Below are 43,815 nucleotides of genomic sequence, written 5' to 3' on the forward strand. Positions count from 1 at the left end.
ACTCTTATTTAAATTAAAAGCAGGGTCTGAATTGGCTGCGTTAATACCAGAATCTAAATCGGCACGGATTAGTTCGTAATGGTCATCGAGGCGATAAAATTTACCTATCCAGAACATTGAGACGACAATTAACGCCGCAGGAATATAGAGATAACAGGCTTTGATCGCGAATAAAGCATCAACACTTTGTGCGTGATTAGCCACATAACCGCTGGCGGAGAGCATAATTCCGGTAATAGCGCCCGCGCCGGCCATCGCCACTTTGCCCAGGAAACCATTAATGGAGGTTAAAATTCCAGCGGTATTAATTCCGGTTTTCCAGACGCCATAATCAACAGGGTCCGCCTGCATTGAGAAATAAATCGCGGTACGTTGCCCGGCGCCGAGTGACAAAATAACTGCCCCTGCGACCAGTGCCATCACGTTTACACCGGCGAAAATCATCACTGCCATACCCGCCAGATTGATCGCAGAGGCGATAAGATAGACGTGGCGTTTTTTCATGCGTTTTGCCAGTAACGGAACCGTCAGCGTGCCCAATAATGGTACGAAAGTTGAGATCCCAGCCACCAGCGCGGTTAATTCGCTATTGCCGACGTAGTAATTAAAGAAGTACACCAGTGCACCCGTCTGGAAGAAAAAGGCTCCCCACATCAGGAAGATATTCACTGCAAAAACAAACCACGGCGGGTTATTGCGCAGGCTGACCCAGGCACGTTTTAAGGTCATCTTTTCTGAGGTGATATTGATTTTCTCTTCGACATTGCGAAAGCTAATCAGCAAAAAGAAGGTCGCAATCACGCCAAATACCATCGCGGTATATAAGAAACCGTGCTCCTGATTGCCCTGGCCCAGGGCTTTTACCAGCGGCAATGTGGCGACGGCGACAATCGTCGAACCTAGCGAGCCCAGCAAGATGCGTACCGTTGAAAGTGTGGTGCGCTCTTTGGATTCACTGGTCAGGAATGGCAGCATCGCGCAGAACGGGATGTTGACGATGGTATAGAGAAACGACAGGCACAAGTAGGTGATGAAGGCGTAAATCAGCCGGCCTGTGGTGCCAAAATCGGGTACGTAAAACGCCAGCACACACAGCAAGCCGAAAGGTACCGCACCAATCAGCAGGTAAGGGCGGCAGCGGCCCCAACGGGTGCTGGTGTTATCGATCACCAGCCCCATCAGCACATCTGCGACGCCATCCACCAGACGTGCCACAAGGAACATCAGGCCAACATAATAGGCGGGTAGCCCCATCACATCGGTATAAAAGTACATCAGGTACAACGAGATCATTTGCCACACGAGGTTGCAGGACAAGTCCGCAATGCCGTAGCCGAAGCGTTGCCGCCATACAGTAGAGGTAGACATAAGTAGGTTCTCGACGTTGTTGTTTTACAGTAGGTACTTTCTAATGAACCACGAAGGAGTGCAGCTCCAGGCGTGGCAATAGCTGTTGATGAGCTTGCTTCCATAAGGGGAAAAATCAGGCTGTAGTGGATCAAAAAGCTCCCAGAATGTATCGGCTCCGTGCTCCACCATCGCCCCCCAGTAGCGTTTGATCTCGTGGGTGGCTTGCTCTCGCTCATTCACCTGCAACAACGCCGCGACATAATGATGCATCATGTAGGGCGTGTTCATCTGAATTTCCGGTGGATGAGTTAACAGATTGGCTAACAACTGGCGTTGGCTTTCCGCCGTACCGACATCTGCCAACACCAGCCAGACCTGCGAAGCGCAGGAAATTTGTCGCGATTCACCACTGACAAAAAAGCCGCTTTGTGGATCCCAAAGTTCGCGCAGTGCCGCACTTTTCAGCGTCGTAATCTGTGCTTCAAGCCAGGTGACTTTGCTGCTGTCATAAGTTCGCGCCAGCATTAAGGCTTTGTTGAGGCAGTAGATCAGCACCCCCTGAGACGCCGCTTGCTTGTTGAGGTCTTCGTGCCAGTCAATAAATGACCACCAGTCGCTGCTGTCACGTACGATACCGTTTTCGGCGACTCGCTCCATGGCCAGTTCGATTTGCCGCCAGGCGAGCGGCCAAAGCTGCGCCAGTGTTTCGCTGTCATCAGTCACCGCGACGTACTCTTGCAGCACATCGACAAAAAACAGTGCGTAATCGAACAGGAAAGTATCGTCAGCAATGACCTGCGGCTTAACAAAAATATTCGCCGACACCATGCCATCTTCCCGCGTCATGGCAGCGAAAAGATAAAGACAGCGTTTGACCAGGGAGTAATTTTGCACCGTGACATCATTCACCAGCGCTTGCAGGCGCAAATCACCGAGCCACAAGCGGCGGTCGCGTTTTGGTCCGTCTTCAAACACGTCGTGCATGCAGTTTTTCAGGGTGTTAACGGCCACCTCATCAATGCGTTTTAACTGAAGATCCGCGGTCTTGCAGGCGGGTAGGGTGGCAAGCGACGCGGAAGTGACGGTATCGAGCTTCAGAGAGGTAAAACGCAGCTGGAATTTGCGTGACAGCGCCAGAACGTTAATGCGCAGATAGCGGCAGCAGTAACGACGTGAAAGTCGCGTATGGCCTGGCAATTCATCCAGATAACAGTCCTGTTGCTGGAGCCAGCTGCTGCTCAACCAACCGTTATATTCAGAAAAAGGCTCAACCACTTCTGCGAGCGTTTCACCAAAGATAAATTGCAGATGCGCTGGAGCATCTGGCGGGCTGCCGACCGCTTCGCAGGTAAACTCCAGGTAACCGACGCAATGCTTGCCGAAATCAATAATGACGTGCTCGCCCTGCGCGAAATCGTATTGGAAGAAATCTTCTGTGCTGTTCACGACATCCGCTCGCCAACCGTGAATTTGCTGCGCATCCGGCTGCGCGCTAATCATCGCCTGGGGGAGAACATCATGGTGATAGAGTTCAGGAATGAGTTCCTGTGCTTTGGCCAACATAGGTGGATGACGAACCATCTTTAGATGACCATTTTTCTGCAATGCCTGTGACATACCGAGCCCTTAATGATGAAGCAATGAGCCGAGTTTAGAGGGCAACGCTGTTTTTCATCTATTCTCAGGCTGCCAGTAATTGTTAGTGAATGGCATTTTCAGTGGGGTGCAGTGGTTGGTTGTCACAATTTGAAAAATCGGGATCGTTATTTAGGCCGGAGTGTTTTATTTTTCCCACAGTCCAGAGTGGTGGGTTTTGCGAGAACGTAATGATTAATAAGTTAGAAGTCAGTAAGTATTTTCCCGATGAGCAGACCAAGCTTTCTCTTTATGCCAGCGACCCGGAAGACAACAACTGCGAGCATAGCCATAGCTTTCAGGAACTGGTGATTGTTGAGGAAGGGCACGGCCTGCATGTGATTAATGGCAAGCCGATTTTTATCCAGCAGGGCGATGTGTTTTTTATTTGCGAGAACGATGTTCATTTTTACGATGAATTGGGCACCTTAAAGCTCATCAATATTTTAATTAATCCGCAGCTGGAGTTTGTTTATTTAACCGGAATAGAACAATTATTGAACCGTATTGCGGGCAACACGGCGGCAAATTACGGCTGGCTTACGCCGGAGACTAAAGCACAGTGCAAACGGCTGATTAACGACATTTTCCACCAGCAGAGTTCGGGGGCTGACAATCAGGCTTTAAAAGAGTCGCTGTTTTTTTCCTTAGTGACGCAAATCATTTATGCGCAGTCGCAGGCTGAATACAGCAATACCCGCTACAAACTGCATAAGTTACTCAGTTATTTGCAAGAAAACTGCTTTAACGAGATTGACTGGCAGCAACTGGCAAATCAGTTTCACCTGACTCAACGTACCACGTCACGGCATATTAAAGAGGTGACGGGGCTGACGCCGGAAAACTATCTGAAACGCCTGCGCCTGGTCTCGGCGCGAGTCAAGCTCAAAGAAACCGACATGACGATCACCGAAGTAGCTTTTTTGTGTGGCTTTGCCAACAGCAACCATTTCACCACCTCGTATAAGAAAGTTTTTGGCGTAACGCCGAGTGCTGAGCGCAAGCGGGTGGAAGGGTGAAGCCCTGTCAAAATTTAATCACTATAGTGATACTTGCTTGTGATATTTTTATCCTGGTAATAGTAATGCAGATAAACTAGTTTCAAATTGTATCCCTTTTTAACCATCAATGTATTGCCACTGATACCTAAACTTTTGCCTTTTGGAATGCGTAACCTGAGCGCTTTCTTTTACTCTGTGGCTAATTATGACTTCCTCACGTTTCCCTCTCGCGGCGACTGGCGTTGCGCTAATGCTCGTTTTGTCTGGCTGCGCGCCAATGCACAATGACGATGCCCCCCTTGCTCAAAAAACACCTCCACAACAGTTGGATACCAAACTTCCTCCTGAGCTGGCGCACGGTTGGCCGGGCAGTGACTGGTGGCGTGATTATCATGACAGCCAGATTAATACGCTGGTTGAACGTTCGCTGAAAGACTCGCCGGATTTGGCCGTTGTGCAGCAGCGCATCAGGCTGGCGCAGGCCCAGACGCAAATGCAGGAAGCGAGTGACGGCCCGCAAATGGATTTCTCAGCCAATATCGAGCGTCAGAAAATGTCCCAGGAAGGGGTGATGGGGCCATTTGCTCTGACTGACCCGGCGGCCGGCACCACCGGGCCTTATTACACCAACGGTAACTTTGGGCTGACGGCTAGTTGGGATCTGGATTTGTGGGGCAAAAATCGCTCGGAAGTGGAAGCGAAAGTAGGCGTCATGAGAGCGAAACAGGCTGAACTTGCCCAGGCCAAACAGGTGATTTCTGCCAATGTTGTGCGCTTATATTGGGATATGCAAACCCTGCTGGCGTTAAAAGATGTCAAACAGCAAACCCTGGCGGCACAGAAGAATATCGTTAATGTCGAAACCAATCTGTACGCTCATGGGATTAACTCGTCAGTTGACGATGTCGAATCCAATATCGATTTCGTGAAAACCCAGCAGCAGATTGATGACATCGACGGGCGCATTAATATCGCCAAATCACAACTCGCCGCGATAACCGGTGATGCGCATGCTGCTGCAAATATTAAATCTGTCCCGTTGCCTAAAGTCAGTAGCCGTGTGCCGGACCATATGGGTTATGAGCTGCTGGCTCGCCGCCCTGACCTTCAGGAAGCGCACTGGTACATCGAATCTTCGCTCAGCAGTGTCGATGCTGCCAAAGCCGCGTTTTATCCTGACGTCAACCTCAGTGCCTTCCTGCAAAATGATGCGCTTCATTTGAGTGATTTGTTCCGTGGTTCAGCCCAGCAAATGGGCGTGATTGGCGGCTTTACTCTGCCTATTTTTGACAGTGGCCGCTTGAACGCCAACCTCGATATTGTGCGCGCAGAAAGTAACTTATCCATTGCCAGCTACAACAAAGCGGTGGTTGGTGCGGTAAATGATGTTGAAAAAGCCGCCAGCCAACTGAATGCGGTTGCGGCGGAAAACGCGCATCAGCGCACCATTTTGCAAGGCACGCAAAAACTCAAAGCTCTGGCGCAGGCTCGTTACAAAGCGGGGATCATTTCTGGTGCGCGGATGAGTGCAGCGACCTTGCCGGATTTGTCTGAACAGGCAAAAGCCATCCAGCTGCACGGCCAGTGGCTTAACGCCGATGTTCAGTTGATCTCTGCTTTAGGCGGGGGGTATCAGGCAGGGAAAGCATAGCCACTGGGTTATGTCGGGGGCGCTGCGCTTGCCCGACCGGTTTCGGTTTTGTAGGGCGGATAAGCGTCAGCGTTATCCACCGTCTCCTATACTTACATCCTGGTTAAAAGATAGTCTGGAGGTGGTGATGAGCGCGGCTAACAAAGTGGCTATTGTCACAGCAGCGGATTCCGGTATTGGCAAAAAATGTGCGCTTATGCTGGCACAGCAGGGCTATGATATCGGCATCACCTGGCATTCAGACGAGCAGGGCGCACAAGACACGGCGCGTCAGGTCAACGGTTTTGGGCGGCGAGCGGAAACTGTTCAGCTTGATTTAGCCCATCTTCCCGATGGCGCAGCCGGAATTGATGAGCTGATTGAGCGTTTCGGGCGTGTGGACGCGCTGGTGAATAATGCCGGGGCGATGAGTAAAAACCCTTTCCTGGATGTCACCCTGGAGGAATGGCGCGGGCTGTTCACTGTGGATGTAGACGGCGCATTTATCTGCTCGCAGAAAGTGGTGCGCGCCATGATAGCCCAGGGCAATGGCGGGCGGATTGTGAATATTACCTCAGTTCACGAGCACACACCGCTTCCTGAAGCCTGCGCTTACACGGCAGCAAAACATGCGCTGGGCGGGTTAACCAAATCCATGGCGATGGAACTGGTGCATTATAAAATTCTGGTCAACGCTGTTGCCCCCGGCGCTATTGCCACGCCGATGAACAACATGGCAGAAGGTGACGGAGTCAAAAGCAAAATTCCTGAGATCCCATTAGGGCGAGCTGGCGAAACCGAAGAAATTGCCAGTCTTGTTGCATGGTTGTGCTCTGACAGAGCCAGCTACACTACCGGACAATCGTTTATCGTCGACGGCGGTTTTATGTTCGCTAACCCTCATTTCAAACCGAAAAGTTAACCTGACTTATTGTTCTCGCGGCGTTTGAACCAGTAACGCACCAGCCACACCACCGCAACTACGCCGACCAACCAAATCCAGTGCTTTATATGTTGGTCCAGGTTTTGCAGCCACGGGCCAACAACTTCGCCGCCCATATACCCCAGAGTGGTAAAAAGCGTTGCCCAAATTAATGCGCCCACGATATTGAGCGGCAAAAAGATCCGCGGAGGTAGGTGACTGGCACCTATCAAAATCGGCCCGATCACCCGGAAGCCATACATAAAGCGCGATCCGATGACAAACCAATAAGGGTGACGGTTGATAAGATCCTGCGCTTTAATGATTTTCTTTTTGTGTTTTTGAAATCGTGCAGGAATGGAACCGCGAAAACGCCTGCCAACCAGATACAGCAGTTGGTCGCCAATCATGCCGCCGAGCGCCACGGACAGAACCACTAGCGGAAATTTCAGCAACCCCTGGTGTGCTGCAATCCCCCCCAGCAGAGTTACCGTTTCCCCTTCAGCCATGCTGCCCAAAATCAAAGCGGCGTAGCCGTAATGCGCAATCAGTTGAGTAATATCCACAGTGTTAAATGTCATTCCTTGTTTTTGTACAGCCTCAGTATAGCGGTTGTGACCGTTGGAGATGTTGTTCCGTTTCCCCAGTTATTTTTATCTGATTAAAAAACAATCAAGCCGCAGTGCATTATACTTTGACTGTGCTTAATCGATTTTTTTTTGGCATGTCAGGAGGCGTTATGAGTCATGTCTGGGGGCTTTTTTCCCATCCTAATCGTGAAATGCAGAATATAAAACGCGAGAACGAAACGGTATCACATCACTACACTCACCATGTGTTAATCATGGCGGCCATTCCGGTTATCTGTGCGTTTATCGGCACAACCCAAATTGGCTGGAATTTTGGTGACGGCACCTTCGTTCAATTGTCGATGTTTACCGGATTCTATTTAGGCGTACTGTTTTATGCACTGATGTTGGCTGGTGTCGCCGTGATGGGGCGTGTCATGTGGTGGATGGCTCGTAACTATCCACATCGCCCGTCACTGGCTCGTTGCATGGTGTTTGCTGGATATGTGGCGACCCCACTGTTTTTAAGTGGCCTTGTGGCGCTGTATCCGCTGGTGTGGTTGTGTGTTCTGGTGGGTGCTGCCGCGCTGGTTTACACCGGTTACCTGCTGTATGTCGGTGTGCCCGAGTTCCTTGGCATCAATAAAGAAGAGGGGATGAGCTTCTCTAGCTCAACGCTCGCCATTGGTGTACTGGTGCTTGAAGTCCTGTTAGCGCTGAGTGTTATCTTGTGGGGTTACGGATACCGTTTGTTCTAAACGGTGGGTAACTATTTTATTACGAATCAATTGTGGCAGTTTTCCGGGGCGTCAGAGTATTATGCTGACGCCTCATCTATTCATACGTTCTGTGAACAGATTCGATGGACACATCACATTCTTGAATAATTACAGAAGTGCCACCATGCCGACAAAAATTCGACTATCGTTGCTCAGCCTTGCGCTGATGATTGCCGTACCACTCGCTTCTCAGGCTGCGACTAAAGCCACCGTACAACAGGTGAGTTCCACACAGGAAATAGCCTCTGGCAGTGCTATGATCGTCGATCTGCAAACCAATAAAATTTTGTATTCCAGCCATCCCGATCTGGTGCGCCCGATTGCCTCGATCACCAAACTGATGACGGCGATGGTGGTTCTGGATGCGAAGCTGCCGATGGATGAGATGCTCAGCGTCGACATCAGCCAAACGCCTGAAATGAAAGGGATTTATTCTCGCGTACGTCTGAAAAGTGAAATTAACCGTAAAGACATGATGTTGTTGGCTTTAATGTCATCAGAAAACCGCGCGGCGGCGAGTCTGGCACATCATTATCCTGGCGGTTATAACGCGTTTATTCGTGCGATGAATGCGAAAGCCAAATCCCTGGGTATGACGCACACCCGTTACGTTGAACCGACTGGATTGTCGATTCAAAACGTTTCCACGGCGCGTGACTTGTCCAAACTGCTGATTGCATCAAAGCAATATCCACTGCTTGGCCAGTTGAGCACCACCAAAGAAGATATGGCGACGTTTGCCAATCCGGCTTATACGCTGCCGTTCCGTAATACCAACCATTTGGTTTACAACAACAAATGGAACATTCAGCTCACTAAAACTGGCTTTACCAACAATGCCGGACATTGCCTGGTGATGCGCACTATGATTAATAACCGCCCGGTGGCGCTGGTGGTGTTGGATGCCTTCGGCAAATATACCCACTTTGCCGATGCAAACCGTTTACGCAACTGGATGGAAACGGGCAAAGTGACGCCTGTGCCTTCATCAGCGCTGGCGTATAAAAAGCAGAAGTCTGCTCAAATGGCGAGCAATACGGTTGCGGGCAATGCTCAGGACGATTAAAGCAATACCCTAATTTAATGGCAGCGTCCGGTCCCCATCATTAAGCGGGCGCTGCATAATCAACGTATCACGCCAGCCGCCAAGCTTGAATCCCACATTGCGTAGTTGCCCAACCACTTCGAAACCGAGTTTTTTGTGCAAACGGCATGAACCTGAATTGTTTTCACCATCGCCAATAATCGCCACCATTTGCCGCCATGGCCCCTGCTCGCAACGGGTAATCAGCTGGCTTAACAGCTCACGACCCACACCTTTGCCCGTCATACTGGCGTCGATATAAACCGAGTCTTCAATGGTAAAACGATACCCCGGGCGTGGACGATAAGCTGTCGCGTAGCTATAACCCACCACAATTCCGCAATATACCGCGACCAACCACGGGAGTTGTAGGGCATGAACTGCGTTAAGACGTTCAGCCATTTGGCTACGTGTTGGCGGCTCTTCTTCGAAAGAGCCGCGCCCATGCAGAACATGCCATTCATAAATGGCGGTGATGGCCGGAATATCATCGGCGCTGGCGTCGCGAACATGTAATCCTACACTCGGTACTGTTTCGAGCACTGACATCTCCCGCTCCTGTACGCAAAAAAATTTAAGTGGCGTAAGGTCACACCACTTTTTGGAATTTTAATTTAGTACGAAAAACCAACGAAAAATAGCCCCTGGTCTGGTGGTTGACGGCAACAGTTAATGAGGGTTGTGGTGGTGCGTATGGCTACAGGATGCTTCCTCCCACCATTTGTGCTTCGTAGTTTTACCAATGCCTGGGTTCATGCTGTTAGTCGGGTCATTTGCCTGATAAAACTGCTTTAAGCTGTCAGGCGCTTCATAGAGATGCCCGACGTTATGCTCAGCCGGATACTGCGCGCCACGCGTGCGTAGCAGCTCAAGCATTTGCTCTTTCAGCGCATGGACATCAACCCCTTTTTTGACAATGTAATCCTGGTGGAAGACATGGCACATGAAGTGGCCGTAATACAGACTGTGGCTGATTTGGCTGCTGATCTCTGGTGGGAGTTGCTCAAACCACTGCTGGTCGTTACGGCGCAGAGCGATATCCAGCGCCAGAATATCTTCCACTTCACTGGCGTGAACCGCGTGATAACGCACCGCAGCACCGGCAGCGGCAAAACGATGTAAAAACGCTTTCGCCCCTTCGGATGGCGTACAGACGAAAAAGCCACCCTCAGCCTGCTGGAAATAACTCTCCAGCCAGTTGCGCGCCTCGGCAATCCCTTCGCCCGACATCTTCAACAACAAATGATGTTCGTATTTTCCACGCCACTCTTTCATGCGCGGCGGTAAATGGTTCGGGCTCCAGTTGCTCAGACGCTGTAACACACGGTCGGTGAAGTGCGGCTTAAGGAACGGGACTTTTTCAATCCACGCGTCGGTGCGGCCTTTCAGGGTAAAGAACAGCGGCATTTTGTCGGTGCCGAGCTTGTCGATCATCATGAACGTGTCTTTGCCATATACCTCGGCGATATCGTAAATATCGCGGTGCATGTATTCGCCCGCCACCGGCAGGTTTTCAAAATTAGCCAGAATATGGCGGCGGATTTCCGTCAGCACTTCTGGTTTGTTGGTGCCGATGTAGAACACTTCGTTTTGCTTTTCGGCAACAAAGGTATCGAGGCGTACCGCAAAAACGGCAAGTTTCCCGGCGCAGCCTGAAGCTTCAAAAAGACGGCTTGGGTCAGCGTTAAAGCGAGATGGCGTGTCGGCATCCACATCTCGCACGCGCTCGGCGTAATCTTTATCAGAGGCCTGGCGCTGGTCGTGAAGCACATTCTCTGGCTTCACACGCTCGTCATCGAGCTTGCCGAGGATTTGTTCGGGCGTCACGCCGAGGTCGATACCCAGATGGTTGACCAGCGTTAATTTGCCTTGCTCGTCGATACGCGCATACAGCGCCATTTCGGTATAGGCCGGCCCGCGTTTCACCAGCGAACCACCGGAGTTATTACAAATTCCGCCAATCACCGATGCGCCAATACACGACGAACCGATCACCGAATGCGGTTCACGCCCCAACGGTTTAAGCGCTTTTTCTAGTTGATATAGCGTGCTGCCAGGGAATGCCAGCACCTGTTTTCCGCCGTCCAACAACTGCAATTTATCCAGACGTAGCGTACTGATAATGACAATTTCACGATCGTAATCGTTGCCATTTGGGGTTGAGCCTTCTGTCAAACCGGTATTGGCGGCCTGCATCAGGATGATTTTGTCCGTGCTGACACAAGCACTCAGCACACGCCATAACTCCAGCAACGTGCCGGGGAAAACCACCGCCAGCGCCTCGCCCTGGCCGGAACGGAAACCTTTACGGTAACGTGCCGTTTTGGCTGCATCGGTTAATACATGTTGGTTGCCAACCAGGCGATTGAGTTCATTAATAAACGGGTTAGACATTTATCCACTCCTTGTGAAAATAGTGACGCCTTCAAGCATAGCTTGCAATTCACTAATGATTCTTCCGAAACGCTCGGAAAATCAGCACATAACATCGGAACCGCTCTTCTTACCACTGTGTCGTTGTGGCACACTGCACCTCTTAACACTTCGTGCTGCCCCGCGTGGCGGCTTGAGCAAGAGAGTAATGTCGATGAAATGGCTCTGTTCTGTAAGTTTGGCAGTTAGCCTTGCGCTGCAACCCGCGCTGGCTAATGAAATGTTTGGCCCGCACCCATTAACGCCTGAAGCCCGTGACGCTTTCGTCACCGATTTGCTGAAAAAAATGACCACTGACGAAAAAATCGGCCAGTTGCGGTTAATCAGCGTCGGGCCGGATAACCCGAAAGAAGCCATTCGTGAGATGATCAAAGACGGGCAGGTTGGGGCGATTTTCAACACCGTAACCCGTCACGATATCCGCACCATGCAGGACCAGGTGATGGATCTCAGCCGTCTGAAAATACCCTTATTCTTTGCCTATGATGTGGTGCATGGCCAACGTACCGTGTTCCCAATCAGCCTCGGTTTAGCCTCTTCCTTTAATCTGGAAGCGGTGAAAACAGTGGGCCGAGTTTCTGCCTATGAAGCGGCTGATGATGGCCTGAACATGACATGGGCACCGATGGTCGACGTGTCACGCGACCCACGTTGGGGCCGTGTTTCTGAAGGCTTTGGTGAAGATACTTACCTGACCTCGATCATGGGCCGCACCATGGTTGAAGCGATGCAGGGCAAAAGCCCGGCAGACCGTTATTCGGTAATGACCAGCGTCAAACACTTCGCCGCTTATGGCGCAGTAGAAGGTGGCAAGGAATACAACACGGTTGATATGAGCACCCAGCGCTTGTTCAACGACTATATGCCACCGTACAAAGCCGCGCTTGATGCGGGCAGCGGTGGTGTAATGGTTGCGCTGAATTCATTAAACGGTACGCCTGCATCGTCTGACAGCTGGCTGCTCAAAGACTTGCTGCGCGATGAGTGGAAATTCAAAGGCATCACTATTTCTGACCATGGTGCGATTAAAGAACTGATCAAGCACGGTGTGGCGAGTGACCCGAAAGATGCGGTGCGTGTCGCACTGAACTCCGGCATCAACATGAGTATGAGCGATGAGTACTACAGCAAATACTTGCCAGAGCTGGTGAAAAGCGGTGAGGTACCGATGGCAGAACTGGATGATGCCGCGCGCCACGTGCTGAACGTGAAGTATGACATGGGGCTGTTTAACGACCCATACAGCCACTTAGGGCCGAAAGAATCTGACCCGGCAGATACCAACGCCGAAAGCCGCCTGCATCGTAAAGAAGCACGCGAAGTCGCCCGCGAAAGCATGGTGCTGCTGAAAAACCGCCTGCAAACCTTGCCGCTGAAAAAATCAGGCACCATTGCCGTGGTTGGCCCACTGGCTGACAGCAAGCGCGACGTGATGGGTAGCTGGTCTGCGGCGGGTGTGGCCGATCAGACCATCACTGTGTTGCAGGGTATCAAAAATGCGGTGGGCGATAACGCCAAAATCGTGGTCGCTAAAGGTGCTAACGTCACTGATGAAAAAGACATCGTTGCCTTCCTGAACCAGTACGAACCTGCGGTGAGCGTTGATCCTCGTTCAGCTAAAGAGATGATCGACGAAGCGGTTAACACCGCGAAATCTGCCGATGTGGTGGTGGCGGTTGTTGGCGAAGCGCAAGGCATGGCACACGAAGCCTCTAGCCGTACCGACCTTGTTCTGCCGCAAAGCCAGCGCGATTTAATTGCTGCGCTGAAAGCGACTGGCAAACCGTTGGTGCTGGTGTTGATGAACGGTCGCCCGCTGGCGTTGGTCAAAGAAAACCAACAAGCCGATGCGCTGTTGGAAGCGTGGTATAGCGGCACCGAAGGCGGGAACGCGGTTGCCGATATTTTGTTTGGCGATTACAACCCGTCAGGCAAATTGCCGATGTCCTTCCCGCGCTCTGTCGGGCAGATCCCGGTTTACTACAGCCACCTGAATACTGGCCGTCCGTACAATCCGGAAAAACCAAACAAATACACTTCTCGTTACTTTGATGAAGCAAATGGCCCGCTGTTCCCATTCGGTTATGGCCTGAGCTACACCACGTTCACGGTTTCTGATGTGAAAATGTCAGCGCCATCAATGAAAGCCGATGGCAAAGTCGAAGCTTCTGTTGAAGTGAAAAACACCGGCGAACGTGAAGGCGAAACCGTTGTTCAGCTGTATTTGCAGGATGTCACTGCATCAATGAGCCGCCCGGTTAAAGAGCTGAAAGGCTTTAAGAAAGTGACGCTCAAACCAGGCGAAACCCAGACCGTGAGCTTCCCGATTGACGTTGAGGCGCTGAAGTTCTGGAACGCGCAGATGAAGCACGTTGCTGAACCTGGCAAATTCAATGTGTTCATCGGGCTGGATTCTGCCCGTGTGAAACAGAGCGAGTTTGAACTGAAATAAGCTTTAAGTCGTTACTTTGATAAAAGGCCACTGTGAAAAGGTGGCCTCTTTTATTGGGCAAAAGAGCCAGATAGATTTCTCACTTCCAGCACCAGTTTTCCCATTCATCAATTCTCGACTAAACTTTTGCGACTCCATGATTTTTAAGCAAAGAACAACAACGAGGAAGTACGATGAACTTATCAGCGCGTTGGGGTATGACAGGATTAGTGTTACTGGCGGTAGGCGCTCAAGCCGCAGAACCGGTGAAAGTGGGTTCTAAAATTGATACCGAAGGGTCACTGCTCGGTAATATTATTTTGCAGGTGCTGGACAGCCACGGTGTCAAAACCGTCAATAAAGTCCAGTTGGGAACCACACCAGTCGTGCGCGGGGCCATTACCGCAGGCGAGCTGGATATTTACCCGGAATACACCGGCAACGGGGCATTTTTCTTCAAAGATGAAAAAGATCCGGCATGGAAAAATGCGCAACAGGGTTATGAGAAAGTTAAAAAACTTGATGCCGAGAAAAATCATCTGGTATGGCTGACTCCCGCTCCCGCCAATAACACCTGGACCATCGCGGTTCGCAAAGATCTGGCCGAGAAAAACAAACTGACTTCGCTTGACGATCTCAGCGCTTACCTGAAAAAGGGTGGTGAATTCAAACTTGCGGCTTCTGCTGAATTTATTGAACGCTCTGATGCGCTCCCGGCGTTTGAAAAAGCCTATGGTTTTAAACTCGAGCAGCCGCAATTGTTGTCTCTGGCGGGTGGTGACACGGCGGTCACCATTAAAGCTGCTGCACAGCAAACGTCGGGCGTAAATGCCGCAATGGCCTACGGAACGGATGGCCCGGTGGCGGCACTTGGCCTGCAAACGTTGAGCGACCCAAAAGGCGTGCAGCCTATTTATGCCCCTACGCCGGTGGTGCGTGAAGCGGTGCTGAAAGCGTATCCGGAATTGGACGACTGGTTAAAACCGGTATTTGCTTCGCTGGATGAGAAAACGCTGCAACAGCTGAACGCCAGCATTGCGGTGGAAGGACTGGACGCTAAAAAAGTGGCTGCTGATTATCTGAAGCAGAAAGGTTTCGTGAAATAACAGGATGTCTGTTTGTTCAAAATTCATAATCGTGTCCTGTTGCTACTGGTGACTTTGCTGGTGGTGGCAGGCGCGGCTTTACCGTTTATCAATTTCGCACCCAATCGCCTGGTTTCCGGGGAGCCTATCGCGCTTAGCCAACTCCCGGCGCACGTCTGGCTGGTTCTCTGTGTTGCGGTTTTCATCCTGGCCTGTCTGGCGCTGTTACCTTGTCGGCCACCTGCATTGCTATTGACACTCCTGGTGGGCGAGCTGACGTTTATCGCTATTTTGTGGGCGATGGGAAACACGGCAACGCAGTTTTCGCAGCAGGGAAGCACGCTTGCGCGCTCCTCACCGGGCAGCGGATTATGGTTGTCGCTAACTTTATGCCTGCTGCTGTGCACTGACGCCATCAACCGTCTGACGCCCAAAGCACTCTGGCGTTTGCTGCTGAATATACAGATCTGGGTTGTGCCTCTCGCACTGCTGCTGAGTGGATTTTTTTCCGACCTTTCCCTGCTAAAAGAGTATGCCAACCGTCAGGATGTTTTTGATGATGCACTGTCGCGCCATCTGGCTCTGCTATTGGGGACGTTGCTGCCAGCGCTGTTGATTGGCGTGCCGTTGGGCGTGCTGTGTTACAACCGCCCAGGCTGGCAATCCTCGGTCTTTTCGGTGCTCAATGTTATTCAAACGGTGCCTTCGGTGGCGTTGTTCGGTTTGTTAATTGCGCCGCTGGCGGGGCTGGTCAAGATTTTTCCCTGGCTGGGCTCGCTGGGCGTGAGCGGGATTGGCGTCGCACCAGCATTAATCGCGCTGGTGCTGTACGCGCTGCTACCGTTAGTACGCGGCGTGGTAGCAGGGTTACAGCAAGTTCCACGCAATATCATTGAAAGTGCTGAAGGCATGGGCATGTCGCGCTGGCAGATTTTTTGGCAGGCTGAAGTACCACTGGCGCTACCCGTATTATTACGCAGCCTGCGTGTTGTCTGCGTTCAGACCATCGGTATGACGGTGATTGCCGCGCTGATTGGTGCCGGTGGTTTTGGGGCGATTATCTTCCAGGGGTTACTCAGTAGCGCGCTGGATTTGGTGTTGCTCGGTGTAATTCCGGTTATCGCGCTGGCGGTTGTCCTCGACGCATTTTTTAAACTGTTTATCTCATTGCTTGAGGAAAAACAGCCATGATCGAATTCGAAAATGTCAGCAAATCCTTCCAGGGCGAGATAGCCGTCAGCGACTTGTCGCTGCATATCAAGGAAGGGGAGTTCACGGTGCTGATTGGCACCTCAGGTTCTGGAAAATCCACCACTCTGAAAATGATCAACCGCCTGGTCGAACACGATAGCGGGCGCATCCGCTTTGCCGGTGAAGAAATCCGTAATTTTGACGCCAAAGTTCTGCGCCGCCGCATGGGGTATGCGATTCAGTCGATTGGCCTGTTTCCCCACTGGAATGTGGCCCAGAATATAGCCACCGTGCCGCAATTGCTGAAATGGCCGAAAGCGCGAATCAGTGCGCGGATTGACGAATTACTGGATTTACTGGGCCTGGAAGCAGCGCAATTTCGTGACCGTTATCCGCATCAGCTTTCGGGTGGGCAGCAACAGCGTGTTGGCGTGGCGCGCGCGCTGGCGGCTGACCCGGAAGTGTTGTTGATGGATGAGCCTTTTGGCGCGCTTGATCCGGTGACACGCGGTGCGCTGCAACAAGAAATTATCCGCATCCATCAACTGCTTGGGCGCACCATTGTGCTGGTGACGCACGACATTGATGAAGCGCTAACACTGGCCGACAGAATTGTGCTGATGGATGGCGGGCAGGTGGTTCAGCAAGGTACACCGCTGGAATTATTAACGCGCCCGGCAACAGATTTTGTGCGTGATTTCTTTGGTCGCAGTGAGCTTGGTGTACGCCTGTTGTCACTTTGTCATGTGGCTGAGCGGGTGCGAACGGAAGAGCGCATCGCAGGCGATCCAATCAGCGAAACGTTAAGTTTGCGCGAGGCATTATCGCTGTTTGTTGACCGCCAATGCCAGCAATTACCGGTGGTGAACCAGCGTGGTGAACCTTGCGGCGTGCTGCATTTTAGCGACCTGGTTCAGGGGGAAAAGATGCGGGGTGAAAATGCGCCTGCTTCGTGACCCGCTGCTGTGGTTTATTGCGCTGTTTATCGCATTGTTAGCGGTATTACCTTACAGCGGCCCCGTGTTCAGCTGGCTTTTCCCTGAACTCGAAAGGCCTTTGTACCAACAAGATAGTTTTATCGCCCTGGCGCTCAAACATTTTATGCTGGTCGGGATTTCCAGTTTGGTGGCGATTGTGATTGGCATGGGGCTGGGTATAGCGGTGACACGCCCGGCAGGACTTGAGTTTCGCTCTCTGGTTGAAACCATCACCGCGGCTGGGCAAACTTTCCCGCCCGTCGCGGTACTGGCGATTGCCGTTCCGGTAATGGGGTTTGGTCAGCAACCGGCAATTATCGCGCTGGTGTTATACGGTTTGCTGCCGATTTTACAGGGAACGTTAGCAGGGATTGGCGCGGTACCAGAAGCCACAAAAGAGATTGCCCTGGGGGCCGGAATGAGCCGCTGGCAAATGCTGAGAAAAGTCGAATTACCCCTTGCAGCACCTGTGATTCTGGCGGGGATCCGCACTTCGGTGATCATTAATATCGGCACCGCAGCGATTGCCTCAACGGTTGGTGCCAGCACCCTGGGTTCGCCGATAATTATCGGGCTGAGCGGCTTTAACACCGCCTATGTGATTCAAGGCGCTTTGTTGGTCGCGTTGGCCGCCGTGGTTATCGACCGCCTGTTTGAACGCTTATTACGTTACATCACGCGCCATGAAGGATGACGATATAGCCAACCAGCATTACGCCGCCAATCCCACCGATAGCCATCACCAGCATACCGCCCACCAGGGCAATTTTACTCAGTTTCATCTTTATATCCGCTCCATACATAACGTCTGCGATTATAAGATGAAGCAGGGTTGTTAATGAACCTTTAAATTTTTCTTATGCGTGTTCGGTCGATTGCCCGTTGCTCATCAGCGGGTAAATTTGTAACCCCGAGCAGCGCCAAAGTTCCAGTTGGTCAAGTTGACTGTGGGTCGGCGTATCGCCACACCACACCAGCAATGTTTGTTGGGCGAACAGCTCAGGGCGTAACTGGTGCAACGGATGCGCTAACACATCCACACGCCAGCCTTGTTGGATTGCCATCCACGCCGCCATCCATAAACGGGTGGTATCCGGTGTATCCCATCCAATTAATAGCGCATCTTTACCGCTGCGTTTGCGCGCGGAGGCGAGACACAGCGCAATGTAATTGATCAAGGCGCCATCCAGCAGACTGAGTAACGTGTTGAGTGTGACTTGTTGGCATTGCAGACGGCGACGAAGAGGGATGTAGAGCTGGTTGACGAGGGTTTCTGCCGGATAGTCGCGGCCAATGTCAGCCATCCAGTTTCGTAACCGGTTCGGACTGCCAGCTTGTAAATGGTGAAGCAATAGCTCCTGGCGTTCACGCCAGCCGCTTTCTCGATCCTGAAGTTCCCCACTCAGTAAGGCTTTCACCTTGCTGACTTGAACACCGTTTTCAATCCAGCGTTTGATTTCACGGATACGTTCGAGGTCGGCATCGTCAAATAATCGATGGCCGCCATCGGTACGCTGCGGTTTCAAAAGCCCGTAACGCCGTTGCCAGGCACGCAACGTTACGGGGTTGATATCACAAAGCAGAGCCACTTCACCGATTGTATAAAGCGCCATGTTATCCCCAAAGTCTACCCGGGAAACCCCCCGTATAACTGTAGTCAGTTACAAAGACTCTGGGTAATTTTTAGTTACATGGTGCAACTAAATCTGTTAATCGTCGAAATACCAATATCCTTGATTAACTAACTCAGTTAAGACGCTTACAAATTCTGGGTTCTGCAAAGCATCGCCCAGTTCGGCCTGGCTCAACAGGGTGTAACGGCACAAAGCATCAGCTGCATGCGGAACCGGCGCTTCCATCGGTTCGCTGTTGACGAAGAACTCGCCCTCGACATTCAGCACGCGCAAACCGCTCAACCGCGTCAGGCATTCGCCGCCGAGCAACGCATCAAGGATTTCCCCAGGCTGATATGGCGGCTCCGCTGGCGCAATGTCCAGCTCATGGCGCGGAGTGGTAATAAAGCGGCCAAACCACTGCTTGAAATCTTCAGGCTGGCTAATCACTTCCATCATCATGTCGCGCAGACGAGCCAGCTCATAGCCTTCAACTTTGCCCGGATGCTCGCGGCAGGTTAAATCAGGATCGCTGTAATGCTCGCCACCGAGATCGTTTTCCAGCGCGTAATCAGCAAAGCTGCTGATCAAATCGCGGCCATTTGGCCCACGGAAACCGACGGAGTAGTTGAGTGCGGTTTCATGAGTGAAACCATCGTGTGGGAAACCTGGTGGAATATACAGAATGTCACCAGGTTCCAGATCTTCATCAATGATCGGTTCAAACGGGTCAACGTGCAGCAACGCTGGATGCGGGCAGAACTGGCGCATCGGCAGTTTGTCACCGACACGCCAACGACGGCTGCCCATGCCCTGAATAATAAACACGTCATATTGGTCGATATGTGGGCCAACGCCGCCGCCAGGAACCGAGTAGGAGATCATCAGGTCATCCAGACGCCAGTCCGGTAACACACGGAATGGACGTACCAGTTCAGCCGCGGGTGCATGCCAGTGGTTAACGGCCTGCGCCAACAGCGACCAACCGGTTTCCCCCAGATTATCAAAATCTTCGAAAGGCCCGTTGGCAGCCTGCCACTGACCGTTGGTGTGGCTTACCAGGCGGCTATCCACTTCTGCTTCCATAGCAAGACCAGCTAACTCATCCGGCGTAATCGGATCGACAAAATTCGGAAACGCATTTTTCAAAATAACCGGCTTTTTCTGCCAGTATTTCGCCATAAACTCAGGCCAGTCTAAATTGAGTTGATAATCCATTTTTTGATACCAGTGGGAAGATAAACAGGCTCGATTATAGAGAGGAACCGCCCCTGGCCACTTTGTCATGCGTCAAGCCTTGCTGTAAGACTGCAAAAAGTGGGACAATAGTGGTTGTTTATACAGTAAAAGTGGTTTCCATGGCTTTGTCCTCAGCTCAAAAAGAGCAAATCGCCGCCTGGTATAAGGCGCTGCAGCAGCAGATCCCGGACTTTATTCCGCGCCCACCGCAACGGCAAATGATTGCCGAAGTGGCGAAAACGCTAGCGGGCGAAGCGGGTCGTCATCTGGCGATTGAGGCACCCACAGGTGTGGGGAAAACTCTTTCTTACCTGATCCCCGGGATCGCCATCGCCCGTGGTGAGCAAAAAACGTTAGTAGTCAGCACCGCCAACGTCGCTCTTCAGGATCAAATCTTCAGCAAAGACTTGCCGCTGCTGCGCAAAATTATCCCCGATCTCAAATTTACCGCCGCCTTTGGTCGTGGGCGTTACGTTTGCCCGCGCAACCTGTCAGCCCTGGCGACGGACAACGCTTCACAAGGTGATTTGCTGGCTTTTCTGGAAGATGAAATGGCACCGACCAGCAAAGATGAACAACAACGTTGCGCCAAACTGAAAACCGATCTTGATGCCTATAAATGGGACGGACTGCGCGACCATACTTCGCAAAATATTGAAGACGATCTCTGGCGGCGTTTAAGCACCGACAAAGCCAGCTGTCTGGGGCGCAATTGCCACTGGTATCGCGAATGCCCGTTCTTTGTGGCACGGCGTGAGATTGACGATGCGGAAGTGGTAGTAGCAAACCATTCGCTGGTGATGGCGGCTATGGAAAGCGACGCGGTGTTGCCTGAGGCAAAAAACCTGCTGCTGATTTTAGACGAAGGACATCATTTGCCGGATGTGGCCCGAGACGCGCTGGAAATGAGCGCCGAAGTCACGCCCGGTTACAGCCGTTTGCAGTTCGATCTCTTCACTAAACTGGTTGAAACCTGCATGGCGCAGTTCCGCCCGAAAAGCCCGCCACCGCTGACATCACCCGAACGTCTGACCAACCATTGTGATGAAGTTTATGAACTGCTGAGTTCGTTTAACAGCATCGTTTCATTGTGGTTACCGGGCGAACAGGAAGCGGTGCACCGTTTTGAAATGGGCGTTCTGCCCGAAGAAATCATGGTGATTTGCAAACGCCTGGCGAAGCTAATGGAAGGGTTGCGCAGCCTGGCTGAAGCGCTGCTTAACGATTTGGGCGAAAAAACCGGAACGCACGATATTGTGCGTCTGCACCGCGCGTTACTGCATATGAACCGCGCATTGGGGTATTTCGAAACGCAGAGCAAACTGTGGCGGCTTTCGGCGATGGAGCAGGCATCGGGCGCACCAGTGTCGAAATGGGTAACTCGTGACGTTCGTGAAGGTCAGCCGCATCTGTTCTTCCATTGCGTAGGGATCCGCGTGTGCGATCAGCTAGAAAAACTGGTCTGGCGTAATGTGCCACACGTTATCGTGACTTCAGCAACGTTGCGTTCACTGAATAAATTCGATCGCTTACAAGAAATGAGTGGGCTGGACGAAGACGCAGGTGACCGGTTTATCGCGCTGGATTCACCGTTTAACCACGTCGAGCAGGGCAAGCTGGTGATCCCGCAGTTAACCGTTGAGCCGACGATGGAAAACGAAGCCCAGCATCTGGCTGAAATGGCAGCGTTCTTCCGTGCTGAACTGGCAAAAGGCGAGCACAAAGGGATGCTGGTGCTGTTCGCCAGCAACCGTGCGATGCAGGTGTTCCTGACGCATGTGACCGATTTACGACTAACACTGCTGGTGCAAGGCGACATGCCACGTTATCGGCTGGTGGAGCTGCACCGTAAACGTGTTGAACAAGGTGAAACCAGTGTGCTGATCGGCCTGCAATCTTTTGCCGAAGGTCTGGATTTAAAAGGGGATTTACTCAGCCAGGTGCACATCCACAAAATTGCCTTCCCGCCAATTGACAGTCCGGTGGTGGTCACCGAAGGCGAATGGTTAAAAACCCTGAAACGCTATCCTTTTGAAGTACAGAGTTTACCGAGCGCGTCATTTAATCTTATTCAACAAGTCGGGCGTTTAATTCGTAGCCACGGCTGTTATGGTGAAGTGGTGATTTACGACCGCCGCTTGTTGACCAAAAATTATGGGCAGCGTTTACTGGGTGCACTGCCAGTGTTTCCAATAAGCCAGCCTGAAGCGCCAGCGGCTAAACTGATTGATACCCCACCGAAAAAGACGGTGCGACGCAAACGTGTGAGCAAGAAATAAAAAGGAGAGTCGGAGTGGATTACCGTAAGATCATTAAAGAAGTCGGGCGTGGTAAGAACCACGCACGCGATCTGGATTTTGACACCGCTCGCGGCTTATACGCCCATATGCTCAGAGGCGAAGTGCCGGAGCTGGAGTTAGGCGGCGTGCTGATTGCGCTGCGTATCAAAGGCGAAGGTGAGGCGGAAATGCTTGGCTTCTATGATGCGATGAAGCACCACCTCATCTCGCTGACGCCACCAGTGAACAAGCCGATGCCCATTGTCATCCCTTCTTATAATGGCGCGCGCAAACTAGCAAACCTAACTCCCTTGCTCGCGATGTTACTTAACCGTCTCGGTTTTCCGGTGGTGGTGCATGGCGTAAGCCACGATCCAACGCGTGTCATAACCGAAACCATTTTTAAGCTGATGGGGATTGAGCCGACGCTGCATGCCGGCCAGGCTCAGGCCAAACTGGATTCTCATCATCCGGTATATATTCCCATCAGTGCGCTTTGCACACCAATGGAAGATCAGCTGGCAATGCGCTGGCGGATGGGGGTGCGTAATAGTGCCCACACGCTCGCCAAACTGGCAACACCGTTTGCAGAAGATGCTGCGCTGCGCCTGGCCAGCGTTTCGCATCCTGAATATGTCCCGAAAGTGGCGAAATTCTTTGCTGACATTGGCGGGCGTGGCTTGCTGATGCACGGTACGGAAGGGGAAGTGTATGCCAATCCACAGCGTTGCCCGCAAATAACACTTATCGACAGCCAGGGTTCACGCATTGTGAGTGAACGCCAGACTGAAATCAGCGACGAGGAAGTGGTGCTACCTGCCGGAAAAGATCCGGAAGTTACCGCCCGTTGGATTGAACGTTGTGTTGCAGGGTTGGAACCTGTACCGCAGTCATTAAAAATACAAATGGCTTGCTGTCTGGTGGCTACAGGAGAAGTGGCCACGCTTGAAGACGGTTTGATGCGCGTTAATCAGACATTCTGATGAGCAGAAAAAGAGCAAAAAAAAGCCCGCGAAAAAATCGCGGGCAACAAGGGTAATAACAGTGTCATGCAGTGTGGAGCAAAGCTCCAAAAATATGAGGGTAAATCAGGGCAATACTGAAGATTATTTGTAGATAACCGCAGTACCGCTCATTTTGCCGTTGGTGTTAGCCGAAGTGATGGAATACGCTTTTGCGCCGGCGGCTTGTGCTTTATCTGCCAGTTTTGCTTCCAGGCCGTCCAGAGTGGTTGCGCCGTCTGCTGAAACCACGCCGACTTTGTTTAAGTTCTGAGCTTCAGCCGGATTGATTGATTGTACAGCGAACGCGCCGAAAGAAAGAGTAGAAAGGGCGATGGCGGCTACAGCATATTTGATGGTTTTCATAGTTAATATCTCGCAGGTTATTCTGTTTAAGGTGACGATGTTCCGTCGATGTGATTATGGTCACACTTTTTAGCAGAATAATAAATCGAATAGAATTGACCTCCTTATTCAAAAAAATTGAATGATCGCTAAATCATTGAAATTAAAAATGATTAGCGTGCGAATTATCATTGTGATTTATATATCTTTACAACTACTTGGTTTAGCGCACCTTTTGCTAATTTTTCTGTCAGCAGCAGGGCTGCTGTGGCCTGCAATCGCTTGCGCGCTTATTTTTCGATAATCTGTCGATTTGCTCTTTTCGCTCGTAAAGTTGCTTTTATAATGAGGGCTTTACTTAACCGTATGCCTGATGAGGTCTGATGGAGATTAAGCTCCACACCAATGCCACCACGACGCCGCGTACCCGCAAATATATTCAAAGCTCTGACAAATCCGACAGTGAACTGGCGGAAGAGCTGAATATTTCTGTGGATACCGTCAGGCGCTGGCGTAAGCGAGATGACTGTTACGACAAATCTCATCGGCCAAATACCATTCATCGTGCACTTAGCCCTGAACAAGAGGCGCTGCTGATTTTCCTGCGTGTGCGTCTGGCTTTGTCGCTTGATGAACTGTTAGAAGTCGCGAAATTACTGGTTCAGCAAGGCATTTCCCGCGCAAGTGTCAGTAGAACGCTGCAAAACTGGCAGCAATCCCGTTTGACGAAACCCGATTTAAAACAACCTGTGGGTCATCTGCACCTGGATGTTTTCCCACTACCGGAAACCATTAGCCACAAACACGGCGCGCTACTGGCATTTAGCTGCCCGGTTTCAGGTTTCCTGGCGGTGGCACTGCGTGAGCGGGGAAATGAGCAAACGCTGGAGGCGCTGGTGGGCTTTTTGCAGCAAGGTTTACCGTTGCAGGTGCAGTCGATAATGGCCTGCCCGAGCGAACTTGCTCGTCAACTGACGCACAAGTTACAGGTTCCACTGCATGAAACGCAGCAGGAAGAGTGGCAAATTCGCGCAGCAAACGGTGAGTGGGCGCAGACTCTGGAACAACTACTTAACGGCGAACGTTATGACAAACGCCTGGGATTTGGTGCGGTATTGCTGGAGTTCGAGGATTTGCTGAATAAACGAATTATCCGCAACCGGCTGAAAAACCTCTCACCGGTTGCGTGGTTAAAATCCCGCTTATAACCTGGCTACAGATCCTTCGTTTTCCCTTCGCAAAGACCGAGTAAGAACTGCGTCAATAGTAGAGCAGGGCGGCCGCTGGCCTGGGTAAATTTACCACGACTCAGCGCGGTACCGCTGACATCTAAATGCGCCCAGGGTTTTTGGTGGCAAAACTGACTTAAAAAATGGGCGGCAGAGACTGCAATTGCTGCATTGTTCGGCGGTGTATTGGTGAGATCGGCAATATGGCTTTTGACTTGCGGATCAAAGCTTTCGTCCAGCGGTAACGGCCAGACTCGGTCTTGCGTTAAGTCGGCAGCTTGCTGTAGTTGCTGGCTGAGTTGTACATGGTTACTCATCAGGCCAGAAATGTCATAACCCAGTGCTTTCACTACCGCTCCGGTCAGGGTGGCGACATCAATTAATGCTGCCGGATTAAAGCGCGTGGCGGCATAACTCAACGCATCTGCCAGCACCAGACGGCCTTCGGCGTCGGTATTAATAATTTCCACGCTTAGCCCCGCGTGAGATTTCACTACATCGCCTGGCAGCATGGCGTTTTCGCCCGGCATGTTTTCGGCCAGCGCCATTACTGCCACGACATTCAGTGGCAATTGCAGTGTTCTAACAATCTCCATCAGCCCGAAGACCACGGCGGCACCACACATATCGTATTTCATGGTGCGCATCCCTTCGCCTTCTTTCAGCCACAGGCCGCCAGTATCAAAGGTTATCCCTTTACCGACAAACGCATAAGTTGGGGCATTTTCCGCCGCACCCTGCCAGCGCAATGTCACCAACCGGGGCGGATTTTTGCTGCCTTTTCCTGTGGCATCAAGACAACCCATGCCGAGTTCACGAATCGCGTGTTCATCAAGAATTTCACAGTGTGTTTGCGGATGGGTAGCGGCCCAGGCTGCGGCTTGTTGAGCAACGTCTTGGGGGCGGCAATCATTAGCTGGCGTGTCGGCAAGGCGGCGGGAAAGCAGCATGCCTTGCGCGATGGCCTGAGTTTGCCATGCGAGTTCATGCGCCTGTAAGTTTGCTTCGCGGATTAACAACCAAAGTTGCCCGTTGCTCTCTTTTTGCTGCTGGCGATAACCCAACTGCGGTAACTGATAAAAGCGGTTCATCAGCGCGACCAGCAACGTGCGCAGGCGAGCAAAAACGCCAGGGTTTGCCAGGTCAAAACCAGAAATATCGATGGCAATCGGATGCGAAACGGGGCTGGGCAGCAGGTTGGTCAAACTTTCCGTTAGCTGGCGTAACACCACGGGGCTATCCAGTTGGCTGGATGGCAAAAGAGACAACTGCTGGCAAACACCATGCAAGCCGAAAGTGGTGGACTGCACTTCATCATGTTGCGCCATTTCATCAAGCAAAGAGTGCAATGGCTTCGGCCACGCATCGGTGTGATTTTTCCACAACACCAAATGCGCGTCTGGTGGGCATGGTGTAAAAGCGGCTAACTGGCATTTCATATAATCACCTCTGCGGTTACGCGTTGCAGATAAGCATCAAGCCAGGCCTGGTCTGCCGGGCGAATCAGCGTGTGCTTACCTTCGCGGGTCGTCAAAAAGACCGTGGGTTTTTGTGCGGGAGTGGCGACGGAAAACGAGAAGTTATCGATGGTTGTTGCCGCACCATATTCACCACGGTTATTCATACACACCACTGATAAATCACCGGCGCGACCAAAACGGGCAATCAGCTGGCTTTCGAGATCGTAAACCGCCGATTCAGCAGCCTGTTGGGGTGACATGCCACGCCCCATCCGGCAGACAATTTCATAGCTAATACAGCCTTTCATCAGATCTTCGCCAAGGCCTGTGGCGGTGGCAGCACCAATTTGGCTATCGGCATAAAAACCTGAACCGGAAACGGGGGAGTCGCCCACGCGTCCTGGGCGCTTCATAAACAAGCCGCTGGTGGAGGTGGCGACACACATTTGCTGGTTATGGTCGAGGGTAATTACACCCACGGTATCGTGCCCGGTATACGGGCTGAGGCCGCGATCCAGGGTTTCACGTTTGCGCTTCAGGTAATGTTGATGCGCACGATCCGTCAGCATGTTTTTGCGCTCAAAGCCCTGTGCTAAAGCCCAGGTTTGCACTCCTTCACCAACCATAAAACTGTTGAAGCGCTCACGGCTTAACGCCTGTGCCACAAGGACAGGATTGGCGATATCGCGAAGACTGGCGACCGCGCCAATGGCAAGCGTTGAGCCATCCATAAAGGCCGCGTCGAGCTCAACCACGCCTTGCTCGTTGGGCAAACCGCCGTAGCCGACAGATTTATAGAATGGATAATCTTCCACGCAAGTGACGGCGCGAACTGCTGCGCCACTGGCGTCGCTGTTCTCTTGCAACATTTGCGCGGCTTCGCCAACGCCTTCCCAGGCCATACGCCAGGTCGCAATCACGCCCCAGTTTGTCGATAACGTCATGTTTTAGTTACTCCGTGGCGGGTTTGGTGGATGCAGAAAGCTCCGGCGCTTCATTGGCCCGATATTGCTTATCCACAACTTTGAGGAATGGCAGATAAATAATGGCGCCAATCAACAGGTTGGTTAACTGAATCACCGCACCGCTAAGATGCCCGGTCACGATAAACCCGCTCAACACCGGCGGCAGCGTCCAGGGGATATACACGCCCGTGGTGGTCGCGACCCAACCCAGCGACATGGTGATGTATTGCACGGTGACCAGTACCAGCGGCACCAGGTTGAATGGGATTAGCATTATCGGGTTCATGATAACCGGCAGGCCAAACAGCACCGGTTCGTTAATGTTGAAGATGGAAGAACCGATGGCCAGACGCGAAACGTTCTTAATGTGCTGGCTGCGGGCAAATAGCAGCATAGCAATCACCAGAGACAAAGTTGCGCCCGCGCCACCCATCCAAATCATGTCGTAGAACTGCTCAGTGACAACGTGCGGTGGGAGTAAACCGGCCTGTGTAGCCGCCAGGTTCTCCATTTGGTTTTCCATCCAGAAAGGACGCAGGATGCCGTTCACCATCGAGCCGGAGTTGATCCCGACGGACCACAAGCCGGTGATGCTAAAGCAGGTAAACAACGCGCCGACATACGAGGTGCCAAAGTGGCGGATTGGCGTGGCCAGCACTTCGTACACAAACTGGTGAATGGTGTGGTACTCGGTTTTGGCAAACAACACGCGAACCGCCAGCGCAAGCACCAGAACCAGCAATGACGGGATCAGCGCGGCAAAGGATTTTTGCACTGCGGGTGGCACGCCATCCGGCATGCGAATCACCCAGTTCTGGCGCAGCATCCAGGCAAACAATTCGGTACTGGCAATTGCCCCGAGCATCGCCACAAACAAGCCTTTGGAGCCGAGCCATTCCATGGGGATCAGGTTGCCGATTTCCTGAGTTTTCGCGAAAGGGGTGAGAATCAAGAAGCAGGAAAGAGACAAAATCCCGGATGACATTTTGTCGATGTCATAACGTTCGGCAAGACGGTAGGCGACCAGAAAACTAATAAATACCGCCATGGTGGAGAAGATGGCAGTAAACGGGATTTCGACAGTTGCAGACCAGCCTTCACCAAAAATCGACGCCATAAACTGCTGATAGGCGGTACTTGGGAAAGAGGAGATAACCAGCAGGATTGAACCGACAATGATAAACGGCATAAATGAGATATAGGCATCGCGAATGGCTCCGAGGTGGCGTTGTTGCGCCATTTTCGCGGCCAGCGGCATCAGCTTTGCTTCTATTGCGGCCATCAGGTTTTTCATTCTTACCGCTCCGTAAGTAATCACAAGAGACAATTCTTGTGTTGTATACAGTAGGGATTGTTAGCGGCGAATAAAGTGAGTGGATTCACAAAAGTATCACATGATTGCTTATGATAAGGTCAGCTGTCGGATGACGCTGGCGCTTATCCAACCTACTCCGTTCCAGAAGGTTTTGTAGGGTGGATGACGCTAGCGCTTATCCAATCTACTCCGTTCCAGAAGGTTTTGTAGGGTGGATAAGCGCTAGCGTCATCCACCGTGTGTGTGATTTGTCATCAGTCTCAAGCAGGCAGGAATTACATCAGTCCCAGCAATCGAGGAATGAACAGCGAAATCTCAGGAATGTAGGTAATCATCATCAGTGAAACAAATAATGCGGCATAGAACGGTAGCAGCGGTTTGATCAGGTGCTGGATTTTCACGCCGGTAATCGAGCAGCCCACGAACAGCGCACTTCCCACCGGAGGTGTCAGCAACCCGACGCACAGGTTCGCTACCATCATGATGCCGAAATGCACCGGGTCCATACCCAACTCTTGCGCAATCGGCAGGAAGATTGGCGTGAAGATCAGCACCGCAGGCGTCATATCCATAAAGATGCCGACAATCAGCAACACGATGTTAATCAGCAGCAGAATAATCAGTGGGTTGTCTGAAATCCCCATCAGCGTGTCGCTAATAATGTATGGAATATCAGCATTGGTCATCGCCCACGACATGCCAACCGAGAAGCCAATCAGTAGCAGAACAATTGAGGTGGTTACCACGGAGTCGAGGATTAGTTTCGGTAAATCGCGCCATTTCACTTCGCGGTAGATAAGCACCGAGAGCACGAAGGTATAAACTACCGCGATAGCCGAGGCTTCCGTTGCGGTAAATACGCCGCCCAGAATTCCACCCATCACGATGATCACCAGCAACAAACTTGGCAAGGCATCGAGAAACGCTTTGGCCGCCTGTGCACACGTTGGACGAGCGGATACTGGATAGCCGCGGCGTTTGGAGATAATCCCGCACACCAGCATGATGGACAGACCCATCAGGATGCCAGGTAAGTACCCGGCCATAAACAGCGAAGCGACCGAAACCCCGCCAGCAGTCAGCGAGAAGACGATCAACACGTTAGAAGGTGGGATCAGTAAACCGGTAATACAAGAGGAAACGTTGACCGCTGTCGAGAACGCCGGATCGTAACCCTCTTTGTTTTGAATCGGCGAAAGTGTGCCACCCACGGCAGCAGCCGCCGCGACTGCTGAACCGGAAATCGAACCAAACATCATGTTCGCCAGTACGTTAACGTGGCCCAGTGAACCCGGTACCCGTCCTACCATAATTTGCGCCAGGTTAATTAGCCTGATGGCTATCCCGCCGCTGTTCATCAGCGTTCCGGCAAAAATGAAGAACGGAATCGCCAGCAGAGCAAAGTTATCCAACCCGTTCGCCAGGCGTTGTGAAACCGTGATAATGGCAATGTCCCATGGGAACATGATAAGCATCGATGAAACGGTGGCGATCCCAATGGCGAATGAGATAGGAACCCCGAGAAACACCAGCACGAAGAACGCGCCGAATAAGGTAAGGGCGATGTAAGTTTCCATTATTTACCCTCGTGACGGACTAAAGTTTGAGCATCGGTCAAGATAAAGTAGAGCGAATAAAACATCATGATCGCCCCGCTTAACGGCAGCACTATGTAGACGTAGCCCATAGGGATTTGCAGCGCCGCCGAGAGTTGCGAAGTGGCAAGTGTCTTTTCAATGAGTTTTAGGCCGCCATTGACGATAACCCCGCCAGAAAATAGCAGCACCAGTGTGTTGATTAGCATGCCGAGCAGGGGTTTTTTATTGTCTGGCATCATCATGGAAAGAAAATCGATGGACAGATGGCGCTGTGCACCCACGGTGTATGACGCGCCCAATAGACCCACCCAGATCATCAGAAAACGCGCCAGTTCATCGGTCAATGTGCTGGGCTGGTTGAGTACATAGCGGCTAAACACTTGCCACACCACGCAGATGACCAGCGCGACCATTACCAGCACGGAAAAAGTGGCAATAGTCCGGTCTACCGCAAGCTTTATGGGCTTTAGTATCATGTTTGTATACCTGAAAATTAACTTTGGACGAGCGGGTGAGGAGCTCACCCGCTGAAACCTGCAACCCTAAATCACTCGGTAGCGGCTTCGAATTTAGCCAGCAGAGCCGCTTGTTTTGGATCTTTGGCGAAGTCGTCATACAGCGGTTTTACGGCTGCGCGGAACGGGGCTTTATCAACGCTGAGGATAGTGGCCCCCATCGCTTTAGCTTGAGCACGTGAATCAGAATCGACTTTGTCCCAAAGCTTTTGTTGATATGTTTCGGAGTTTTTCGCCGCTGTCATCAAGATTTGCTGCTGTTCAGGGGATAGTTTGTCCCAGGTTTTGGTTGAGATAACGAGGAAGTCGGGAATAGAGGTATGTTCATCTTCCGAGAACACTTTGGCGATTTCGATATGGCGAGTCTGCACCCATGATGGAACGTTATTTTCCGCGCCATCAACAACGCCTTGCTGCATTGCGGTATACACTTCGCCGAAAGAAATAGGGGTTGGTGAACCGCCCATTAATTCCACCATTTTCAAGGTGGTTGGGCTGGCCTGAACGCGAATTTTAAGTCCTTTTAAATCTTCTGGTTTGGTGATCGGTTTTTTCGCATAAAAACTGCGGGTACCTGCAACATATGCTGAAATAGCAAAGAAACCTTTATCTTTGGTTGATTCCATAATTTCTTTGCCGATTTCACCAAATACCACGCGATTAAAATGTTGTTGGTCTTTGAATAAATATGGCAAATTATAAATAGCGTAAGTATTGTCGAAAGATTCCAAATCACTGGCAGAACCTTTGGTCATATCCAGTGCGCCATTTTGTAATAGTTCTAATGTTTCACGGGCGCTACCCATTTGGCTACTTGGATAAATACGAATACGCATACTGCCATCAGAAAGTTGTTGTACCTCTTTGGCTAATTGTTCATAGGCTTGATGCACAACATGGCTGCGTTCCAGGTTATGCGCGAGTTTTAAAGTTATTTTGTCAGCAGCATTTGCACCTGTGGCACACAACGTAATCAGCGAGGCACAAAGTAGTTTGCGTGGCAGTGTCAAAAATTTCATATAAAATGCTTCCTGCATAAAAGAAAAGGTGAAGTTTCGAATGGAGGCCGTTATTGCTGTATGACAGCTTATTGCATTTGTCCGATAACCAACTTGTATAGACTTCACATTTTTTATTAATCAGGAGTGGTTTTGCTATTTTTTGTGTTGTTGCTCACTCAATTTAATATGATTGGAAATGTCTTTTGTTTCTCTCGTGAATTTATTCTAAGTTGAGAAAATGAATGCAAGGAATTACCGAGGTATTAGGCAGTATTTACGAAGGGTATTTATTGTTTTTGATTTAATTTGGAACGGATGAACCAACAAACTTAACAATAAATAACGGCATCCTGTTATGGAAACCGTTATTGAAAGTCACCCCGGGGATAACTATTAAGACTATTTATAAATAGTTGCGGTGCCGAACATCTTGTTTTCACCGCTGGCTGAGTTAACAACAAAACCTTTTGCACCTTCTTCTTTCGCTTTTTCTCCAAGTTTGGCTTCCAGATCGTCAAGATTCGCCGCGCCTGAGACCGAAACCGTCCCCGCAGGGCGGAGTTGGCTGTTATTGATGTCATTCGTTTCTTGAGCTGCCATGGTGGCAAACGGTAATGCCGCAAGGGTGACAACCGCAGAAAAATACAGCAATTTTTTCATAATCACATCCTCATCGCTTTTGGGAACCGATTAAAAAATCATCAGCACCTACAGTGTAGGTGCAATGCGCCAAACCATAGACGCAAAAAACTGATGGACTTATGCTCATTTTTTGAACGACATAACTTGACGAAATTCTTACAAATCATATAGATACAGGTGTATGATTTTGCTGATTTTATCGGGCGTCGGGGCGAGTTAAGTCAAAACGATGGCTTTCATCGATAGTGTAATAAGCCGATGGGCCACCCGCACGCAGCACCGGTTTTGCCAGCGCGGTCTGGTAAATACCGTCTTTTAGTAGTGACTCGTCAATATGAACGGCGACCACTTCGCCCAACACCAGCCAGCTATCAATCGCCGCACCGTCGGCAGTCGTGAGTTGAATGCACTGCGACAGGCGGCATTCAAAATTAACCGGGCTTTCGGCAACGAGGCTGGCTTTGACTTTTTGCCCGACAACGGCAATTAACCCCGCGCGAACGAACTCATCTTCACCGCGTGGTATGGAGGCTGAGGTTTCATTCATTTGCTCAGCCAGTTCACGCGTGGCGAGGTTCCAGACGAACTCTTTTGTTTCAACGATATTTTGTACGCTGTCTTTCCAGCCACTGCTGGCGAAACCAATAATAGGTGGCCGATAATTAAAACAGTTAAAGAAACTGTACGGTGCCAGATTACGGTTACCTTGTTGATCGTATGAGGAAATCCAGCCTATTGGGCGCGGGCCGATAATGGCGTTGAGCGGGTCGTGCGGTAAACCGTGGCCGTCGGCAGGTTCGTAGTAATAACGTTTCGCGGACATAAAACCTCTGCTTCAGTGATGAAATTGGCGCGGCGTTGTTTACCCCGCTGGCTTCACAGAGTATCTTACGCGACCACACAAGGAGAAGCCGCAATGAAAACCCCTGCCACTACCAAACCGGGTCTGCACCCACGTAATCGTCATCGTAACCGTTATGATTTCCAGGCGCTGACACAAAGCAGCCCAGCACTCGGCGCATTTTTACGCCCTGGCCCGCATGGCGAAACGACGGTTGATTTTGCTGACCCGCTGGCAGTGAAAGCGCTGAATCAGGCGCTATTGGCGCATTTCTACGGTGTGAAGCAGTGGGATATTCCTGAAGACTTTCTTTGCCCTCCGGTGCCTGGGCGTGCCGATTATATTCACCATCTGGCAGATTTACTGGCAGAAGGTAACGGCGGCGTGGTGCCTTCGCAGGCTTCAGTACTGGATGTGGGTGTGGGGGCCAACTGTATTTATCCGCTTATTGGCCAACATGAATACGGCTGGCGTTTTACCGGCACCGATGTGGATGGCGAGGCTTTGCGTAACGCAACGGCGATTATTGATGCTAATCCAGGCCTGTCACGCCTGATTCGTTTGCGTCGCCAGAAAACGGCAACCGCAATTTTGCCGGGTGTGATTCATAAAAACGAAATGTTCGATGCCACGTTGTGCAACCCACCGTTCCACGATTCTGCACAGGCGGCCCGCAGCGGTAGCGAGCGTAAACGCGTAAACCTCGGCCAGGCGAAAGACGGCGCACTGAACTTTGGCGGACGTGAGCAAGAGTTGTGGTGTGAAGGTGGCGAAGTGGCGTTTATTAACCAGATGGTCAACGAAAGCAAGGCGTTTGCCCGCCAGGTGCAGTGGTTCACCTCGCTGGTTTCTCGTGGTGAGAACCTGCCGTTGATTTATCGCGCGTTGCAAGAAGCTGGCGTCGAAAAAGTGGTGAAGAAAGAGATGGCCCAGGGGCAGAAGCAGAGCCGCTTCATTGCCTGGACCTTTATGAACGATGCGCAGCGCGTTCGTTGGGCTGCCACACGTTATAAATAGCATTCCCTTCACCCCGACCCTCTCCAAAAGGAGAGGGTGAGGTCGAGAACTCAGGAAACGTGCTGCAAGAATTCCTGCAAACGCGGGCTTGGTGGGTTCTCAATCAGTTCTTGCGGGTTACCATCTTCAGCAATGCGCCCTTTATCAATGAAGATGAGGCGCGAGGCGACTTTGGCGGCGAATCCGACTTCGTGCGTCACAATAACCATCGTCATGCCTTCTTCAGCCAGATCCTGCATAACCTTCAACACTTCGTGACGCAGTTCCGGGTCAAGTGCCGAGGTTGGCTCATCAAACAGCATCATTTTCGGTTTAACCGCTAACGCCCGGGCGATTGCCACACGCTGTTGCTGGCCGCCAGAAAGCTCTGATGGGTAGTGATGCGCACGTTCCGCAAGGCCCACTTTCGCTAACAGCTCTTTAGCCAGTTTATCGGCGGCGTCTTTTTTCAGACCACGTACACGAATCGGGCCAAAGGCGACGTTTTCCAGCGCGGTCAGGTGCGGGAACAGATAAAACTGTTGGAACACCATGCCGGCTTCCTGACGAATCAGGCGCTCATCGACTTTCGGGTCGTTAACTTTCAGACTGTCGACAAACAGGTCACCACTAGTGATGTCTTCCAGTTTGTTGATGCAGCGCAGCAGCGTCGATTTACCGGAGCCTGACGGCCCGATAATCACCACCACTTCACCTTGTTTAATGTTGAGGTCGATGTTGTGCAGCACCTGGGTTTTGCCAAAGTGCTTAGAAACGTTTTTAAATTCAATCACAGGATTTTCATCCTTCTTTCAAGAATGCGGAGCACTATGTTCAAGACCTGGGTGATGATGAGATAGATAACACCAACGGCAGTCCAGATTTCCAGGGCGCGGAAGTTGCCTGCAATAATTTCCTGGCCGCTACGAGTCAGTTCGGCTGCGCCGATAACAATAAACAGCGAGGTGTCCTTGATACTGATAATTAACTGGTTACCGAGTGACGGCAACATACGGCGCAGTGCCAGTGGCATAATCACATGACAAACGGCTTCACGTCTGGATAGACCGAGAGCGAGACCCGCTTCGCTGAAGCCTTTATGTATCGACAGTACCGCCCCGCGGGTAATTTCCGCAATATAGGCGCCAGAGTTAATCATTATGGTGATCACCGCGGCTGTGAAAGTGTCGATGCGAATATCAGGGAATGCCATTGGCAATGCGAAGTAGATATACATGACCTGTACAACGATAGGCGTGCCGCGGACCACTTCGATGAAAACGAGGGCTATGTGGTTGGCTATCCAGCCGCCGTAAGTGCGGGCCAAACCTGCCACCAGACCGATAATGATACCACCTGCCAATCCAAGGACCGAAATCCACAGAGTCATTTTGGCGCCTTCCAGCAATATTGGAATGGCAGGCCAAATGACGCTCCAGTCAAACTCCATAATGTGTTCCTATTTTACTTATACCGTGGTTCAAAAATATCAGGGGCGAAAGCCGCCCCTTAGGTCTTGCTTACATCATTTTAGATTTATTATTTTGGCTCAGTGCCGAACCATTTTTTGTAGATTTCGTTGTACTTGCCGTTCTCTTTCAGGGTTTTCAGCGCGCCGTTCACTTTCACACGCAGGTCATCGCTACCTTTAGGGAAGGCGATACCGTATTGCTGTGCTTCGAGAGAGTCGCCAACTGCTTTGAACTTGCCCTGGCCAGCCGTTTTGATGAAGTAAAGAATGTTCGGCGTATCGTGCAGTACCGCGTCAGCACGGTTGGTGCCCAGTTCCATGTAGGCGTTATCGATGTTCGGGAACTGACGCAGGTCTTTAGTTTTGATGTTGGCTTTCGCGTAATCAACAGAACCGGTGCCGCTCTTCACTGCAACTACTTTACCGTCGAGATCTTTCACGCTTTTAACGGAATCGTTGTCGGCTTTAACCATCACCAACAGGCCGCTTTTGTAGTAGCCGTCAGAGAATTCGATAGCTTTTTTACGTTCTTCGGTGATGGTGATACCCGCCAGCGCCAGGTCGATATTTTTGGTTTGCAGCGCAGGAATGATGCCGCTGAAATCCATTGGCTTGAGGGTGTAATCCAGTTTTAATTCTTTTGCTACGGCATCCCATAAATCGATATCAAAACCGACGTATTTGTCGCCTTGTTTAAATTCAAAAGGAACGAATGCGGTGTCGGTCGCAACGACCAGTTTCTTATCAGCGGCGTGGGAAGAAACCGCAAAAGCCAGAGTGAGTGCAGCCAGTGAAACTTTTAAAATCGACTTCATAGCATTTCCTTGTTTATCCATGGGGCAATCCCCTGCATCAGTAAGCGGCAACATGGAAAAATCATGCCAGGTTTTCAACTTACTGTTTTTGCAAGGATGTGAATATGTAACATTGCACAATAATGGTTGCAAGTGAGTTACAGCGCACTCTAATGGTGCCCAGTTTTGGTGCGTTAAGTATTGAGGAACGATGAAGTCTAGTTTTACCGCAGATTAAGGCGGTAAAACAATCGGCTGTTAACGATTGTGTGAAGTGATTATTACAAATGAGTAACTTTTGCGGCAGGGATAACCATTTTTATGCGCTAAAACAGTGCATCCATCCTCCCGGAAATGGGAGGATGAAGTAACAATCTGCTAGCAATTAATCGATATTTGACTCAATGAACCACAGGAACTTGTCCAAATCTCGCGAAGCCGCAGTCAGAATATCGGCGGTATCTTCGTCTTTCGTTTCACTGATTGCCTTACGCACATCGTTCGCCACAATCGCGTAACGGTCGGCCAACTCTTTAAGGTGATCCTGAACACTGTGAATATCCAACGGATAGCTTTTCAGTGGTGTTTTACTGTTAATGACTTGCGTTGTACCCAGTGCGACACCGCCAAGTTGAACGGCGCGTTCTGCCATGGTGTCGAGATGGTCAGTCAGGGCGGTGCGGAAACCGTCAAGCATTTCATGAACGGCAATAAAGTTTGCACCACGCATATTCCAGTGCGCTTGCTTGGTAATTAACGACAAATCAATGAACTGGATGACCTGGCGATTCAGCAGCTCAACGGTGGCTTTCTTTTCGCTGTCTGAAACATCATTACGGGTATGCAGTAGGTTGGTAGATTTGGTTTTTACCAGTTTAGCGGTAGTCATAATCTTTCGTCCTCTTGATGTTATGTCCAATGAATTACCGGAAATAAGTATAGCACCTGATTTCGTATTCGAAGGAGCAGGTTGTACCTATCAGATTAATAGCAATGAAAGGATGGAATTTAGTAACTCATTGTTAGTCAATAAGTTTCAATTTTGTATTTCGAGTGGTAATTGAATTAAACAAAGAGTGATTGTTGAATGGGAATAATTATTATTTTGTGAAGGTAAGAGAGGGAAATATAAGTGGTTGAACGCAGAGGTTATTTACCGTGGGAATCGTAACCACGGTAAATAATATCAGAGTGGGCTACTTTACATCGACCTGAGTAATCTGCGTTTCACGCTTGAGAGTCAGCGTTGAACCGATGGATGCGGCAATAATGGAAAGCAATGCCAACCATTGCACCAGAGTCAGATGCTCACCAAGGAACAGCATTCCCGACAGTGCAGCGAGCCCAGGCTCCATACTCATCAGCGTGCCAAAGGTGCGGGTCGGTAAACGCGTCAGGGCGATCATTTCCAGCGAGTAGGGCAGTGCTGTCGATAATACCGCAACACCGAGACCTAACGGTAAAAGTGACCAGTGCCAAAAAACATCACCCGCTTGCCATGCGCCAATCGGTACAAAGATTATTGCTGCTATCAGCGAACCGAATGCCACGGTTGCTGGCCCATGATCGACACCGGCTTTTTGTCCAAACAGGATGTATATCGCCCAACATGCCCCGGCTCCTAGTGCATAGGCGGCACCGGCTAAATCGACATGCGAAATTGACTGCCCCAGCGGTAATAAGAACCAGAGACCCAATACCGCCAGAATCACCCAGATAAAATCCACCGCTCGACGTGATGAAAACAGTGCCACGGCCAGTGGGCCGGTGAACTCAAGGGCGACGGCAATCCCCAGGGGAACCGTCTGAATCGATAAATAGAACAGGTAGTTCATGCCGCCGAGCGCCAGCCCGTACATCAGCAAAGGGATGCGCTGCTCCGCTTTGAAGCGCAAACGCCACGGCTTAAAGACAACCACCAGGATGAATGTCCCCAGGAACAGGCGCAAAGCGGTCACTCCTGGTGCTCCGACTAACGGGAAGAGTGATTTTGCAAGTGATGCGCCACTTTGAATCGAGGTCATGGCAATCAAAAGAACAACAATGGGTAACCATAAGGGGGTTTTACGTGGCGATAAGGGCATCCAGCATCCTGTCAGTCAGTGTCTATACCATCATCCTTCAAGTTGCAGGGGTGTTGGCCGTAGACGCTCGCCCCAGTCACTTACTCAAGTAAGCTCCTGGGGACTCTCGTCCTTGCCTCCTACCTGAAACTCGAATGCTAATGGGTATATTTAAGTAAAGAAAATAAAAAGTGACCCAGTGTAAATGATTAAGTTATGGCTGGTTGAGATTTCATTGAAAAAAATCATGGCCGGATGCAGTAACATAACTGTGTGATTGCGTAAGATTTGTTCAAAAGTGTTTAAGAATTATCTGGATGACTATGTTGCAATTCATGACAACAATTAGGTCGTTTTTTGATAAAAAGGCTATAAATTTAAGGGAGTAGGGTGTAATGGAAATGATCTGTTACAGGAAAGGATTCATTAGACAACGTAAATATCGAAGAGTTTCCGATACAATTTTGATATATTAAAAACTTAGAAGTTACTTGAAGCATATTGAGGTGGATTATGAAAAAAATTGCATGTCTTTCAGCACTGGCTTGTGTTCTGGCCGTTTCCGTTGGTACCGCATCTGCTGCAACTAGCACCGTAACTGGCGGCTATGCACAAAGCGATATGCAGGGCGTTGCTAACAAAGCTGGCGGTTTCAACCTGAAATACCGTTACGAAAACGACACCCCACTGGGCTACATCGGTTCTTTCACTTACACCGAGAAAGACCGTTCTGAGTCAGGCGTTTACACCAAAGGCCAATACTACGGTATTACTGCTGGTCCTGCTTACCGCATCAACGATTGGGCAAGCATCTACGGTGTAGTCGGTGTTGGTTACGGTAAATTCCAGAGCACCTCTTTCCCGAACAAAGCTGACACCAGCGATTACGGCTTCTCTTACGGCGCGGGTATGCAGTTCAACCCAATCGAAAACGTTGCACTGGACGTTTCCTACGAGCAGAGCCGCATCCGTAACGTTGACGTTGGCACCTGGATCGCAGGCGTAGGTTACCGCTTCTAATTTCACTCTTTTATCGAGTGAAAATAAAAATCCGCCCCTTGAGGCGGATTTTTTTATTTCTGAATTCCCTGATTAGGGGATTAGCTTAACGAGTCTTGGTATCAAACACATCCGTCTGCAGATGAGTATAGTCCACCTTCTTGAGCTTAAAGTTGGTGATGTAGATTGGCCCCGCTTTTTGCTCAGAAATGAACTTGTACTTCGGCGTTAACTCTTTGGTTTTAATCCCTGTCCACGCTGAGAAGAAATTCAGGAAATCATTCGCTGAACGGCGCGCTTTTATCTGGCGATGCACTTTATCGTCGCTGGACAGCACCATAAATGGGACCTGGAAGTTTTGTTGGAACTCGTCACCATGCGCCAGATATTGCACCTCAGTGCCGCGCTCTTTAATTGCCAGACCGTGATCGGAGAAGTAGACCATCGAGAAACTCTGCCCGGTATTTTGTAGCTGTTGGTAGAGCTGCTTCAGCAAATCGTCGGTTTGCGTCATGGTGTAGAGATAGCAGGACGTTTCTTTCGACTGGACGAAATCTTTGTATTTACCCTGCGTGCGGTCGCATGCTTGCGGGTGTGAACCCATCAAATGCAGCACAATTAATTGTGGCGTGGTTCGTTGTGTCGCGAATACCTGAGCGGTCATTTTCAACAAAGCTTCGTCACGGGTATTTTTGTCGGCTTCAAAATCACCGCTTTTCAGGAACTGCACTTCATCGGCACGTTTGGCGATGCTGGCAATGGCGGTATCGTATTCACCAATTTGCCCCTGGTTCGAGAACCACCAGGTCTGGAAGCCTGCCCGGTTGGCAAGCGTAATAATGCTGTCTTGATATTGCGGTTTGCCGTCAATGACACGGTTAAGCGTCATGCCCAGCGATTTCTGCGTTGAGCCGCTGGCCGCCACATAATCCATGAATATATTGCCATTCACCTGGCTGGCAAACGGGGTGTTATCCCAATGGCCACCGAATGCGCCTAATGCGTCACGGCGCGCACTTTCACCAATCACCACCACGTAAGTTTGATATTTAGGTTTAACCGCCAGCACATTCCAGGTGTCCTTCATCTGTGCGAAGGCCTTCATGCGCGTTTGCTCATCAATCACTTCCTGGTTATTGACCACAACATCTTTTACGAAGCGGAATACCGGGTAACCAGAGTCTTTGATTTTAAATACGCCGCCATACGCCAGGTTTTGTACCGGAGCGACAAAGAAACAGACCACGCTGACAACCAGGCATAAGCTATCAAAATGGCACCACAGGCGTTTTTTAGGTGCAACTTTGCGGCGCAGCGCAATAACGCCAAGCACCAGAATAAAGATCGACACCAAATAGCTGTACCACGGGAAGATAGTCATCAGTTCCGTGGATTCTTCGAAGTTAGTTGAGTGTAGGGCAAGCAGGGTATTAAAGTTCGGCGAGCCGTAGGCCTGGCCAAAAGGGAAATACATTGCTGCAATCAGGCTGCAAATCGCCAGCAAGCCTTTTTGGAATTTGGGCGCACTGCGCCATAGCAGCAGTAATACGCAACTAAATGCCACTGCATACAGAATGCTAAATTCATAACCGAGCGCAAAGTTAATCAGTAAAGACTGCAGGAAATAAAAGCCAGTCCACGGATTAAGCGCCACTGCGCGGATCGTCAGGGAATCTTTAACCGTTAAATTCATGTTTATCGAGATCTACTAAACGCCATGCGAAAACCCTGGCGACGAGGGTAAGAACCTGCCTGACAGACGGAAAAGAAGGGATACTGGACCGCATCTGCGAGCCGCTTCATGTGCAGGGCTGCAAGAAGATAGAGCGGTACGATAAGAAGATCAACTGATAAGAGAAATGTGTTTTGCGAAGCAGGTAGCAAATCCAACAAATGGTAAGGTTAAAGCGCTGTTGCGTGAGGTATTCACTGAATCATCATGAAATGAAAAGTTACAAATAGATGAGCCGTTCAGAATGACTAAACCCGAAAAGGCAGGGCGACTGCCTATGACTTAGGTTTTTCGCCCTGTTGTGGTTTCCCGGAAACCAAATCACACAACATGTTGAGCAGCATTAGCCGCACTTGAAACGGGGAATGTGTAAACACGCTCATGCACCTCTTAAATTCGTTCATATAACCCTCCTGTTCACTTCTGCTGCCCTTGTTTCCCTTTAAGGCTGTCTGCATTACATACAGATATAGCACAGGCTATATTGTATAGCTATTGCTAATTCGTTAAATTTTTGTGCTTCCGTGATGCTGGTTTACAATGGGGCCGAACGTCGTCATTGGACGATGCCGCGCCACTGCAAGAGGAAGCATCATGAGCCGTACGCCTGGCCAAAAAAATAAACAGAAAGTGACGCAGTTGGTAAACGTTGAAGAGCATGTCGAAGGCTTTCGGCAGGTGCGGGAAGCGCACCGTCGTGAATTGATTGATGACTACGTTGAGTTGATTTCAGATTTGATTCGCGAAGTGGGGGAAGTCCGTCAGGTTGATATGGCGGCGCGACTCGGTGTTTCTCAACCAACCGTTGCGAAAATGTTAAAGAGACTCGCCTCGGTTGGGCTGATTGAGCAAATTCCGTGGCGCGGTGTGTTTTTAACTGCTGAAGGTGAAAAGCTGGCGCAAATCAGCCGCGAACGTCATCAGATTGTGGAAAACTTTTTCCTCGCGTTGGGAATTAGCCCGGAAACCGCAAGGATTGATGCCGAAGGGGTGGAGCATCACGTCAGCGAAGAAACCCTGGCGGCATTTCGTTTGTTTAGTGAGCAGCGAGGATTTAAGTAGCGATGCTGTTAAGCCTGGTTCGCCCGTTTGCTCGCGATCGATTCCTTCATCTATTGCTTCTGTGCGGTGTGGTATTAAGTTTCATCGCGCCATTTCATCCAACACTTTGGGTTCATGCCATTGATTGGCACACCATTATTACGCTTGCGGGCTTAATGATGCTGACCAAAGGCGTCGAGTTAAGCGGCTATTTCGATGTGCTGGGCCGTCGCATGGTGAAACGCTTTGATAACGAGCGAACGCTGGCGATGTTTTTAGTCAGCGCGGCGGCATTGCTCGCCACATTTCTGACCAACGACGTGGCCCTGTTTATTATCGTGCCGTTGACCATCACGCTGAAAAAACTGTGCGCCATCCCGATTAATCGGATCATCATCTTTGAAGCGTTGGCGGTCAATGCTGGCTCAATGCTCACGCCGATTGGTAATCCGCAGAACATTTTATTGTGGGGGCGCTCGGGTTTATCGTTCGGGGAGTTTAGCTGGCAAATGGCACCAATAGCGTTCGCTATCATGCTCAGCCTGCTGGCGCTTTGTTGGTTCTGTTTTCCCAACAAAAAACTCGTCTACCAAATCCATGATAAAAAGCACGACTGGCAGCCACGGCTGGTGCTGAGTTGTGTGGCTCTGTACGTGGTATTTATTGTCGCGCTGGAGCTAAAACAAGACATATGGGGGCTGGTGGTTGTGGCCATGGGTTTCTTGCTGCTGGCTCGAAGAGTATTGCTCAGTATCGACTGGAGTCTGTTGCTGGTATTTATGGTGATGTTTATCGACGTCTGGCTGATCACACAACTTCCGGTGTTACAGCACGCGTTAGCGGGCATTAATCAGCTTTCAGCCACAGGATTATTTGCATTGGGAATCGGTTTGTCGCAGTTGATTAGTAATGTTCCATCGACCATTTTACTGCTGAATTACGTCCCCGCTTCGATGCTGCTAGCCTTTGCAGTGAACATTGGCGGTTTCGGTCTGCTGCCCGGTTCGCTGGCAAATTTGATTGCTTTACGTATGGCTAACGATCGCCGTATTTGGGTGCGTTTCCACTACTATTCATTGCCGATGTTGTTATGGGCGGCTGCGGTGGGTTACGGTCTGCTGTATTTGAGATAAATGTCGGATGACGCTGCGCTTATCCGACCTACGAAGGGCCGTTGTAGGAGCGCGTCATCCACCACTTTACTTAAAATCACACGTTAAACGGCGCTTCTTTCTTCAGCACCTTTTCAATCACATCCAGCACCGCTTGCTGATTGCAATGTCCTGCCTGATAAGTCGCAACTTGCTTAATTTTTTCAGGGGCATTGGCCATGGCAAATCCGTACCTGGCCTGACGCAGCATTTCAATATCATTGCCACCATCGCCAAACGTCACGACTTCGCTGTCAGCAATGCCCCATTTTTCCTGCAGGATCCGCAAACCGTTAGCTTTATGAATACCGGGAATGATCAGGTCAATCGAGCCATGGCCACTGGTAACTGGCACCATAATACCGTCGAGAATGTCTGTCAGAGCGCTCATGGTGTCGTCTAACATACTGTCTGGCAGATTCAGCGCAAACTTAAAGA

At 50.6% G+C, this 43,815-nt stretch carries 42 protein-coding genes; 17 read left to right on the forward strand and 25 right to left on the reverse strand.

The window, feature by feature from the left end; genetic code table 11:
- Nucleotides 1-1,368 (reverse strand): glycoside-pentoside-hexuronide (GPH):cation symporter (locus MES37_RS09495; RefSeq protein WP_237931182.1); only part of this gene is annotated, 1,368 nt, incomplete at its 3' end.
- 24 nt (nucleotides 1,369-1,392) lie between these two features.
- Entirely contained in the window at nucleotides 1,393-2,967 is a 1,575-nt protein-coding gene (locus MES37_RS09500; RefSeq protein ID WP_133522463.1) for an alpha-L-rhamnosidase-related protein, read from the reverse strand.
- 212 nt (nucleotides 2,968-3,179) lie between these two features.
- Between MES37_RS09500 and MES37_RS09505 the strand changes: the two genes are divergently transcribed.
- The 3 genes from MES37_RS09505 to MES37_RS09515 all read left to right on the forward strand — a co-directional run bounded on the left by MES37_RS09505 (nucleotide 3,180) and on the right by MES37_RS09515 (nucleotide 6,538).
- Nucleotides 3,180-4,004, forward strand: a complete 825-nt coding sequence (locus MES37_RS09505; protein ID WP_370090862.1) for a helix-turn-helix domain-containing protein — start codon at nucleotides 3,180-3,182, stop codon at nucleotides 4,002-4,004.
- Nucleotides 4,005-4,191: 187 nt separating this feature from the next.
- A complete protein-coding gene (mdtQ, locus tag MES37_RS09510) occupies nucleotides 4,192-5,637 on the forward strand; it encodes a multidrug resistance outer membrane protein MdtQ (RefSeq protein WP_237931185.1) in 1,446 nt (481 codons plus the stop codon).
- Between the two features lie 127 nt (nucleotides 5,638-5,764).
- Nucleotides 5,765-6,538 (forward strand): SDR family oxidoreductase, encoded by a 774-nt coding sequence (locus MES37_RS09515; RefSeq protein WP_237931186.1) that lies wholly within the window; start codon nucleotides 5,765-5,767, stop codon nucleotides 6,536-6,538.
- Here MES37_RS09515 and MES37_RS09520 read toward each other — a convergent pair.
- Nucleotides 6,535-7,104, reverse strand: coding sequence for a DedA family protein (locus MES37_RS09520; RefSeq protein ID WP_064548440.1), 570 nt, complete (start codon nucleotides 7,102-7,104; stop codon nucleotides 6,535-6,537). The genes MES37_RS09515 and MES37_RS09520 overlap by 4 nt on opposite strands.
- Before the next feature lie 173 nt (nucleotides 7,105-7,277).
- On the opposite strand from MES37_RS09520, the gene MES37_RS09525 reads away from it, so the two are divergent.
- Together MES37_RS09525 and pbpG are read left to right on the forward strand one after the other, a co-directional pair.
- Nucleotides 7,278-7,865 (forward strand): Yip1 family protein, encoded by a 588-nt coding sequence (locus MES37_RS09525; RefSeq protein ID WP_064548438.1) that lies wholly within the window; start codon nucleotides 7,278-7,280, stop codon nucleotides 7,863-7,865.
- A gap of 145 nt (nucleotides 7,866-8,010) precedes the next feature.
- Nucleotides 8,011-8,952 (forward strand): D-alanyl-D-alanine endopeptidase, encoded by a 942-nt coding sequence (pbpG, locus tag MES37_RS09530; RefSeq protein ID WP_064548436.1) that lies wholly within the window; start codon nucleotides 8,011-8,013, stop codon nucleotides 8,950-8,952.
- 9 nt (nucleotides 8,953-8,961) lie between these two features.
- Here pbpG and MES37_RS09535 read toward each other — a convergent pair whose 3' ends face one another.
- Nucleotides 8,962-9,519 (reverse strand): GNAT family N-acetyltransferase, encoded by a 558-nt coding sequence (locus MES37_RS09535; RefSeq protein ID WP_064548434.1) that lies wholly within the window; start codon nucleotides 9,517-9,519, stop codon nucleotides 8,962-8,964.
- 120 nt (nucleotides 9,520-9,639) lie between these two features.
- A complete protein-coding gene (gene dld, locus MES37_RS09540; protein ID WP_133522465.1) occupies nucleotides 9,640-11,364 on the reverse strand; it encodes a D-lactate dehydrogenase in 1,725 nt (574 codons plus the stop codon).
- A 193-nt stretch (nucleotides 11,365-11,557) separates the two neighbouring features.
- On the opposite strand from dld, the gene bglX reads away from it, so the two are divergent.
- From bglX to MES37_RS09565, 5 genes are all read left to right on the forward strand, one after another.
- Entirely contained in the window at nucleotides 11,558-13,855 is a 2,298-nt protein-coding gene (gene bglX, locus MES37_RS09545; protein ID WP_237931187.1) for a beta-glucosidase BglX, read from the forward strand.
- Nucleotides 13,856-14,028: 173 nt separating this feature from the next.
- Entirely contained in the window at nucleotides 14,029-14,940 is a 912-nt protein-coding gene (osmF, locus tag MES37_RS09550; RefSeq protein ID WP_064548412.1) for a glycine betaine ABC transporter substrate-binding protein OsmF, read from the forward strand.
- Nucleotides 14,941-14,952: 12 nt separating this feature from the next.
- Complete coding sequence (locus MES37_RS09555; RefSeq protein ID WP_064548410.1) at nucleotides 14,953-16,110, forward strand: ABC transporter permease; 1,158 nt, start codon at nucleotides 14,953-14,955, stop codon at nucleotides 16,108-16,110.
- On the forward strand, nucleotides 16,107-17,066 hold the full coding sequence (locus MES37_RS09560; RefSeq protein ID WP_064548408.1) for an ABC transporter ATP-binding protein: 960 nt from the start codon (nucleotides 16,107-16,109) through the stop codon (nucleotides 17,064-17,066). Before MES37_RS09555 ends, MES37_RS09560 begins: the two co-directional genes overlap by 4 nt.
- A complete protein-coding gene (locus tag MES37_RS09565; protein WP_121813988.1) occupies nucleotides 17,050-17,781 on the forward strand; it encodes an ABC transporter permease in 732 nt (243 codons plus the stop codon). Before MES37_RS09560 ends, MES37_RS09565 begins: the two co-directional genes overlap by 17 nt.
- Here MES37_RS09565 and MES37_RS09570 read toward each other — a convergent pair.
- The 3 genes from MES37_RS09570 to MES37_RS09580 all read right to left on the reverse strand — a co-directional run bounded on the left by MES37_RS09570 (nucleotide 17,762) and on the right by MES37_RS09580 (nucleotide 19,918).
- Nucleotides 17,762-17,869, reverse strand: coding sequence for a membrane protein (locus MES37_RS09570; RefSeq protein ID WP_034494204.1), 108 nt, complete (start codon nucleotides 17,867-17,869; stop codon nucleotides 17,762-17,764). The genes MES37_RS09565 and MES37_RS09570 overlap by 20 nt on opposite strands.
- A gap of 75 nt (nucleotides 17,870-17,944) precedes the next feature.
- Nucleotides 17,945-18,700, reverse strand: a complete 756-nt coding sequence (locus MES37_RS09575) for a MerR family transcriptional regulator (protein ID WP_064548404.1) — start codon at nucleotides 18,698-18,700, stop codon at nucleotides 17,945-17,947.
- 96 nt (nucleotides 18,701-18,796) lie between these two features.
- Nucleotides 18,797-19,918 (reverse strand): ribosomal protein uL16 3-hydroxylase, encoded by a 1,122-nt coding sequence (locus MES37_RS09580; RefSeq protein ID WP_064548402.1) that lies wholly within the window; start codon nucleotides 19,916-19,918, stop codon nucleotides 18,797-18,799.
- Nucleotides 19,919-20,058: 140 nt separating this feature from the next.
- Between MES37_RS09580 and dinG the strand changes: the two genes are divergently transcribed.
- Nucleotides 20,059-22,218, forward strand: coding sequence for an ATP-dependent DNA helicase DinG (gene dinG / locus MES37_RS09585; RefSeq protein WP_064548420.1), 2,160 nt, complete (start codon nucleotides 20,059-20,061; stop codon nucleotides 22,216-22,218).
- Between the two features lie 14 nt (nucleotides 22,219-22,232).
- Nucleotides 22,233-23,201 carry a DNA-binding protein YbiB gene (ybiB, locus tag MES37_RS09590; RefSeq protein ID WP_064548400.1) on the forward strand — a complete coding sequence of 323 codons (969 nt, stop codon included), beginning with the start codon at nucleotides 22,233-22,235 and terminating at the stop codon, nucleotides 23,199-23,201.
- A 123-nt stretch (nucleotides 23,202-23,324) separates the two neighbouring features.
- Here the strand turns inward: ybiB and ybiJ are convergent, their stop codons facing one another.
- Nucleotides 23,325-23,585 (reverse strand): DUF1471 family protein YbiJ, encoded by a 261-nt coding sequence (ybiJ, locus tag MES37_RS09595; protein WP_064548398.1) that lies wholly within the window; start codon nucleotides 23,583-23,585, stop codon nucleotides 23,325-23,327.
- A 362-nt stretch (nucleotides 23,586-23,947) separates the two neighbouring features.
- Between ybiJ and MES37_RS09600 the strand changes: the two genes are divergently transcribed.
- Nucleotides 23,948-24,772, forward strand: coding sequence for a helix-turn-helix domain-containing protein (locus MES37_RS09600; RefSeq protein WP_237931188.1), 825 nt, complete (start codon nucleotides 23,948-23,950; stop codon nucleotides 24,770-24,772).
- A 5-nt stretch (nucleotides 24,773-24,777) separates the two neighbouring features.
- Here the strand turns inward: MES37_RS09600 and MES37_RS09605 are convergent, their stop codons facing one another.
- The 8 genes from MES37_RS09605 to MES37_RS09640 all read right to left on the reverse strand — a co-directional run bounded on the left by MES37_RS09605 (nucleotide 24,778) and on the right by MES37_RS09640 (nucleotide 33,112).
- On the reverse strand, nucleotides 24,778-26,232 hold the full coding sequence (locus tag MES37_RS09605; RefSeq protein ID WP_133522472.1) for a leucyl aminopeptidase: 1,455 nt from the start codon (nucleotides 26,230-26,232) through the stop codon (nucleotides 24,778-24,780).
- The gene (locus MES37_RS09610; RefSeq protein WP_237931191.1) at nucleotides 26,229-27,197 is read right to left on the reverse strand and encodes a N(4)-(beta-N-acetylglucosaminyl)-L-asparaginase; all 969 of its coding nucleotides are present in this window, start codon (nucleotides 27,195-27,197) and stop codon (nucleotides 26,229-26,231) included. Before MES37_RS09610 ends, MES37_RS09605 begins: the two co-directional genes overlap by 4 nt.
- A 7-nt stretch (nucleotides 27,198-27,204) precedes the next feature.
- Nucleotides 27,205-28,512 carry a PTS cellobiose transporter subunit IIC gene (gene celB / locus MES37_RS09615; RefSeq protein WP_121813982.1) on the reverse strand — a complete coding sequence of 436 codons (1,308 nt, stop codon included), beginning with the start codon at nucleotides 28,510-28,512 and terminating at the stop codon, nucleotides 27,205-27,207.
- A gap of 296 nt (nucleotides 28,513-28,808) precedes the next feature.
- Nucleotides 28,809-30,110: a TRAP transporter large permease gene (locus MES37_RS09620; RefSeq protein ID WP_237931197.1), complete on the reverse strand. Its 1,302-nt coding sequence runs from the start codon at nucleotides 30,108-30,110 to the stop codon at nucleotides 28,809-28,811.
- Nucleotides 30,110-30,607 carry a TRAP transporter small permease gene (locus tag MES37_RS09625; protein ID WP_121813981.1) on the reverse strand — a complete coding sequence of 166 codons (498 nt, stop codon included), beginning with the start codon at nucleotides 30,605-30,607 and terminating at the stop codon, nucleotides 30,110-30,112. The genes MES37_RS09620 and MES37_RS09625 overlap by 1 nt, the downstream gene beginning before the upstream one ends.
- A 71-nt stretch (nucleotides 30,608-30,678) precedes the next feature.
- Nucleotides 30,679-31,665: a TRAP transporter substrate-binding protein gene (locus MES37_RS09630; protein ID WP_121813980.1), complete on the reverse strand. Its 987-nt coding sequence runs from the start codon at nucleotides 31,663-31,665 to the stop codon at nucleotides 30,679-30,681.
- A 381-nt stretch (nucleotides 31,666-32,046) separates the two neighbouring features.
- Nucleotides 32,047-32,307: a DUF1471 family periplasmic protein McbA gene (gene mcbA / locus MES37_RS09635; RefSeq protein WP_064548385.1), complete on the reverse strand. Its 261-nt coding sequence runs from the start codon at nucleotides 32,305-32,307 to the stop codon at nucleotides 32,047-32,049.
- Between the two features lie 178 nt (nucleotides 32,308-32,485).
- Nucleotides 32,486-33,112, reverse strand: a complete 627-nt coding sequence (locus tag MES37_RS09640; protein ID WP_237931198.1) for a flavin reductase family protein — start codon at nucleotides 33,110-33,112, stop codon at nucleotides 32,486-32,488.
- A 93-nt stretch (nucleotides 33,113-33,205) separates the two neighbouring features.
- On the opposite strand from MES37_RS09640, the gene rlmF reads away from it, so the two are divergent.
- Nucleotides 33,206-34,147, forward strand: coding sequence for a 23S rRNA (adenine(1618)-N(6))-methyltransferase RlmF (gene rlmF, locus MES37_RS09645; protein WP_064548382.1), 942 nt, complete (start codon nucleotides 33,206-33,208; stop codon nucleotides 34,145-34,147).
- A 50-nt stretch (nucleotides 34,148-34,197) separates the two neighbouring features.
- Here rlmF and glnQ read toward each other — a convergent pair whose 3' ends face one another.
- The 5 genes from glnQ to rhtA form a co-directional block, all read right to left on the reverse strand.
- Nucleotides 34,198-34,920, reverse strand: coding sequence for a glutamine ABC transporter ATP-binding protein GlnQ (glnQ, locus tag MES37_RS09650; RefSeq protein ID WP_064548380.1), 723 nt, complete (start codon nucleotides 34,918-34,920; stop codon nucleotides 34,198-34,200).
- The gene (glnP, locus tag MES37_RS09655; protein ID WP_064548378.1) at nucleotides 34,917-35,576 is read right to left on the reverse strand and encodes a glutamine ABC transporter permease GlnP; all 660 of its coding nucleotides are present in this window, start codon (nucleotides 35,574-35,576) and stop codon (nucleotides 34,917-34,919) included. Before glnP ends, glnQ begins: the two co-directional genes overlap by 4 nt.
- An 89-nt stretch (nucleotides 35,577-35,665) precedes the next feature.
- Nucleotides 35,666-36,412, reverse strand: coding sequence for a glutamine ABC transporter substrate-binding protein GlnH (gene glnH / locus MES37_RS09660; protein ID WP_034457213.1), 747 nt, complete (start codon nucleotides 36,410-36,412; stop codon nucleotides 35,666-35,668).
- A gap of 364 nt (nucleotides 36,413-36,776) precedes the next feature.
- Complete coding sequence (gene dps, locus MES37_RS09665) at nucleotides 36,777-37,280, reverse strand: DNA starvation/stationary phase protection protein Dps (RefSeq protein WP_064548375.1); 504 nt, start codon at nucleotides 37,278-37,280, stop codon at nucleotides 36,777-36,779.
- Between the two features lie 307 nt (nucleotides 37,281-37,587).
- Nucleotides 37,588-38,475 (reverse strand): threonine/homoserine exporter RhtA, encoded by an 888-nt coding sequence (gene rhtA / locus MES37_RS09670; protein WP_064548373.1) that lies wholly within the window; start codon nucleotides 38,473-38,475, stop codon nucleotides 37,588-37,590.
- 492 nt (nucleotides 38,476-38,967) lie between these two features.
- Here rhtA and ompX point away from each other — a divergent pair, with 492 nt between their 5' ends.
- On the forward strand, nucleotides 38,968-39,474 hold the full coding sequence (gene ompX, locus MES37_RS09675; protein ID WP_064548371.1) for an outer membrane protein OmpX: 507 nt from the start codon (nucleotides 38,968-38,970) through the stop codon (nucleotides 39,472-39,474).
- A gap of 85 nt (nucleotides 39,475-39,559) precedes the next feature.
- Here ompX and MES37_RS09680 read toward each other — a convergent pair whose 3' ends face one another.
- Nucleotides 39,560-41,146 carry a sulfatase-like hydrolase/transferase gene (locus MES37_RS09680; protein WP_064548368.1) on the reverse strand — a complete coding sequence of 529 codons (1,587 nt, stop codon included), beginning with the start codon at nucleotides 41,144-41,146 and terminating at the stop codon, nucleotides 39,560-39,562.
- 314 nt (nucleotides 41,147-41,460) lie between these two features.
- Nucleotides 41,461-41,589: a manganase accumulation protein MntS gene (gene mntS / locus MES37_RS09685; RefSeq protein WP_064548364.1), complete on the reverse strand. Its 129-nt coding sequence runs from the start codon at nucleotides 41,587-41,589 to the stop codon at nucleotides 41,461-41,463.
- 190 nt (nucleotides 41,590-41,779) lie between these two features.
- Here mntS and mntR point away from each other — a divergent pair, with 190 nt between their 5' ends.
- A complete protein-coding gene (gene mntR / locus MES37_RS09690; RefSeq protein WP_064548362.1) occupies nucleotides 41,780-42,247 on the forward strand; it encodes a manganese-binding transcriptional regulator MntR in 468 nt (155 codons plus the stop codon).
- 2 nt (nucleotides 42,248-42,249) lie between these two features.
- Nucleotides 42,250-43,359 (forward strand): SLC13 family permease, encoded by a 1,110-nt coding sequence (locus MES37_RS09695; protein ID WP_064548360.1) that lies wholly within the window; start codon nucleotides 42,250-42,252, stop codon nucleotides 43,357-43,359.
- A 76-nt stretch (nucleotides 43,360-43,435) separates the two neighbouring features.
- Here the strand turns inward: MES37_RS09695 and MES37_RS09700 are convergent.
- Nucleotides 43,436-43,815, reverse strand: a 380-nt coding sequence (locus tag MES37_RS09700) for a Cof-type HAD-IIB family hydrolase (protein WP_237931200.1), incomplete at its 5' end; no start/stop codon positions are given.

The organism is Buttiauxella sp. S19-1, from assembly GCF_022134725.1.
GTDB classification, from domain to species: Bacteria; Pseudomonadota; Gammaproteobacteria; order Enterobacterales; family Enterobacteriaceae; genus Buttiauxella; species Buttiauxella ferragutiae.

Excerpts from the sequence above, each read along its gene's own strand:
- MES37_RS09500 (WP_133522463.1), bottom strand. The coding sequence starts at position 2,967 with ATGTCACAGGCATTGCAGAAAAATGGTCATCTAAAGATGGTTCGTCAT.
- mdtQ (WP_237931185.1), top strand. The coding sequence starts at position 4,192 with ATGACTTCCTCACGTTTCCCTCTCGCGGCGACTGGCGTTGCGCTAATG.
- MES37_RS09515 (WP_237931186.1), top strand. The coding sequence starts at position 5,765 with ATGAGCGCGGCTAACAAAGTGGCTATTGTCACAGCAGCGGATTCCGGT.
- MES37_RS09525 (WP_064548438.1), top strand. The coding sequence starts at position 7,278 with ATGAGTCATGTCTGGGGGCTTTTTTCCCATCCTAATCGTGAAATGCAG.
- pbpG (WP_064548436.1), top strand. The coding sequence starts at position 8,011 with ATGCCGACAAAAATTCGACTATCGTTGCTCAGCCTTGCGCTGATGATT.
- MES37_RS09535 (WP_064548434.1), bottom strand. The coding sequence starts at position 9,519 with ATGTCAGTGCTCGAAACAGTACCGAGTGTAGGATTACATGTTCGCGAC.
- dld (WP_133522465.1), bottom strand. The coding sequence starts at position 11,364 with ATGTCTAACCCGTTTATTAATGAACTCAATCGCCTGGTTGGCAACCAA.
- bglX (WP_237931187.1), top strand. The coding sequence starts at position 11,558 with ATGAAATGGCTCTGTTCTGTAAGTTTGGCAGTTAGCCTTGCGCTGCAA.
- osmF (WP_064548412.1), top strand. The coding sequence starts at position 14,029 with ATGAACTTATCAGCGCGTTGGGGTATGACAGGATTAGTGTTACTGGCG.
- MES37_RS09560 (WP_064548408.1), top strand. The coding sequence starts at position 16,107 with ATGATCGAATTCGAAAATGTCAGCAAATCCTTCCAGGGCGAGATAGCC.
- MES37_RS09565 (WP_121813988.1), top strand. The coding sequence starts at position 17,050 with ATGCGCCTGCTTCGTGACCCGCTGCTGTGGTTTATTGCGCTGTTTATC.
- MES37_RS09570 (WP_034494204.1), bottom strand. The coding sequence starts at position 17,869 with ATGAAACTGAGTAAAATTGCCCTGGTGGGCGGTATGCTGGTGATGGCT.
- MES37_RS09575 (WP_064548404.1), bottom strand. The coding sequence starts at position 18,700 with ATGGCGCTTTATACAATCGGTGAAGTGGCTCTGCTTTGTGATATCAAC.
- MES37_RS09580 (WP_064548402.1), bottom strand. The coding sequence starts at position 19,918 with ATGGATTATCAACTCAATTTAGACTGGCCTGAGTTTATGGCGAAATAC.
- dinG (WP_064548420.1), top strand. The coding sequence starts at position 20,059 with ATGGCTTTGTCCTCAGCTCAAAAAGAGCAAATCGCCGCCTGGTATAAG.
- ybiJ (WP_064548398.1), bottom strand. The coding sequence starts at position 23,585 with ATGAAAACCATCAAATATGCTGTAGCCGCCATCGCCCTTTCTACTCTT.
- MES37_RS09600 (WP_237931188.1), top strand. The coding sequence starts at position 23,948 with ATGGAGATTAAGCTCCACACCAATGCCACCACGACGCCGCGTACCCGC.
- MES37_RS09605 (WP_133522472.1), bottom strand. The coding sequence starts at position 26,232 with ATGAAATGCCAGTTAGCCGCTTTTACACCATGCCCACCAGACGCGCAT.
- MES37_RS09610 (WP_237931191.1), bottom strand. The coding sequence starts at position 27,197 with ATGACGTTATCGACAAACTGGGGCGTGATTGCGACCTGGCGTATGGCC.
- celB (WP_121813982.1), bottom strand. The coding sequence starts at position 28,512 with ATGAAAAACCTGATGGCCGCAATAGAAGCAAAGCTGATGCCGCTGGCC.
- MES37_RS09620 (WP_237931197.1), bottom strand. The coding sequence starts at position 30,110 with ATGGAAACTTACATCGCCCTTACCTTATTCGGCGCGTTCTTCGTGCTG.
- MES37_RS09625 (WP_121813981.1), bottom strand. The coding sequence starts at position 30,607 with ATGATACTAAAGCCCATAAAGCTTGCGGTAGACCGGACTATTGCCACT.
- MES37_RS09630 (WP_121813980.1), bottom strand. The coding sequence starts at position 31,665 with ATGAAATTTTTGACACTGCCACGCAAACTACTTTGTGCCTCGCTGATT.
- mcbA (WP_064548385.1), bottom strand. The coding sequence starts at position 32,307 with ATGAAAAAATTGCTGTATTTTTCTGCGGTTGTCACCCTTGCGGCATTA.
- MES37_RS09640 (WP_237931198.1), bottom strand. The coding sequence starts at position 33,112 with ATGTCCGCGAAACGTTATTACTACGAACCTGCCGACGGCCACGGTTTA.
- rlmF (WP_064548382.1), top strand. The coding sequence starts at position 33,206 with ATGAAAACCCCTGCCACTACCAAACCGGGTCTGCACCCACGTAATCGT.
- glnP (WP_064548378.1), bottom strand. The coding sequence starts at position 35,576 with ATGGAGTTTGACTGGAGCGTCATTTGGCCTGCCATTCCAATATTGCTG.
- glnH (WP_034457213.1), bottom strand. The coding sequence starts at position 36,412 with ATGAAGTCGATTTTAAAAGTTTCACTGGCTGCACTCACTCTGGCTTTT.
- dps (WP_064548375.1), bottom strand. The coding sequence starts at position 37,280 with ATGACTACCGCTAAACTGGTAAAAACCAAATCTACCAACCTACTGCAT.
- rhtA (WP_064548373.1), bottom strand. The coding sequence starts at position 38,475 with ATGCCCTTATCGCCACGTAAAACCCCCTTATGGTTACCCATTGTTGTT.
- ompX (WP_064548371.1), top strand. The coding sequence starts at position 38,968 with ATGAAAAAAATTGCATGTCTTTCAGCACTGGCTTGTGTTCTGGCCGTT.
- MES37_RS09680 (WP_064548368.1), bottom strand. The coding sequence starts at position 41,146 with ATGAATTTAACGGTTAAAGATTCCCTGACGATCCGCGCAGTGGCGCTT.
- mntS (WP_064548364.1), bottom strand. The coding sequence starts at position 41,589 with ATGAACGAATTTAAGAGGTGCATGAGCGTGTTTACACATTCCCCGTTT.
- mntR (WP_064548362.1), top strand. The coding sequence starts at position 41,780 with ATGAGCCGTACGCCTGGCCAAAAAAATAAACAGAAAGTGACGCAGTTG.
- MES37_RS09695 (WP_064548360.1), top strand. The coding sequence starts at position 42,250 with ATGCTGTTAAGCCTGGTTCGCCCGTTTGCTCGCGATCGATTCCTTCAT.